This window comes from Streptomyces kunmingensis (assembly GCF_039533535.1).
Lineage (GTDB): Bacteria > Actinomycetota > Actinomycetes > Streptomycetales > Streptomycetaceae > Streptomyces > Streptomyces kunmingensis.
In genome coordinates this window covers 373,976-422,994 of record NZ_BAAATS010000017.1, presented here as the reverse complement: position 1 = coordinate 422,994, position 49,019 = coordinate 373,976, and the positions used below count along the sequence as shown (strand labels likewise).

The 49,019-nt window shown below is 71.8% G+C and carries 42 protein-coding genes (1 of these 42 cut by a window edge); 15 read left to right on the top strand and 27 right to left on the bottom strand.

Features of this window, described 5'->3' with window-relative positions; all coding sequences use genetic code 11:
• Positions 1-397, top strand: a 397-nt coding sequence (locus tag ABD366_RS21340) for a UTRA domain-containing protein (RefSeq protein ID WP_344442256.1), incomplete at its 5' end; no start/stop codon positions are given.
• 35 nt (positions 398-432) lie between these two features.
• Here the strand turns inward: ABD366_RS21340 and ABD366_RS21335 are convergent.
• The 3 genes from ABD366_RS21335 to ABD366_RS21325 all read right to left on the bottom strand — a co-directional run bounded on the left by ABD366_RS21335 (position 433) and on the right by ABD366_RS21325 (position 8,824).
• The gene (locus ABD366_RS21335) at positions 433-1,497 is read right to left on the bottom strand and encodes a PucR family transcriptional regulator (protein ID WP_324771349.1); all 1,065 of its coding nucleotides are present in this window, start codon (positions 1,495-1,497) and stop codon (positions 433-435) included.
• Between the two features lie 107 nt (positions 1,498-1,604).
• Positions 1,605-6,653 (bottom strand): DNA repair ATPase, encoded by a 5,049-nt coding sequence (locus ABD366_RS21330; protein WP_324771329.1) that lies wholly within the window; start codon positions 6,651-6,653, stop codon positions 1,605-1,607.
• A gap of 89 nt (positions 6,654-6,742) precedes the next feature.
• A complete protein-coding gene (locus ABD366_RS21325; protein ID WP_324771330.1) occupies positions 6,743-8,824 on the bottom strand; it encodes a flotillin family protein in 2,082 nt (693 codons plus the stop codon).
• Positions 8,825-9,614: 790 nt separating this feature from the next.
• Between ABD366_RS21325 and ABD366_RS21320 the strand changes: the two genes are divergently transcribed.
• From ABD366_RS21320 to ABD366_RS21305, 4 genes are all read left to right on the top strand, one after another.
• On the top strand, positions 9,615-10,196 hold the full coding sequence (locus tag ABD366_RS21320; RefSeq protein WP_324771331.1) for a TMEM165/GDT1 family protein: 582 nt from the start codon (positions 9,615-9,617) through the stop codon (positions 10,194-10,196).
• Between the two features lie 103 nt (positions 10,197-10,299).
• Positions 10,300-10,908, top strand: a complete 609-nt coding sequence (locus tag ABD366_RS21315; protein WP_324771332.1) for a TetR/AcrR family transcriptional regulator — start codon at positions 10,300-10,302, stop codon at positions 10,906-10,908.
• Positions 10,905-12,584 (top strand): FAD-binding dehydrogenase, encoded by a 1,680-nt coding sequence (locus tag ABD366_RS21310; RefSeq protein ID WP_324771333.1) that lies wholly within the window; start codon positions 10,905-10,907, stop codon positions 12,582-12,584. The genes ABD366_RS21315 and ABD366_RS21310 overlap by 4 nt, the downstream gene beginning before the upstream one ends.
• Entirely contained in the window at positions 12,581-13,381 is an 801-nt protein-coding gene (locus ABD366_RS21305) for an SDR family NAD(P)-dependent oxidoreductase (RefSeq protein WP_324771334.1), read from the top strand. Before ABD366_RS21310 ends, ABD366_RS21305 begins: the two co-directional genes overlap by 4 nt.
• A gap of 82 nt (positions 13,382-13,463) precedes the next feature.
• Here the strand turns inward: ABD366_RS21305 and ABD366_RS21300 are convergent, their stop codons facing one another.
• Positions 13,464-14,750 (bottom strand): M64 family metallopeptidase, encoded by a 1,287-nt coding sequence (locus tag ABD366_RS21300; RefSeq protein WP_324771335.1) that lies wholly within the window; start codon positions 14,748-14,750, stop codon positions 13,464-13,466.
• A 135-nt stretch (positions 14,751-14,885) separates the two neighbouring features.
• On the opposite strand from ABD366_RS21300, the gene ABD366_RS21295 reads away from it, so the two are divergent.
• The 3 genes from ABD366_RS21295 (at position 14,886) to ABD366_RS21285 (ending at position 19,219) form a co-directional block, all read left to right on the top strand.
• Positions 14,886-16,232, top strand: coding sequence for a helix-turn-helix domain-containing protein (locus tag ABD366_RS21295; RefSeq protein WP_324771336.1), 1,347 nt, complete (start codon positions 14,886-14,888; stop codon positions 16,230-16,232).
• A gap of 325 nt (positions 16,233-16,557) precedes the next feature.
• Entirely contained in the window at positions 16,558-18,390 is a 1,833-nt protein-coding gene (locus ABD366_RS21290) for a S9 family peptidase (RefSeq protein ID WP_324771337.1), read from the top strand.
• A 58-nt stretch (positions 18,391-18,448) separates the two neighbouring features.
• Positions 18,449-19,219 carry an SURF1 family protein gene (locus ABD366_RS21285; RefSeq protein WP_324771338.1) on the top strand — a complete coding sequence of 257 codons (771 nt, stop codon included), beginning with the start codon at positions 18,449-18,451 and terminating at the stop codon, positions 19,217-19,219.
• A gap of 46 nt (positions 19,220-19,265) precedes the next feature.
• Here ABD366_RS21285 and ABD366_RS21280 read toward each other — a convergent pair whose 3' ends face one another.
• The 7 genes from ABD366_RS21280 to ABD366_RS21250 form a co-directional block, all read right to left on the bottom strand.
• Positions 19,266-20,384: a hypothetical protein gene (locus ABD366_RS21280; RefSeq protein ID WP_324771339.1), complete on the bottom strand. Its 1,119-nt coding sequence runs from the start codon at positions 20,382-20,384 to the stop codon at positions 19,266-19,268.
• Entirely contained in the window at positions 20,381-21,070 is a 690-nt protein-coding gene (locus ABD366_RS21275) for a SigE family RNA polymerase sigma factor (protein ID WP_324771340.1), read from the bottom strand. The genes ABD366_RS21280 and ABD366_RS21275 overlap by 4 nt, the downstream gene beginning before the upstream one ends.
• 403 nt (positions 21,071-21,473) lie before the next feature.
• The gene (locus ABD366_RS21270; RefSeq protein ID WP_324771341.1) at positions 21,474-22,544 is read right to left on the bottom strand and encodes an aspartate-semialdehyde dehydrogenase; all 1,071 of its coding nucleotides are present in this window, start codon (positions 22,542-22,544) and stop codon (positions 21,474-21,476) included.
• Complete coding sequence (locus ABD366_RS21265; protein ID WP_324771342.1) at positions 22,544-23,830, bottom strand: aspartate kinase; 1,287 nt, start codon at positions 23,828-23,830, stop codon at positions 22,544-22,546. Before ABD366_RS21265 ends, ABD366_RS21270 begins: the two co-directional genes overlap by 1 nt.
• Positions 23,831-24,067: 237 nt before the next feature.
• Positions 24,068-24,730: a DUF5063 domain-containing protein gene (locus ABD366_RS21260; protein ID WP_324771343.1), complete on the bottom strand. Its 663-nt coding sequence runs from the start codon at positions 24,728-24,730 to the stop codon at positions 24,068-24,070.
• A complete protein-coding gene (gene recR, locus ABD366_RS21255; RefSeq protein WP_018529216.1) occupies positions 24,723-25,322 on the bottom strand; it encodes a recombination mediator RecR in 600 nt (199 codons plus the stop codon). The genes ABD366_RS21260 and recR overlap by 8 nt, the downstream gene beginning before the upstream one ends.
• A gap of 63 nt (positions 25,323-25,385) precedes the next feature.
• On the bottom strand, positions 25,386-25,730 hold the full coding sequence (locus ABD366_RS21250; RefSeq protein ID WP_324771350.1) for a YbaB/EbfC family nucleoid-associated protein: 345 nt from the start codon (positions 25,728-25,730) through the stop codon (positions 25,386-25,388).
• A gap of 312 nt (positions 25,731-26,042) precedes the next feature.
• Between ABD366_RS21250 and ABD366_RS21245 the strand changes: the two genes are divergently transcribed.
• The 3 genes from ABD366_RS21245 (at position 26,043) to ABD366_RS21235 (ending at position 29,134) form a co-directional block, all read left to right on the top strand.
• Positions 26,043-26,777: an SLATT domain-containing protein gene (locus ABD366_RS21245; protein WP_324771344.1), complete on the top strand. Its 735-nt coding sequence runs from the start codon at positions 26,043-26,045 to the stop codon at positions 26,775-26,777.
• An 838-nt stretch (positions 26,778-27,615) separates the two neighbouring features.
• Positions 27,616-28,329, top strand: coding sequence for a GntR family transcriptional regulator (locus ABD366_RS21240; protein ID WP_324770467.1), 714 nt, complete (start codon positions 27,616-27,618; stop codon positions 28,327-28,329).
• A 154-nt stretch (positions 28,330-28,483) separates the two neighbouring features.
• A complete protein-coding gene (locus ABD366_RS21235) occupies positions 28,484-29,134 on the top strand; it encodes a hypothetical protein (protein ID WP_324770466.1) in 651 nt (216 codons plus the stop codon).
• A gap of 61 nt (positions 29,135-29,195) precedes the next feature.
• Here the strand turns inward: ABD366_RS21235 and ABD366_RS21230 are convergent, their stop codons facing one another.
• Positions 29,196-30,551, bottom strand: coding sequence for an aspartate aminotransferase family protein (locus ABD366_RS21230; RefSeq protein WP_324770464.1), 1,356 nt, complete (start codon positions 30,549-30,551; stop codon positions 29,196-29,198).
• Between the two features lie 239 nt (positions 30,552-30,790).
• Here ABD366_RS21230 and ABD366_RS21225 point away from each other — a divergent pair, with 239 nt between their 5' ends.
• Positions 30,791-32,638, top strand: coding sequence for a serine/threonine-protein kinase (locus ABD366_RS21225; protein ID WP_344442251.1), 1,848 nt, complete (start codon positions 30,791-30,793; stop codon positions 32,636-32,638).
• Positions 32,639-32,880: 242 nt separating this feature from the next.
• On the opposite strand, the gene ABD366_RS21220 is transcribed toward ABD366_RS21225, so the two are convergent.
• Positions 32,881-34,164, bottom strand: coding sequence for an adenylosuccinate synthase (locus ABD366_RS21220; RefSeq protein ID WP_324769664.1), 1,284 nt, complete (start codon positions 34,162-34,164; stop codon positions 32,881-32,883).
• A 172-nt stretch (positions 34,165-34,336) separates the two neighbouring features.
• Here ABD366_RS21220 and ABD366_RS21215 point away from each other — a divergent pair, with 172 nt between their 5' ends.
• Positions 34,337-35,182 carry a diacylglycerol kinase family protein gene (locus tag ABD366_RS21215; protein ID WP_324769663.1) on the top strand — a complete coding sequence of 282 codons (846 nt, stop codon included), beginning with the start codon at positions 34,337-34,339 and terminating at the stop codon, positions 35,180-35,182.
• Positions 35,183-35,243: 61 nt separating this feature from the next.
• On the opposite strand, the gene ABD366_RS21210 is transcribed toward ABD366_RS21215, so the two are convergent.
• Positions 35,244-35,663, bottom strand: coding sequence for a MarR family winged helix-turn-helix transcriptional regulator (locus ABD366_RS21210; protein WP_324769665.1), 420 nt, complete (start codon positions 35,661-35,663; stop codon positions 35,244-35,246).
• Positions 35,664-35,856: 193 nt separating this feature from the next.
• Entirely contained in the window at positions 35,857-36,462 is a 606-nt protein-coding gene (locus ABD366_RS21205) for a Uma2 family endonuclease (protein ID WP_324769662.1), read from the bottom strand.
• Positions 36,463-36,607: 145 nt separating this feature from the next.
• On the opposite strand from ABD366_RS21205, the gene ABD366_RS21200 reads away from it, so the two are divergent.
• On the top strand, positions 36,608-36,841 hold the full coding sequence (locus tag ABD366_RS21200; RefSeq protein ID WP_324769661.1) for a hypothetical protein: 234 nt from the start codon (positions 36,608-36,610) through the stop codon (positions 36,839-36,841).
• On the opposite strand, the gene ABD366_RS21195 is transcribed toward ABD366_RS21200, so the two are convergent.
• From ABD366_RS21195 to ABD366_RS21180, 4 genes are all read right to left on the bottom strand, one after another.
• On the bottom strand, positions 36,807-38,024 hold the full coding sequence (locus ABD366_RS21195; protein ID WP_324769659.1) for a cytochrome P450: 1,218 nt from the start codon (positions 38,022-38,024) through the stop codon (positions 36,807-36,809). The two genes, ABD366_RS21200 and ABD366_RS21195, sit on opposite strands and share 35 nt — an antisense overlap.
• 254 nt (positions 38,025-38,278) lie before the next feature.
• A complete protein-coding gene (locus ABD366_RS21190; protein WP_324769658.1) occupies positions 38,279-38,944 on the bottom strand; it encodes a response regulator transcription factor in 666 nt (221 codons plus the stop codon).
• Positions 38,941-40,308, bottom strand: a complete 1,368-nt coding sequence (locus ABD366_RS21185; protein WP_324769657.1) for a sensor histidine kinase — start codon at positions 40,306-40,308, stop codon at positions 38,941-38,943. The genes ABD366_RS21190 and ABD366_RS21185 overlap by 4 nt, the downstream gene beginning before the upstream one ends.
• A 106-nt stretch (positions 40,309-40,414) precedes the next feature.
• Positions 40,415-41,290, bottom strand: coding sequence for an alpha/beta hydrolase (locus tag ABD366_RS21180; RefSeq protein ID WP_324769655.1), 876 nt, complete (start codon positions 41,288-41,290; stop codon positions 40,415-40,417).
• Between the two features lie 170 nt (positions 41,291-41,460).
• Between ABD366_RS21180 and ABD366_RS21175 the strand changes: the two genes are divergently transcribed.
• Positions 41,461-42,072 carry a TetR/AcrR family transcriptional regulator gene (locus ABD366_RS21175; protein ID WP_344442250.1) on the top strand — a complete coding sequence of 204 codons (612 nt, stop codon included), beginning with the start codon at positions 41,461-41,463 and terminating at the stop codon, positions 42,070-42,072.
• Positions 42,073-42,108: 36 nt separating this feature from the next.
• On the opposite strand, the gene kynU is transcribed toward ABD366_RS21175, so the two are convergent.
• The 8 genes from kynU to ABD366_RS21135 all read right to left on the bottom strand — a co-directional run.
• Positions 42,109-43,299 (bottom strand): kynureninase, encoded by a 1,191-nt coding sequence (gene kynU, locus ABD366_RS21170; protein ID WP_324769994.1) that lies wholly within the window; start codon positions 43,297-43,299, stop codon positions 42,109-42,111.
• Positions 43,292-44,134 (bottom strand): tryptophan 2,3-dioxygenase family protein, encoded by an 843-nt coding sequence (locus ABD366_RS21165; protein WP_324769993.1) that lies wholly within the window; start codon positions 44,132-44,134, stop codon positions 43,292-43,294. Before ABD366_RS21165 ends, kynU begins: the two co-directional genes overlap by 8 nt.
• A 147-nt stretch (positions 44,135-44,281) precedes the next feature.
• A complete protein-coding gene (locus ABD366_RS21160) occupies positions 44,282-44,695 on the bottom strand; it encodes a DUF3151 domain-containing protein (protein ID WP_324769992.1) in 414 nt (137 codons plus the stop codon).
• A gap of 78 nt (positions 44,696-44,773) precedes the next feature.
• Positions 44,774-45,949, bottom strand: coding sequence for a MalY/PatB family protein (locus tag ABD366_RS21155; RefSeq protein WP_324769991.1), 1,176 nt, complete (start codon positions 45,947-45,949; stop codon positions 44,774-44,776).
• An 80-nt stretch (positions 45,950-46,029) separates the two neighbouring features.
• The gene (gene fbaA / locus ABD366_RS21150) at positions 46,030-47,061 is read right to left on the bottom strand and encodes a class II fructose-bisphosphate aldolase (protein ID WP_324769990.1); all 1,032 of its coding nucleotides are present in this window, start codon (positions 47,059-47,061) and stop codon (positions 46,030-46,032) included.
• Between the two features lie 144 nt (positions 47,062-47,205).
• Positions 47,206-47,760: an orotate phosphoribosyltransferase gene (pyrE, locus tag ABD366_RS21145; RefSeq protein WP_324769989.1), complete on the bottom strand. Its 555-nt coding sequence runs from the start codon at positions 47,758-47,760 to the stop codon at positions 47,206-47,208.
• 10 nt (positions 47,761-47,770) lie between these two features.
• Entirely contained in the window at positions 47,771-48,571 is an 801-nt protein-coding gene (locus ABD366_RS21140; RefSeq protein ID WP_324769988.1) for an aldose epimerase family protein, read from the bottom strand.
• Positions 48,572-48,597: 26 nt separating this feature from the next.
• Positions 48,598-49,019, bottom strand: the 3' portion of a protein-coding gene (locus tag ABD366_RS21135) for an SRPBCC family protein (RefSeq protein ID WP_324769987.1). 421 nt of this gene lie beyond the right edge of the window; the window shows 422 of its 843 coding nt (coding positions 422-843); its start codon lies off the right edge, out of view; its stop codon occupies positions 48,598-48,600.

Sequence of the window (49,019 nt, the reverse complement as noted above, 5' to 3'; positions counted from 1 at the left end):
CATCGGCGCCGGGGAGCCGTGCGTCGTCACGCGTTACGAGTTTCTGGCCGACGGGCAGCCCGTTCAGCTCTCCGAGTCCTGGGAGCCGATGGCCGTGACGGACGGGACTCCCGTCGTCCTGCCGGAAATGGGTCCACTCGCCGGGGCGGGAGTCGTCGCGCGGATGCGGTCGATCGGCGTCGGGATCGAACGCGCCGTAGAGGTGCCACGGCCGGCCCGTGCGACGCAGGAACAGGCGAACCTGCTGGGGATCAGCGTCGGTGATCTGCTGCTCGCGGTCGAGCGCACCTACTACGACGCGGAAGGCCGTGCCGTCGAGACCGCCGACATCGTGGTTCCGGATGCCCGCTGGGAAGTGGCCTACGAGTTCGGCATCGACCGGCCCTCCGAGGCCTGACCGTCAATTACCGCGGCCAAGTTGGGCGATGACCCTCAGATCGGCTGATCCGGCCAGTCCAGGAAACGGGCGCCGATGACTGCCGTCTGGAGTGTGTAGCGGTCCGTCGGGTCCGACGGGTCCGCTCCCGTCAGTTTGTGGATGCGGTCCAGGCGGTACGTGAAGGCGCGGACGCTCAGGGACAGGCGGCGGGCCGCCTCGGCCGCCGTGCAGCCGGCGTCGAAGTAGGCCGAGAGGGTGGCCAGGAGGGGGCCGGCGCCGCCGCGGGCGTCGCGCAGGGGGCCGAGGACGTTGACGACGAGGTCGACCAGGGCCTGGCGGTCGCGGGTGAGGACCGGGAAGACGAGCAGGTCGGCCGCGCGCAGCACCGGCTCGTCGAGTTCGAGGCGCTCGGCGAGTTCGAGGGTGCCGAGGGCTTCCTCGTAGGACTGGACGACGCCGCTGGGGCCCGGTTGGGAGCGGCCGAGGGCGACGCGGCCGCCGTCGGTGGCCACGTGCGCGTGTTTGGCGAAGAAGGACAGCACTTCGCTCTGGTCGCCGGGGGCGATGCAGACCAGGCGGCCGTCCTTGGTGGTGAGGAGGATCTCGCGGTCGCCGAAGCGGGAGATCATGGCGCGTTCGACGGCGCGCGGTACGTCGTCGCCTTCGTCGTACGCCACCTCTCCCTGTGCCACGGCGACCGCGTGGGCGTGGGAGAGGCGCAGGCCGAAGCGTTCGGCGCGCTGGGCGAGCTGGCCCAGGTCGCTGCGGCCGTAGAGGAGGTCGTCGATGAACTCGCGGCGGGCCGCCACCTCTTGGCGCATCGCCTGGCGCTGGGCACGCTCGTACCCCTCGATGAACGCGTCCAGGGCCTGTTCGACCGCGGCCATGACGTCGGTGGGGGAAGGGGTGCCCGTCGGCCAGCAGGTACGGGCTTCCCGCACGTGGGCGGCGATGAGGGGGCGGAGGCGGGCGCCCGACTCGGCCGCCCGCTCCCCCAGGAGGCGGCGGGAGTCGAGTTCGTCGCGGGTCAGCCGGCGGCCGGTGGCCGAGGCGTCCGCCAGCAGCGGTGCGAGACCGTCCAGGTAGGGGTTGTGGTCGACGTTGCCTCGGTCGGTCATGGTCGTCGTCGCCCCCGTGCCGCCGTCGCGCCGCCCGTACGTGTCGGGCGGCCTTTCCACCGGCCTTTGTAGCGCAGCGCCGGGCGGGGCGTACCAGCGGGTCGTCGTCATGAAGGGGACGTCGCCCGGGTGATCGCCGTCTCGATCGCCGCCACCCGGTCCGCGAGGAGGCCGAGGGCCGCCACCGCGCGGACCGCCGGATCCGTGTCCGCGCCGCCCAGGGTGCGGGCGCGGACGTAGGAGCGCTTCAGCTCCGCCCAGCGGTCCGCCTGCCCGGCCGTCATCGTGCCGCGCAGCTCGGCGAGCTTGAGGAGGTTGGACTCGGCGCCCGTGGCGAGGAGCTGGGCCTCGCCGGTGTAGTGGTCGTCGAGGACGGCGGCGAGCTCGCTGGCGTTCATGGCGGGGTCGATACGCGCCACGATCTTGTTCATGTTGCGGTACGAGCCCTGGAGCTGGAACGGGGGTTCGGTGCGGGCGTCGCCGCTCTGGGCCGCGGAGGCGATGTAGGCGGCGTTGACGGCCAGGACCGTTTCGCGGGCGGTGAGGACGTGGCGCAGGACGGACGTGATCCGCTCCACCTCCGTCGCCGCGTAGGGGTGCGTGAGTCGATCGGGGCGGGCCGTCGGGTCGTTCGCGGCGAGGCGTACGAAGAGGTCGAGGTCGCCACGGTCGCGTCCGGCGAGCGGGGCGAGGTGGGTGCTGGCGGTGAGCGCGTTCTCCACGAAGCTGAGGGCGAAGGCGTCCTCCTTGCCGGTCAGGACGTCACCGAGGTTCCACACGTCGGCCCGGTTGGCGAGCATGTCGGGGACGCGGAACCGGGCGCCGGACTCGGTGTAGGGGTTGCCGGCCATGCACACGGCGAACCGCTTGCCGCGCAGGTCGTAGGTGCGCGGTTCGCCGTTCCACACCCCGGTCATACGGCGCTGCGCGTCGCACAGGGAGATGAACTGTTGCAGCAGTTCGGGCGAGGTGTGCTGGATGTCGTCCAGGTAGAGCAGGACGTTGTTGCCCGCCTCCAGCGCGAAGTTGATCTTCTCGACCTCCCGGCGCGCGGTGGCGTTCAGGGCCTCGGCCGGGTCCAGGGACGTGACGGTGTGACCCAGGGCGGGCCCGTTGACCTTGACCAGGAGCATGCCAAGGCGGTCGGCGACGTACTCGACGAGGGTCGTCTTGCCGTACCCGGGCGGCGATGTGAGCAGCAACAGACCGCCCGCTGTACCCAGTTGCTTGTGCAGGCTGTCGCCGATCAGGGGCAGGTACACCTCGTCGATCAGACGGCTGCGGACGAACGACGGCAGGACGTGCGGGCGGTGGTCGTCGACGCGCAGCCGTGTGCGCTCGGCGGTCGCGAGGTCGGTGCGCAGCCGCTGGTAGGCGCGGAAGCCGGGGACCACGTCCGTACGGAACCGGTGGGTACGGGCGAGGAGTTCGTCCAGGCGGAGGGTGAGACGGCGGCCGTCCAGGCGCGGGTGCGTGCCCAACAGGCCGTCGACGGTGGTGGTGAGCAGGGCGTCGTGGTCGTAGCGGGGCAGATCGGGGCAGAGTTCGACGGCGATCGCCTCGGTGAGGCCGGTCGTGTCCGTATCGGTGAGGCCGGTCGCGTCCGCACCGGCGAGACCGGTCGTGTCCGCATCGGAGAGGCCGGTCGCGTCTGTCCCGGTGAGGCCGGTCGCGTCCGCGTACGCCGACAGCCATGCCTGGGCGAGCGCGCGGCGGGCGGGGAGCTGTGTCACGGCGGCGAGGTCGGCCTCGTAGGCCGGACCGTCCACCGCGCCCCTGAACTTCTCCAGGAACGCGCGCACCGGGGCCGAGAGAGCGAACCCCTCGGGAGCCGTGGTCAGCTCCTCGAAGAGGTAGGGAGCGGCCGACGTGTCCCCCAGGCGCTCCGCCAGTTCCGCGCACCAGTCGTCGATCGCCGGCGCGAGACCGAACGTGTCACGGGCGCGGGCCAGTGAGCGGGCGCGCCGCGTCCACTGCTCGCGCTCGTCCTCGGTCGTCCCATGCGCCCAGAAGAGCTGGGCCGCGGCGCGCGCGGCCGGGGTGTGGCGCAGCACTCCGGCGCCGGAGTGCAGGCGCAGCAGTGCGGTGAGGATCAGGGTCGCGTCGTGGTCGTGGACGCCGCGTTCGTAGCCCTCGTCGTAGGACTCTTCCGCCGCCGTCCGGACCAGGGCGGCCAGGTCGTCCGCGGCGAGCAGGTGTTCGGGGCCGTGGTCGGCGAGGAGGCGGGCGGCGAGGTGTTCGGCGCGGTAGACGTCGGCGTTCTCGGAGGGGTGCGACTGGCCCCAGTAGGCCGAGAACGCGGAGAAAGCCGCGTCGTCGACCGGCGCCCGGTAGTCCGTCCCCGTGAGTGCGAACGCCATCCTGTCGTCGCCGTACGGGACCAGCGTCAGCTCGTGGGGCTGGGTGTCGACCGGGAAACGGTGGTGGCCGAGGCGGATCGTGGTGCCGCCGTCGGTGTACAGGTCGGTGCGGTCCCGCAGCGCGCGCAGGGCGTCCTGGCGGACGGTGTCGAGGCGGCCCTCCAGCTCCTCGGCGCGGACCCGGTCGTCCAGGTCGCGCAGTTCGCCGATGGCGCGGCGGACCTTGGCGGCCATCGGGTCCGACGCCAGGTACGTACTGATGTCGTCGAGGGTGTCGAGGGCGGACAGGCGACGGGCGACGGAGTGCAGGACGCGGTCCGCGGAGGTGGCGAGGCGTTCGGCGTGGCGGGCGCGGGCGTCGGCGAGGGTCTGCTTGCGGGCGGCGAACGCCTCGTAGATGCCGGTGCGCCTCTCGTCGAGACCGGCGAGGAACTCGTCCGACTCGGCGAACCGGCCCTCCAGGTTCTCCACTTGGAGGAGCAGGCGCGCGAGCTGGTCGTCGCAGGCCTCCGGTGTCGTGGCGACGGCCAGCGCACCGGTGACGGCCTGGCCGAGCAGCGAGAGCTGGGCCGCGAACTCGGCGCGTCCTTCGTGGCCGGAGAGTTCGCGGTGGCGGGCGTCCAGGGTGGCGCGGGCCCGGTTGACGCCCGCGACGACCTCCGCGATGCGCTCCAGGACGCCGGTGCGTACGGTCGCGTCGTCGATGTCGAGCCCGCCGAGGACATCGGTGACCGTGTGCAGCTGCTCGGCGAGTTCGGTGACGCGCTCGGTGAGCGGGGCGGCCTCCGCCGTGGTGGCGATCGCTCCGGCCTCGGCCTCGATCTGTTCGAGGGCGGTGTGGTGGGCGGCGAAGGAGTCGGGGCGGGCCAGGAAGGCGACGGCCCGGCCGCCCGCGGCGGCGATGTCCGCGGCGAGGTCCTGGGCGAGGGCGTCGATGCGCTCGGTGTCGGCGTAGCGAAGCTCTTTGAGGGTGAGGAGGTGGCCCTGGGCGCGGTGGAGTTCGGTCAGGCGCTCCACCCACTCGACCGCGGTGCGGGGCGCCTCCCCGCGGATGCGGCGCACCAGGGTGTTGCCGCGCGCCTCCGCCTCGGTGAGCGCGTCGGCGGCCTGCCGGGTGAGGCTGCGGACGGTCTCGTACTCGGTGAGGATCTGTTCGGCGGTCGCCCGCAGCTCGTCGATCTCCTCACCGAGAGGGCGGAGGTCGCCGGGGCGTGGGTCGTTGGGACTGGGGTCGTCGGGGCTGAGGTCGTCGGGGCTGGGGTCGTCGGGGCTGGGATCGGCGCCCAGATCCTCACCGAGCCAGGGGTAGGAGTCCCCGGCGCGTTCGCACGCGGCGGCCAGTGCCTCGTAGGCCGCCTTGGTCGGCGTGGCCGCCGCTTCCTCCGCCGTACGGGTCAGGGCCAGGCAGTCGGAGATGCCGCGGACGAGGTCGGCGTTGCCGATACGCGTCAACTCCGGGTCGGCGTCCGGCACTTCGACCGTGTACGTGTCGGCGGTGAACGGTGTGTGCCAGACCTGCGCCGGGTGGACGCGCGCGGGCTCGTCCCCGGCGGCGGCCGTCTCGTCGCGCAGCAGGACGAGGGTGCCGTCGTCGAAGAGGGCGTGGCCGCGGCCGGTGAGCGGAGCGGTGATCTCCTTGCGGATCAGGTTGTACGGCAGCAGGACCGTGCGGCCCTCTACGCGCGCGCGGAAGACGTAGAGCACGTCCTCGCCGTTGGGTGAGCGGACGGTGCGCTCGTAGGCGAGGTGCGTGGTGTCGAGGCCGTCGAAGGTCTTGTGCGCCCCGGTGGCCAGGCAGTAGCCGCCGGCGAAGACGACGCCCTGCTCGTCGGGGAGTGCCCGGCACGCCTGACCGAGGCCGTCGAGCCGGACCACGGTCCGGGTGAGGGTGTTGAACACCAGGTGGCGCCAGGTGTCCTCCTTGTACGGGCGGACCCGGACGATCAGCAGCGCGCCCACGCGCGCGTGAGCGATGTCGGCGTCGGCGAGGGACTGGAGCGGCTCGTCGACCGGCTCCGTGTAGATGCCTTCGCCGGTCTCGGTGTCGTTCTCGGCCTTGACGGTGAGGGTCCCGCCGACCGTCGACACGTAGACCTCGCCGCCCTCACCCTCTCCGCCGCGGATGGCGACGTGCGGGTGGCGGCCGAGTACGTGGTCCTCGCGCGTCGCCTCCTGCCAGGTGAGGTCGTGGGCGGGCGGGGTGACGTCGTCGCGGTCGCCGCGCGCGTCGAGGAAGCGGGCGCCGCCGCCGTCCGGGCTCAGCTCCCACCGCAGGACCCGGAGGTCCGTGGCCCGGCCGCCGGTCTGGAAGACGGCCAGCAACTTGCCGTCCAGCAGGCGCAGTTGCAGGAGGCGGCTCTGCCGGTAGTAGCGGAACAGCGCGGTGAACTCGGAGACGAACCCCGGGTCGTCGAGCAGGCCGGGCACCGCGCTGTCGGGCAGCCGCTCCAGGTTCCGGTCCCGGTCCGGGGTGTGCAGGGTGAAGATGTCACCGACCCCGGGCGTGCCGGTGCCGAGGACGTCGCGCAGACCGAGCAGCAGGACGCCGCCGACGGCCACGACGTCGCGGGCCAGGCGCGGCTGGTCGGTGCGGAGCCGCCCGGTGCCGGTGAGGGTCAGGCCGACGGAGCCGAAGGCGGCGGTGCGGCGCTCGTTCAGTGCCGCGGCGCGCGCCGCCAGGTGGCGGGCCTGCCCGGTGAGGCGGTCACGCAGCACCTCGTACGTGCCGGCGTCCAGACCCGTCCCGGTACCCGCCCCCGTCCCGGTACCCGCCCCCGTCCCCGTCCCGGTTTCCATGTCGCCCAACCCCTCCTGCTGCGTCTACGTCGATGAGATGTGGCCGGGGTCGCCGACCCCCGTACGGCGGCCCCGGCCGGTCGGTGCGGTCAGCCGCGGGCGGCGCCGTTCAGCGTGTGCTGATCAGGCCGACCCGGCTGACCGAGCTGGCCCAGCGGCAGGTCGGCAAGGCCCAACTGGCTTGCCTTGTCCAGGAGTTCGCCGAGCGGACCGGCCTGCTCGCCGCCCCCACCCTTCATCAGCTTCATCAGAAGCGCGGAGACGGTGAGGTTCTGGACGTCGCCCGTGGAGACCGAGCCCAGGATCGTCGTCAGGTCCTCGGTGAAGCTGGCCGAGCCGTCCAGCCACGGCTTCGCGAGCGCCTGCGCGGTCTCGGAGTGCTGGACGAAGGAGTCGACGCCCTTGCCGAGCGCGATCGAGGAGACGAGCCGGTCGAAGAAGACGGACTCGCCGCCCACGATGTTGATGTCGGCGTTCTCCAGGCCGGTCGCCAGGACCGTGGCCTGCGCCTCGGCGACCTGCCGCTGCACGTCGAGCCCGGCGAGGCGGATCTCCTTCTCGGCCTGGAGCCGCAGCCGGTACTCCTCGTGTCCGCGGGACGCCTCGTCGAGCGCGGCCATCGCGGCGGCCTTCTGCGTGATGCCCTCGGCCTCCGCCCTCAGCTTCGCCTCGATCGCGGTGGCCTCGGCGAGGGCCTGCTCGCGGGCGCCGAGGGCCTCGGCGCGCATCCGGGCCTCGGTGGCCTCCGCCTCGGCGCGGCCCGCCTTCTCGATGACCTCGGCCTCCTTGTCGCGTACCTGCACCTCGGCGAGGCCGGCCGCGGCGCTCTCGGCCTGGATGCCCTCGGCGAGCCGCATCTTGGCCTTGGACTCCAGGTCGGCGGCCTTCAACGACGCGTCGGCGAGCGTGAGTTGCTCGGCGGCGCGGTGCGTGGCGGCCTGCTCCGCCGCCTCGGCTGCCTTGATGTCCTTGACGAGCTTCTCCTGCGCCTCGGCCTCCGCCGCGATGATGACGGCCTGCCGCCCCCGCTCGGCCTCCTCGACCGCGCGCAGCTTCTTGATCGACTCCTCCTGCTCGGCGACCGTACGGTCCACGGCGACGCGCTCGCGGATGACCTCGGCGATCTCGCGGCGCTCCGCCTCGATCTCCTTCTCGGCGGAGATCTGCGTCAGCTGCGTCTCCCGCTCGCGCGCGATGACCTCCAGGAGGCGGTCCTTCTCGATGCGCTCGTTCTCGACGGCGATGACGCGCTCGCGGTTCTTCTGCGCGACGGCGACCTCACGGGCCTGGTTCTCGCGCTGCACCCCGAGCTTCTCCTCGGTCGCGAGGAACGCGCCCTGCGAACGCAGCCGCTCCTCCTCCACCACCCGCGCCGTCTCGGCCTCCTCACGGGCCCGTACGGTGTCGATCTCCCGCTTCTGCTTGATCTCGGCGTCGGCCTGGCGCCGCTCCAGTTCGAGGATGGTCTCGCGGGCGTCGACGTTCTGCCGGGTGATCTCCTTCTCCTCGGTGCGCTGGAACTCGTTGGTCTTCACGTGCTCGATCGACGTCAGCTCGGTGATCTTGCGGATGCCCTGGGCGTCCAGGACGTTGTGCGGGTCGAGCTGGCTGAGCGGCGTCTGCTCCAGGTAGTCGATCGCCGCGTCCTCGAGGTGGTAGCCGCTCAGGTCGACACCGATGACCTCGATGATCCGGTACCGCAGCTCCTCGCGCTTGGTGTAAAGGTCGGTGAAGTCCAGCTGCTTGCCGACCGTCTTGAGCGCCTCGGAGAACTTCGCGTGGAACAGCTCCTGCAACGTCTTCTGGTCGCTGGCCCGCTGCGTGCCGACGGCCTGGGCGACCTTGATGACGTCCTCGACCGTCTTGTTGACCTTCACGAAGAACGAGATCCGGATGTCCGCGCGGATGTTGTCCCGGCAGATGAGCCCGTCCTTGCCCGCCCGGGTGATCTCGATGGCCTTCACCGAGATGTCCATCACCTCGGCCTTGTGCAGCACCGGCAGCACGACCTGCCCGGTGAAGGTCACATCCACCTTGCGCATCTTGGAGACGATGAGCGCCTTGCCCTGCTCCACCTTGCGGAACAATCGCGTGAAGACGAGCAGTAGTACGGCGACGACGAGCAGGACAGCGACGACGGACACGCCGATGCCCACAGTGGTGGCATCCATGGTGAAATCCTCTGGTTCCAGGGGTGGTCGAGGCCGCCCCGAGCCAACGAAGGAAGAAACGAAGGGGAAGGAAGTACGCGCTTCAGCGGTGCGCCGGCCTGCGCAGGTGTGCGCTTCGGGGCACCGGGGTGCGACACCGCACGGGTGCCGCCGTCGTACTTGCGGGTACTTACGTGTACTTACTGAGGCCGGTTACCGCGGCGGGTACTGCACGCCGGGGGACGTTGCCACCCCGGGTTCGTCAGGGGCCGGTTTGCCCTGAGGGCACACGGCCGCGTGCAGGGTTCCGGCAAGGTGAGCGAGAACGTCCCCCATGTTCCGCCCCCCTTCACCGCGCTGCCGGCTCCACCCCGGCACCGGACCACGCTTCCATGATCCGGCACCGGGGCTTGGCCCCCGTTTCTGCCAGGGCCATCCTTGCGCACTGCACGCACTTGGCGCATTGCCGCATTCCGGCAATCTTTACGCGTTCTTGATGCCGGGTGCCGACATCCGCGCTCCGGCCCGGACGGCCGGGCTCCCTCGGTGTCCGGCCCGGCCGCGCGATGTACCCTTGACCCGCAAGCGAAGGGGAGTAGCCCCGCGAACCGGTCGTCGACACACTGGAACCCCCGGGTTCCCGGTGGCCGGGCTCGGACCGGGACGGTTCGGGTGGGCGAGACCTTCGACCAGGCAGAACGACGGACACGTAGGGCATACGTGCATACGTGTCGTGGCTGCCGGGTCGAGTGGTCCTCTCCGCGCGGCGGGTGGGTTGCACCGACCCGGCCCGTACAGAAAGCACCCGCTGATGCATCTCGACCCCCTGGCGATCATCACCGCCTTCGGGCTGATCTTCCTCGCCGAGCTTCCGGACAAGACCATGTTCGCCTCGCTGGCGATGGGCACCCGGATGAAGCCCCTCTACGTCTGGTTCGGGACCTCCGCCGCCTTCATCGTGCACGTGGCCATCGCCGTGGGCGCCGGATCGCTGCTGGGGCTGCTGCCCGACTGGATCGTCAAGCTCGTCTCGGCGCTGCTGTTCGCGTTCGGCGCCTTCATGCTGCTGCGCGGGGGTGACGACGACGAGGACGACGAGGCCGGGGCCAGGACGGTGACCGGCTTCTGGCCCGTCTTCGGCACGGCGTTCATGGCCGTGTTCATCAGCGAGTGGGGCGATCTGACGCAGATCACCACCGCCAACCTCGCCGCCACCAACGGCACCTGGTCCACCGCCATCGGCTCCGCCGCCGCGCTGATGTCCGTCTCCGCGCTCGCGCTGGTCGCCGGGCGGTTCATCGCCAAGCGGGTGCCGCTGAAGACCGTCCAGCGGATCGGTGGCGCGTGCATGCTGCTGCTCGCCGTGTGGACGCTGGTGGAGATCTTCGTCTGACCCCCGGAGAGCGGGCTCAAGAAGAGTCCCGACCCCTTGTCGATACAGGAACGTATCGAATACGTTCCTGTATCCGACCAGGGGGAGTACCAAGGGAGCGACGATGCCCGGCACCGTCAGCAAGCGGCGCGCCCGCACGCGGCAGCGGCTGCTCGACGCCGCGCTGGAGGTCTTCGCCGAGGTGGGCTTCGGCCGGTCCACCGTCGAGCAGGTCTGTGACCGGGCCGGCTTCACCCGCGGCGCCTTCTACTCGAACTTCTCCTCCCTCGACGAGCTGTTTCTCGCCTTGTGGGAGGAGCGGTCGGCGCGGATGCTCGGCGATGTGCGCCGCGCCCTGGCCGACATCGACCCGGCCGACCCCGAATCCGCCGTGCGGGCCGCGATCGCCGCGGCCCCGGTGGACGACGCCTGGTACCGGATCACCGCCGAGTTCACCGCGCACGCCCTGCGCAATCCGGGCCTTCGCCGGGTGATGGCCGCGCGGGAGCGGGCGATCCGGGACGCGATCCTGCCGGTGTTCGTGACCGCGCTGCGGCGGCTCGGGCGCCGGGTGAGCGACGAGAGCGCCCTCGGTGACGCGCTCGTCGCCGTGCACGACGGAACGGCCGTGCAGGTTCTGCTGCAACCGGACGACGCGGCCGTACGGGCCCGTCGCGAGGCCTTGTTCAGAAACGTACTCGACGCCTACAGCACACCCATGGAGAGCGCATGAGCGAGACCAGGGGCACCGGAGACAGTGCCGACGTCATCGTCGTGGGGGCCGGGCTCGCCGGGCTCGTCGCCACCTACGAACTGACCCGCGCGGGCAAGCGCGTCATCCTCGTCGACCAGGAGAACGGGGCCAACCTCGGCGGCCAGGCGTTCTGGTCGCTCGGCGGCCTGTTCCTCGTCGACAGCCCCGAGCAGCGCCGCATGGGCATCAAGGACAGCTACGAGCTGGCGCTCGCCGACTGGCTGGGCTCCGCCGGTTTCGACCGGGAGCAGGAGGACCGCTGGCCGCGCAAGTGGGCCGAGGCGTACGTGGGCTTCGCGGCCGGCGAGAAGCGCGACTACCTGTACGGGCTCGGGCTGAAGGTCACGCCGAACGTCGGGTGGGCCGAGCGCGGCTCCGGGACCGCGACCGGGCACGGGAACTCCGTGCCGCGGTTCCACATCACGTGGGGGACGGGCCCCGAGGTCGTGCGGGTGTTCCGGGAGCCGGTCCTGGAGGCTGCCTCTCGCGGACTCGTCACGTTCAAGTACCGCCACCGGGTGGATGAGCTGATCGTGGAGGGAGGCGCCGCGGTCGGGGTGCGCGGGGCGCTCCTCGAACCGTCCGACGCGGCACGCGGCGTCGCCACCTCCCGCGAGACCGCGGGCGACTTCGAGCTGCGCGCGCAGGCCGTCCTCGTCACCTCGGGCGGTATCGGCGGCAACCACGAACTGGTCCGCAAGAACTGGCCGGTCGAGCGGATGGGGCAGCCCCCCGAGTCGATGGTCACGGGCGTGCCCGCGTACGTGGACGGGCGCATGCTGGAGATCAGCGAGAGCGCGGGCGCGTCGATCGTGAACCGTGACCGCATGTGGCACTACACGGAAGGCCTGAAGAACTGGGACCCGATCTGGCCTGGCCACGGCATCCGGATCATCCCGGGCCCGTCGTCGCTGTGGCTGGACGCGACGGGCAAGCGGCTGCCCGCACCGCTCTTCCCCGGGCACGACACACTCGCCACGCTCAAGCACATCAGCGGCACCGGGTACGACCACACGTGGTTCGTGCTGACGCGGGCCATCGTGGAGAAGGAGTTCGCGCTCTCCGGGTCCGAGCAGAACCCCGACATCACCGGCAAGGACCTGAAGCTGGTGCTGCAACGGGTGAAGAAGGGCGCGCCCGGGCCGATCCAGGCGTTCCTGGACCGCGGCGAGGACTTCGTCGTCCGGCGGAACCTGAAGGACCTCGTCGCCGGGATGAACAAGCTGACGCCCGGGACGCCGGTCGCGTACGAGCAGGTCGAACGGGAGATCGTGGCCCGCGACCGGGAGGCCGAGCACGGGTACTCCAAGGACCTCCAGCTGATGGCGGTGCGCAACGCGCGCGCGTACTGGCCCGACCGGATCACCCGCGTCGCCAAGCCGCACCGCCTCCTCGACCCGGCGCAGGGTCCGCTGATCGCCGTACGGCTGCACGTGCTGACCCGCAAGACGCTGGGCGGCCTGGAGACGACGCTCGACTCGCAGGTCGTACGGCCCGACGGGGACGTCTTCGACGGGCTGTACGCGGCCGGGGAGGTCGCCGGGTTCGGCGGCGGCGGCGTGCACGGCTACAACGCGCTGGAGGGCACCTTCCTCGGCGGCTGCATCTTCTCCGGCCGGGCGGCCGGGCGCGCGCTCGCCAGGAGCCTGGCGTGAGCGCGCGCGGCACGGCCCTGGTGACAGGGGCGTCGTCCGGGATCGGCGCGGCTGTCGCCGCCGCGCTGGTGCGACGTGGCTACCAGGTGTACGGGACCAGCCGGAACCCGGAGAAGGTCAACTCCCCTGTGGCCGGGGTGACTTACCTCGCCCTCGACCTCGCCGACGAAGCGAGCATCGAGGCGTGCGCGGCGGCCGCCGGTGCGGTGGATGTCCTCGTGAACAACGCGGGCGAGTCGCAGAGCGGGCCGTTCGAGGAGCTCCCGATGGACGCGGTGCGGCGGCTGTTCCAGCTCAACGTCTTCGGGGCGGTGCGGCTCAGCCAGCTGGTGCTGCCCGGGATGCGGGAGCGGCGGCGCGGGCGGGTGGTCATGGTCGGCTCGATGCTGGCCAGCTTCCCGCTCGCGTACCGGTCGTCGTACGTCGCATCGAAGGCCGCGATCAAGGGGTTCGCGAGTGCGGCGCGGCGGGAGTACTCGCCGTACGGGGTCGGCATCACGACGGTCGAGCCGGGGTCCATCGCCACCGGGATCAGTGAGCGCCGCACGCAGTACGTGGGTGAGCGGTCGCCGTTCCGGGGGGCGTACGACACGATGCTCTCCGCTTTGAACGCGAATGAGGCGTCCGGGATCTCTGCCGAGAAGGTGGCGGCGAAGGTGGTGGACGTGGTCGAGGCGCGGCGGCTCCGGCCGTTCTACGCGGTGGGGAGCAATGCGCCCGTGGTGTTCGCGTTGCGGAGGGTGTTGCCGCGGGGGGCCAGTGAGCTGATGGTTGCCCGGCGGCATGGGTTGAGGTAGGGACACGGGGCTCTGCCCCGGACCCCGCTGCCTCTCGTACGACAGCGGGGCTTGATGTGCTTGAGGGGCTTGAGAGGCGGGGTCAGCCGGAGACCGTCCAGGTCACGCTGTTGGATGCTGCTTGCCGCGCCGCCGGGTCGCGGAGCGCCGTGGTTCGGTCCACGGCCTTCGCGGTCACCGTGTGCGTGCCCTTGCGCAGGTTCAACGAGGCCGCCTTCAGGGCGCGTTCTCCCGCCGCGCCGACGACCTCGGCCCCGTCCACGTACCAGCGCACCTGTACGTCCGCGAGGCCCTTCGGCAGCGGGGCCAGGTCGACGCGGAGCGTGCCCGCGGCGGTGACGAGGTCGGCGTTGCGGTAGAAGCCGGCGATCATCGCCTCCCGGCCGGGCAGGTTGAACGCGTCGGTGTCCAGGGCCCGCATGATCGAGTTCTGGGTGGGGCGGTAGATGCCGTACTCGTAGTAGCCGGCGCCCTCGTACGCGCCGACGGTGCCGCCCGCCGGGTCGTTCTGGCCGAGCCAGCGGTACCACTTGGTCTGCATGCTCCGCATGCCGTCGGCGGTCTGCTTGGTGGTGTTGGGCTCGGCCGGCTCGGAGTCCGGGTAGGTGCCGTAGCCGTCGTACTGGTACTCGTCCGCCAACAGGCCTATGGAGTGGCCGAGTTCGTGGGCGCCGATGAGGTACGAGCGGTCGTTGTCGGACGACATGGTGGCGATGCCCGTGTGCCCGGCCGTGGAGGTCAGTCCGCTGTAGCCGGCACCGCCGTACTTGCTGGAGTTCGAGATGACGAAGACGATGTCGGAGCCGGGGGCCTGCTGCGCGTACGTGTCGACCTTCTTCTCGTCGACGCAGAGCAACCGCTCGGTGTCGGAGCAGAAGAAGTAGCTGCTGACAGCGGTGTCCCTGACGACGTCCTTCGTCGGGTCGCCGGAGACGCCCGACTGGTTCGACGCGGCGTCCACGAGCCAGAAGTTGAACAGGCCCTGGTAGCTCTTGTACGGCTCGATCGCGAAGATCGCGTCCAGCTTGGCCTGCGCGTCCTGGTGGAAGTCGCCCTGCTGGTCCGCCGTGTACCCGTCGCCGATGACCACGAGGTCCAGGCGGCCGTCGGAGGGCCCGGTCCGCTGCAACGGGGTGACCGGGGTGGCGTCCGGGGCGACGGCAGGCGCCTGCTGCTCGCGGCTGATCCTCCCCGGCGGTGAGGTGGGGGCCTCGGTGTGCCGGCCCGCGCCGCGGGAGTCGGGGAAGTACTCGACCGTGCGGGTGCCCTCGTCGCCGGCCGCCCGGGCCGTCGTGCCCGCGGCGCCGAGCACCGCGGCGGCGAGGAGACCCGCGGCGAGCGCGGTGGGCCAGGGGGTGCGGACGCGCACGGGGACCTCGCAGTAAGTTGAAGGTTAAGCGGACTTAACTTGTCTTAACTGGTCGCTCAACCTAGGGGGTTGGCGGGACAGGGGGCAAGAGGTGAAACTCCAGGGACCTCATGCGAAAGGCGGCCGTCCCGCGTCATGCCAGAAGAACCGCCGGAATCCGTCGGGCGCCGCGTCCTGCGACTGCGTACCGAACGCGGCCTCACCCAGCGCCAGGTGGCCGAGCCCGCCTACACCCCCGCCTACATCTCCACGCTCGAAGCGGGCCGGGTCCGCCCCTCCGAGGCCGCGCTGCGGCACATCGCGGAGCGCCTCGACGTCACCTACGAGGAACTGGCCACCGGTCAACCGGCGCATCTGGCCACCGACTTGCGGCTGCGTCTCACCGAGGCACAGCGGGCCCTCGCGACGGGCGCGGCGAGCGAAGCGGCCGAGCTGTACCGGGCCCTCGGCGCGGAGGCGGCGGGGCACGGACTCCACGCCGAGCACGCGGCGGCCGAGCTGGGACTCGGCGAATGCGCCCTGGAGACCGGCGAACTCAACTCGGCCCGCGGCCACTTCGACACCGCGGACGCGCTGCTCACCGAGGCCGGGGCGCCACTGCCCCAGCGCGCTCCGGTGATCCGGGCCCGCGCCGTCGCCCACTACCTGTCCGGCTCCCTGCGCTACGCCTGCTACCTGCTGGAGTCCGCGGTCGACGACCTCAACACCAGCGGGCTGCACGACCCCGACGCGCTCGTCCTGCTCTACACCGCGTCCATCGCGCCCTACATGGACATGGGCGCGCACGCGCGTGCCGCGCAGGCCGCCGAACTGGCCCTCGCGCTGGCCCCGCGCGTGGGCGACCCGGCGGTCGTCGCCCAGATGCACCGCTCGGTGGCCCGCACCCTGCTCGCCGAGGGCAAGGTGACCGAGGCCGACGCCTCCCTCGCCAAGGCGGCCGAGCTCTACCAGCAGCTGCAGATCCGTACGGAACTGGCGCACTGCCACTGGATGCGCGGCTACGTCCACGCGCAGGCGGGCCGCCTCACCGACGCGGAGACGGAACTGCGGACGGCGCGGGACATGCTCTCCGCCAAGCGGGCCGCCCTCTACACGCAGCAGGTCGAGGTCGAGCTGGCCGATGTACTGCGCCGGCTCGGCCGCCCGCGGGAGGCGGCGGAGCTGCTGCGCTCCCTGCTGGGCGAGATCGGACCGGAGCGGGGCGCCGTGCACGCGGCGGGCGCACACCGGCTGCTCGGCCTCATCGCGCAGGAGTCGGACGCCGTCGAGGAGGCGGAGGAGCACTACGTCAACGCCCTCAGCCTGCTGGAGAGGGCGGGCGCCGCGGGCGACCTGGCGGACCTGTGCCGGCTGCTCGGCGATCTGTACCGCCGCTCGGGGCGTATCGAGGCAGCCCTTGACACCTACCGCACGGGCCTCGGCCACCGGGCGGCGCCGGGCACGACGACCCTCGGCCCGGCCCCGGCCCGGCCGCCTCTGTGAGCTGCCCCCGTCGATCGGCGTAGATATATGCGCGGGGTATTCCGGGCCGGGGCCGACGGGCGTACATTCCTCACACCGTCGCAGCTCCGGGGCGTACGGATGAACCGCGTCGGCGCAGTTCATCCACCCCCTCCCCGTCCCGGCCCGCAGACGGACGGCAGGCCAGCTCAGCGGGAGCACCTGCATGGCGGACCCGGCCACTCCCCCCCCCGGAGGATCAACCCCCAGGCCGGGTCACGCCGTACATCCGGGCCGCCGGCCGAAGTTATCCACAGGCTGGGGACCCCGCCAGCGGATGGGCGGTGTGGGCGGGCACTATGGGGCCATGACTGAGAGCAAGCCGTCCACGTCGTCCGTACCGTCCGAGTCCTCCATGCCGGACTGGGAGAAGCGGTTCCGCGCGCCGCGGGTGTCGCTGCCCGACTGGGCGGAGGACGCCCCCGACCGCTCCCTGTTCGTGTCGAACGCGACGGGGACGTACGAGCTGTACGCGTGGGACAGGGCCACGGGCGAGCAGCGCCAGGCGACGGACCGGGCGAACGGGACGACGGACGGCGTGCTCTCCCCCGACGGCGCGTGGATCTGGTGGTTCAGCGACACGGACGGCGACGAGTTCGGCACCTGGCTGCGCCAGCCCTTCGCCGGAGGGCCCGACACCGAGGCCGTGCCGGGCCTCGCCCCCTCCTATCCGGCGGGGCTCGCGCTCGGCCGGGACGGGCGCACCGCCGTGATCGGCCGCTCCACGGACGAGGACGGCACGACCATCCACGTCGTACGCCCCGACGCCGAGGCACCCGTCGAGATCTACCGGCACCGCGAGTCGGCCGGTGTCGGCGACCTCAACCATGACGGCTCGCTCATCGCGATCGAGCACACCGAGCACGGCGACGCGATGCATACGTCGCTGCGCGTGGTCCGCCTCGACGGTTCGACCGTCGCCGAGCTGGACGACACCAACGGCGGCGAGGAGGAGCTGGGCCTGGAGGTCCTCGGCTTCGCGCCCGTCGCGGACGACTCCCGTCTCCTGATCGGGCACCAGCGGCGCGGCCGCTGGGAGCCGCTGATCTGGGACATCGCCTCCGGCGAGCAGACGGACCTGGCGCTCGATCTGCCGGGCGACGTGTCGGCGGAGTGGTACCCGGACGGTTCGGCGCTGCTGGTCGTCCACGAATTCGAGGCCCGCTCCGACCTGTGGCGCTACGACTTCGCCTCGGGCGCGCTCACCAGGGTCGAGACCCCGGCCGGCTCGGTGTCGGGCGCCTCGGCCCGGCCGGACGGCAGCGTCGAGTTCCTGTGGTCGTCGGCCGAGGAGCCGCCGGCCGTCCGTTCCACCACGGGCGGTGTCGTCCTCGACCCGCCCGGCATGAAGGCCCCGACGTCCGTCCCCGTCGAGGACGCCTGGGTGGAAGGGCCCGGCGGCCGCATCCACGCCCTCGTCCAGAAGCCGGCCGGCACCACGGGCCCCCTCCCCACGGTCTTCGAGATCCACGGCGGGCCCACCTGGCACGACTCGGACGCCTTCGCGGCGGGCCCGGCGGCCTGGGTCGACCACGGGTACGCGGTGGTCCGCGTCAACTACCGGGGCTCGACCGGGTACGGCCGGGAGTGGACCGACGCCCTCAAGCACCGCGTCGGCCTGATCGAGCTGGAGGACATCGCGGCCGTCCGCGCCTGGGCCGTGGACTCCGGCCTCGCCGACCCCGAGCGCCTGGTCCTGGCCGGTGGCTCCTGGGGCGGCTACCTCACGCTCCTCGGCCTCGGCACCCAGCCCGGCGCGTGGGCGGTGGGCCTGGCGGCGGTGCCGGTCGCGGACTACGTCGCGGCGTACGAGGACGAGATGGAGGCACTCAAGGCCCTGGACCGCACGCTCTTCGGCGGCTCCCCCGAGGAGGTCCCGGACCGCTTCCAGGTGTCCTCGCCGCTGACGTACGTGGACGACGTGAAGGCCCCGGTCTTCATCTCGGCGGGGGTGAACGACCCGCGCTGCCCCATCCGCCAGATCGACAACTACGTGGACCGGCTCGCCGCCCGGGACGCGACGCACGAGGTGTACCGGTACGACGCCGGGCACGGCTCGCTCGTCGTGGAGGAGCGCATCAAGCAGGTCGGGCTCGAACTGGACTTCGCGAGCCGCCACTTGCCGCCGCGCTCGGCCTGAGGTCCGCGGGGCGGGGGTCGCGGGACCGGCCTTTATATGGGACCCGTACCGTGGGGGTGTGTACCGGTTCCTGCTGACTCCCCGCTGGTGGGGGATCAACATCTTCGTCCTGCTGGCGATCCCCGTCTGCGTGTTCATGGGCTCCTGGCAGCTCAGCCGCTTCGAGGACCGGGTGCAGGACCACCGCTCCGTGAGCGAGCGGACGGAGGCCAACGGGAAGGCGGCCGCCGAGCCGCTCGCCTCGGTGCTGCCCGTGGACCAGAACACCTCCGGCAAGCGGACCACGGCGACCGGCCGCTACGACAAGCAGCTCCTGGTCCCCGACCGCGACCTCGACGGGCGCACCGGCTTCTACGTCGTCACGCTCCTGAAGGTCGACGGCACCGGCAAGGTGCTCCCCGTGGTCCGCGGCTGGCTGCCCGGGACGGCGTCCGCCGCGAAGGCGCCCGCCCCGCCCAAGGGCGAGGTCACGGTGGTCGGGGCGCTGCAGGCCTCGGAGTCCGCGGGGTCGAACGGGGTGAGCACGGCGGGCGGCCTGCCCTCGGGCCAGGTCGGCATGATCAGCGCGGCGTCCCTGGTGAACGTGGTGCCGTACGACGTGTACGACGCGTGGGTCACGCTCGACACGGCGGACGCGAAGATGACGCCGGTCCCGGCCACCACCCCGCAGGGCAGCGGCCTCGACCTGAAGGCGTTCCAGAACCTCGGCTACACCGGTGAGTGGTTCGTCTTCGCGGGCTTCGTGCTCTTCATGTGGTTCCGCCTGGTCCGCCGGGAGGCCGAGGCCCTGCGCGACGCCGAGCTGGGCCTCACCGAAGAAACAGCCTGACCACGGGCCGGCTCTCCAGGGAGGCCCTGACCGCAGGCGGGTCTCTCTAGGAGGCCGGCAGGACGCCCGTCCGGTACACCGTCCCGGCACACGCGTCCGGGATGGTCGCGGCGGCACTCGGCGCCCCGGGCTCCGGGGTGTGCGACACGACCACGCTGCCGTCCACCGTGTCCTCGCTGCCGAGCTGCGCCGACAGACCGGAATCGGTCGTGCCCGCGTCGGGGGACGAACCCGTGTTGTCCCCGGAGGGCGTCGGCGCGGGCGTCACCGTGCCGCCGTTGCCACCGGTACCGCCGCCGGTGCCGCCCGCCGCCGGGCAGTTGCCGGACGGCACCCAGGCGAACCGCACCTCGTACGCCATCCCGGGCTCCAGGATCAGCTGGCTCTGCTCGGCCGACGGATCGGGCAGGCCGGTCGCCCGGTCGCCCGCGGTGTGGTCGACGACGCTCACCCTGGAGGGGTCGGCCGCGCCCTCGGCGAGGGTGACCACGCTGCCGGGGCTGTCGACCGTGCAGTTGGCCGCCGAACCGTTCGACACCCGGAACGAGCCGTAGACCGTGCCGCTCGCGTCGGGCTGGCCGACGGTCGCCACGGCCCTGCTCAGATCGGCGGCGTTGCAGACCGGGGAGTTCGCGGCGGCCGTGGAGGCGGGGCCGGGGCCGCCGGTGGCACCGCCGCCCGCGCCCTTCTCCTTGCCGCCCTTGTCCTTGTCCTTCTTGCCGTCCTTGCCCTTGTCCTCGGCATGGGAGGGTGATCCGCCGGAGTCCTTGCCGCCGCTGCCGTCCGACTTACCGGCGCCGGTACCGCCGTGCGTCGCCTCACTGTGGCCGGCGATGGAGGGCCGGTCGGAGGAGCCGGAGTTCGCCACGTGCAGCACCGCGGGCACCGCCATCGCGACGAACACGCCCGCGGCGACGGCGCCGACGACGGCCTGCCGCTTACGGGCCCGGCGGGCGGGCACCGCACGGCGCAGATGGTCCAGGGCCTCGTCCGAGGGGGCGATCTCGGCGACGGCCAGGCGCATCAGACGCCGCAGTTCCAGCTCGTCGTCGGCCGCCGCATCGGCCGGACGACGGGGTCCGTCGTTCACAGTTTCGTTCCCAGCGTGCTCGTCCTGCTCGTGCTTCCTGAACCGCTCGTCCGGCCCGTGGTCCGCGGGGCTCATGCCGGCGCCTCCATGGCGACGCGCAGGGCCGCAATACCGCGTGAACCGTACGCCTTCACCGACCCCAGGGATATCCCTAGCGCCTCGGCGACCTGCGCCTCGGTCATGTCCGCGAAGTACCGCATGACGAGGACCTCGCGCTGGCGCCGCTGCAGTCCGCGCAGCGCCGCCTTCAGGGCGTCCCGCTCCAGGAGGTCGTACGCGCCCTCCTCCGCGCTCGCCATGTCGGGCATCGGCTTGGTGAGGAGCTTCAGACCGAGGATGCGGCGGCGCAGCGTGGAGCGCGAGAGGTTGACGACGGTCTGGCGCAGGTACGCCAGCGTCTTCTCGGGGTCACGGACGCGTTTGCGTGCGGAGTGGACACGGATGAACGCCTCCTGGACGACGTCCTCGCAGGAGGCGGTGTCGTCGAGGAGCAGCGCCGCGAGCCCCAGCAGGGAGCGGTAGTGGGCGCGGTACGTCTCGGTGAGGTGATCGACTGTCGTGCCGGCCGCCGTCACGTCGTCAACGCCCTGCTGCGCCGGGAGATGCGCCGGCCGCGCTGCGGGCATGGGGGCAATCACCGGCATGCCGCCGGTCGCGCCCCCACGGGGACGTCTGGTCCCCAGGGGTGCGAGTGATGCGAGGGGGGGCCGCAGCGCCGCGCCCCTCGCTTGTACCGCTGTGAAGTCGAGTACCTCTGCCACGCCTGTTGGACACGCTTCCCCCCGTCAGGGTTGTACGCGTGTGGCGCCTCATTTGCGACAGACCTCGTCATCCCCACCGATGACGACCCGTCAAATGCCGACATGCGTACCCACTCTTCCCCTATGCCCCATATACCCTCTGCGCCCGGTCGCCGCCTGAAGGCGACCGCCGCCCCCTAAAGACGACCGCAGAGACGCTCCCCGCCCTGCGTGCGGTTGCAGGACGGGGAGCGAATCTTCGAACGATCAGAGGTTCGGTTCCGGTGGCGCGGTCAAGTGGTGTGGACCACTTGCCTCCACAGAACTCACACAGATCCTACGAGCCAATCCGAATATGGGAAGAGGGAGATCGTCAGACGGACACAGGAGAGTCGCAGATCACGGCGTGGATCATCCGCGCCCGCTACGCCCCGATGAACTCGGCCGCGACCAGCTCGGCGATCTGCGCGGTGTTCAAAGCGGCACCTTTACGGAGATTGTCCCCGCACACGAAGAGTTCGAGCCCGGCCGGGTCGTCCAGCGAGCGGCGCAGGCGGCCCACCCAGGTCGGATCGGTGCCCACCGCGTCGGCGGGCGTGGGGAATTCACCGGCCGCCGGATTGTCGAAGAGGACGACGCCGGGCGCGGTCGCGAGGATCTCGCGGGCCTTGTCCACGGTGACCTCGCTCTGGAAGCGGGCGTGGACGGTGGCGGAGTGCGTCGTGACGACCGGCACCCGCACGCACGTGACGGCCACCTTGAGATCGGGCAGCCCGAGGATCTTGCGGGTCTCGTCCCGCACCTTCATCTCCTCCGACGACCAGCCGTCCTCACGCAGCGAACCGGCCCACGGTACGACGTTCAGCGCGACCGGCTCCGGGAAAGGACCGGTCTGCTCGCCGACGGCCCGGCGCACGTCGCCCGGGCTGGTCCCCAGCTCCGTACCGGCGACGAGGGAGAGCTGGGCGCGCAGGGTCTCGACGCCGGCGCGGCCCGCCCCGCTCACCGCCTGGTAGCTGGAGACCACCAGCTCGCTCAGGCCGAACTCGGCGTGCAGCGCGCCCACGGCCACGATCATCGACAGGGTCGTGCAGTTGGCGCTGGAGATGATCCCGCGCGGCCGCACGCGCGCGGCGTGCGGATTGACCTCGGGGACGACGAGCGGCACGTCCGGGTCCATCCGGAAGGCGGCCGAGTTGTCGACGACCACGACGCCCTTGGACGCCGCGACCGGCGCCCACTCGGCGGCGACCTCGTCGGGCACGTCGAACATGGCGACGTCGACCCCGTCGAAGACGGACTCCTCCAGGGCCACCACCTCGACCTCGGCGCCGCGCAGGGTGAGCTTGCGCCCCGCCGAGCGCGCCGAGGCGACGAGCCGGATCTCGCCCCAGATGTCCGCGTGCTGCGACAGGATCTGCAACAGCACCGCGCCGACGCTCCCGGTCGCTCCCACGACCGCGAGCGTCGGACGCCCTGCGGGGTTCGAGGCCATCAGCGGCCGGTGCCTCCGTAGACCACGGCCTCGTCGGAGTCCGAGTCGAGTCCGAAGGCGGAGTGCACGGCGCGCACCGCCTCGTTCACGTCGTCGGCGCGCGTGACGACGGAGATACGGATCTCGGAGGTGGAGATCAGCTCGATGTTGACGCCCGCGTCGGTGAGCGCCTCGAAGAACCCGGCCGTGACACCCGGGTTCGTCTTCATACCGGCGCCGACCAGCGAGATCTTGGCGATCTGGTCGTCGTAGCGCAGCGAGTCGAAGCCGACGCTGGGCTTGATCCGCTCCAGCGCGTCGATGGCCTTGCGGCCCTCGGTCTTGGGCAGCGTGAAGGAGATGTCCGTCAGCCCGGTCGACGCCGCCGACACGTTCTGGACGATCATGTCGAGGTTGATCGCGGCGTCCGCGACGGCCCGGAAGATCTTCGCGGCCTCGCCCGGCTTGTCCGGCACACCGACGACGGTGACCTTCGCCTCGGAGGTGTCGTGCGCGACACCGGAGATGATCGCCTGCTCCACGGCCTTGTCCCCTTGCTGCTTCTTCTCGAACGGCTCGTTGCTGACCCAGGTGCCCTTCAGCCCGCTGAAGCTGGACCGCACATGGATCGGGATGTTGTACCGGCGGGCGTACTCCACACAGCGGTGGAGCAGCACCTTCGACCCGGAGCTGGCGAGCTCCAGCATGTCCTCGAAGGAGATCCAGTCGATCTTCCGCGCCTTCTTCACGACGCGCGGGTCGGCGGTGAACACACCGTCGACGTCGGTGTAGATCTCACAGACCTCGGCGTCGAGCGCGGCGGCCAGCGCGACAGCCGTGGTGTCCGAGCCACCACGCCCGAGGGTCGTGATGTTCTTGCCCTCCTGGCTGACGCCCTGGAACCCCGCGACGATCGCGATGTTGCCCTCTTCGATGGAGGTCCGGATGCGGCCGGGCGTGACATCGATGATCCGGGCCTTGTTGTGGACCGAGTCGGTGATGACGCCGGCCTGGCTGCCCGTGAACGACTGCGCCTCGTGGCCCAGGTTTTTGATCGCCATGGCCAGCAGCGCCATGGAGATCCGCTCTCCGGCGGTCAGCAGCATGTCGAATTCGCGCCCGGCAGGGATCGGGGATACCTGCTCGGCGAGATCGATCAACTCATCCGTCGTGTCACCCATCGCGGACACCACGACAACCACCTGGTTGCCGTTCTTCTTGGCGTCCACCACGCGCTTGGCGACCCGCTTGATGCCCTCGGCATCGGCTACGGAGGAGCCTCCGTACTTCTGCACGACAAGGCCCACGTGCGCTCCTCGCTCAGTCCGTCTGTCACCACATGTACGTATGCGTACTGCGGTCGGCTCAGTTTAACGAGCGGCCGAAATCCGCCCCGGTGATATCGCATCGTGAGATGTCCCGCTCACGACGTGATCACCCAGGATTCGGTTACGGGGTCCGGCCGCCCGATCAAGCACATGCCCAACGCCGACCGGGGCAAGCGGAAAGTGGGACAGGTCACTCGCCGGGCTCATGGGACGGACTCACTTGACGGGGCGCAGACCCAGCGGGCCCGCGATCTCCTCGACCATGACCTGCCCGGCCTCCTCCGCGAGGGCGTCCTCGGTGCCGAGTTCCTCGTCGGTGTCCAGGCCGTCCAGGTCGTCGAGCGGCTGGTTCAGCCGCACGTGCGCCACCAGGGACTGGAGCGCGCGCAGGGTCGCCGACGCGGTGGAGCCCCAGTTCGAGAAGTACGAGAACTGCCACCACCACAGCGCCTCCGTGACACGGCCCGCGCGGTAGTGGGCCATGCCGTGGCGCAGATCGGCGACGACGTCCGTCAGGTCGTCGGAGATCCGGGCCGCGACCCGGGCCTTGCGGGGCTCGTACGGGTCGAAGACCTCGGAGTAGACGTCGACCGGCTCGAGCATCACGGCCAGCCGCTGGCGCATCTCGTCCACGTCCGGCTCGGGGCCCAGGTCCGGCTCGTAGCGCTCGTCCGGGACGATGTCCTCGTGCGCGCCGAGCCGGCCGCCGGCCAGCATCAGCTGCGACACCTCGAGCAGCAGGAACGGAATGGCGGAGTCGGGCTCGTCACCCTTCGCGATCTCCGTGACCGCGACGATGAAGGACTCGATCTGGTCGGAGATCTGGACCGCGAAGTCGTCCGGATCCGGAGCGGTGGCATGCAGCGTGGCGTCAGACATCTAGAAGTCGTCTCCCCTCGAAGGCCCGGCCGAGGGTGACCTCGTCCGCGTACTCCAGGTCGCCCCCGACGGGGAGGCCGCTGGCCAGGCGGGTGACCTTCAGGCCCATGGGCTTGATCATGCGGGCGAGGTACGTCGCTGTCGCCTCGCCCTCCAGGTTCGGATCGGTGGCGAGGATCAGCTCGGTGACCGTCCCGTCGGCGAGGCGCGCGAGCAGTTCCCTGATCCTCAGGTCGTCCGGGCCCACGCCCTCGATCGGGCTGATCGCGCCGCCGAGCACGTGGTACTTGCCGCGGAACTCGCGGGTGCGCTCGATGGCGACGACGTCCTTGGGCTCCTCGACGACACAGATGACGCTGAGGTCGCGGCGCGGGTCCCGGCAGATGTTGCAGAGCTCCTCCTGCGCCACGTTGCCGCACGTCGCGCAGAAGCGGACCTTCGCCTTGACCTCCATCAGGGCCTGGGCGAGACGTCGTACGTCCGTGGGCTCCGCCTGCAGGATGTGGAAGGCGATCCGCTGCGCGCTCTTGGGACCGACGCCGGGCAGCCTGCCCAGCTCGTCGATGAGGTCCTGGACCACGCCTTCGTACACGGGTCGGATGCCTTCCGGTCGGTGGTGCTCGTGTCCTGATACGTACGGTAGTCGGCGCGGGCCCTAGAAGGGGAGGCCCGGGATCCCGCTGCCGCCGCCGAGGCCCTGGGCGAGCGGACCGAGCTTCTGCTGCTGGAGCGTCTGCGCGTTCTCGTTCGCCGCCTGGACCGCCGCGACCACCAGGTCGGCGAGGGTCTCGGTGTCCTCCGGGTCGACCGCCTTCGGGTCGATGACGAGGCCGCGCAGCTCGCCGGAGCCGGTCACCGTCGCCTTCACAAGTCCGCCGCCCGCCTGGCCCTCGACCTCCGTCTGCGCCAGCTCCTCCTGAGCCACCGCGAGGTCCTGCTGCATCTTCTGGGCCTGCTGGAGCAGCTGCTGCATGTTGGGCTGGCCACCACCGGGGATCACGATCAGCTCCTGTTCCGGATTCGTCTTCGACACCGTCTATTTGTCACCGTCCGAGAGCGCACCCGCGGGGCGCGCCCATGAAATGAGCCTACGTGGTCCGGGGGGCGCTCGCCCCGGCACCTCGCACTGCACTCTTTCGAGTGAGATGCGCCGCTTTCCTATACCTGATGAAGGCCCACGTCTGAGCGGAAAACCCGCGAAAACGGGGCCCTGGCCACCCATTGGGCGGTAGGAAGATGCTGCACATTCAGCCCTGACCGCAACCGTTCATCACCATCCGTAACCATCCGTGACCAGTCGAGGGAGTGCCGGGTGAGTCAGCCGGAGATGCAGCCCGAAGGACCGCCCCAGGAGGGGCAGGGCGAGGGCCGCAGCACCTCGGACGACCTCACGGGGCGTGCGTTCCCGCTCGGCGACTGGGCCGAGCCCGCCGAGCGGCTCGACGAGCTGTACCGGTGGGTCGAGGACGGGGCCCTGCGGACCGCCGGCTGGTACCTCGCCGACCGGCGGTGGAAGCGGCGGGCGGCGCGGGTGCTGCGCGGCGGGACGGTGTGCGGGGCGCTCTTCGGGGGCGTCATGCCGCTGCTCGATCTGACGGGGGTGCTGGACGGGGCCGCGCTCTGGGGGTACCTCGCGCTGCTGCTCGCGGTGGCCTGCGTCGGCTGCGACCGCCACCTCGGCCTGACGTCCGGCTGGATGCGGGACGTGGCCGCGGCGCAGGCGGTGCAGCGGCGGTTGCAGGTCCTGCAGTTCGACTGGGCGTCGGAGTGCGTACGCGAAGTGCTCGGCCCGACCGAGGGCACCGCCGGTGAGGCCGCCGAGCGCTGTCTCTCCGTGCTGCGGCGCTTCTCCGAGGACGTGACGGAACTGGTCCGCTCCGAGACCGCGGACTGGATGGTCGAGTTCCGCTCCGGCCCCGCGCCCCTGACCATGCAAGCCACGATCCCGTCCCCGTCCCGCCCCCCGGACCCCCCGCAGGGCCGCTTCCCCCTCCCCCCCAACACCCGCCCGAACATGCCCCGCCAACGCCCTCCGGAACCGCGCTAGCCCTCCCGGGGGGGCTGGATCTGTGCGGGGCGCGGTCCTTCTGGGCGGCATCTATGCGGGGCGGGGTTGCCCACCCACCTGGATCGAAGCGGGCCGGGGTTGCCCACCGACCCGGTCAGAGGTGGGGCGGCGTTACCCACCCGCCCGGGTCGAAGCGGGCCGGGTCGCCTACCCACCCGGGGCGAAGCGGGGCGGGGTTGCCCCGCCCACCCGGGTCGAAGCGGGCCGGGGCTGCCCCGCCCACCCGGTCAGACGCGGGCGGGGTCGCCCACCCGCCGGGCCAGACCCGGGCCGGGGTCGCCCGCCCGGGCCGCTCCGGCCGGGGCGCCCGGGCGGGGCCCGACGGCGACGCCGGGGTCGAGGGGACGGAGTCCCCTCGAACAGGCGGGGGCGGGTGGGTGGGTACACGGCGGGACGCACGGCGACGGCGGGACGCTACGCGGCGAGAGCCGGGGCACCCGAACCCGGGCCCACGCAACACAGACCCCGCCAGAGCACTGCCCCCCGCACCACACCCGGGCCCACCCAACACCGACCCGACTCCCCACCCGGGCCCACCCAACACCGACCCGACTCCCCACCCGGACCCCCACAACACCGGCCCGCCACAACACGGCCCCCACCCAACACCCGCCCCGCCAGAGCACAGCCCCACACCCACAACCCGGATCCCCACAACACCGGCCCGCCACAACACGACCCCCACCCAACACCCGCCCCGCCAGAGCGCGACCCCACACCCACAAACCCAGGCCCCCCAGCCCCCGGCCCCCACCTAGCGCGCGGGCCCGCCGAAGACTGCCGAACCGCCGGAGGCATAGGGTTCGGGGAGACAACGATGCCAGCCACCCCGGGGGACCCGCCCGTGCCCGCTTTTGACGGTCCCGCCGTCACCCGCAACACCCTGCGCCAGCAGATCGCGGACGCGTTGCGCGACGAGATCCTGGCGGGCCGGCTCAGCCCCGGCCAGGAGTTCACGGTCAAGGAGATCGCCGAGGGGTACGGGGTCTCCGCGACCCCGGTCCGCGAGGCCCTGGTCGACCTGACCGCGAAGGGCCTCCTCGACTCCGCCCAGCACCGCGGCTTCCGCGTGCACGAGTACTCCCTGGCGGACTACCGCGCGATGATCGAGGCCCGCAGCCTCGTCGCCGACGGCATCTTCCGCGGACTGTCCGAGCAGGACGACCCGCGACTGCCGGGCGCCCTCGCCGGAGTGCGCCGCCGCGGCGAGGAGGCGGCCCGCGCCGCGGGGGCCGGTGACCTGAACGTCCTGATCGGCTACGACCTGCGGTTCTGGCGCGAGCTGTCCGTACTGTTCGGCAACGCGTATCTCTCCGACTTCTTCTACCGGCTGCGCGTCCAGTCCTGGATGTGCGCGGTCCCGTACCTGCGCCGCGCCGGCGACCTGCGGGGCAGCCTGTGGTCGGGCCACTGCGACCTCGTGGACGCCCTGGCCCGCCAGGACGCCCCGGCCGCGCACGCGATCATCGCGACGTACAACAGGGACTCGCTGCACCTGATCGAACGCCTCGCGGGCGAGACCGGCGCCTGAGCCCGGCGTCTGAACCCGGCACCCGCACCCCGCCCCGGCACCGGCACCGGCAGGACAGGCAAGACAGGCAAGGCAGGGCTGCACGGCGCCCCCGCGCATTACCCTGGCGTACGCCGAGAACACGCCGCGCAACCCGGAGTCCTAAGGAGCCCCCTTGGCCTGTGACCTGTGGCTCGTCCCCCTCGTCGACGTGCTGTGCCACAGCCCCGACAACCCCTTCGCCGAAGAACTCGCGCTCTACGACAAGGCGTTGCACGAGGCAGGCCTGCCCTCGGTACCGGTCTACGCGTACATGCCGGGGCTCTCCGGCGACGTGGCCCCGGTCGCGGGGTTCGACTACGACGCGCTGCATTTCCTGCGCCGGGCGTATCTGCTGCAGATGTGCGGCCTCGCCGTCACGCCGGTGGACGAACTGGGCGGTGACTACGAGCAGTTGCTGGAGATGTTCGAGTCGACGGCGCAGGCTTCCCATCTGGTGTGGCACTACGACCACGCGGGCGCGTACGTCCCCGTGGACTTCCCCACGCCGCTGTCGAACGACGAACTCCTGGAGGGCGGCGGCCCGTTGGGCTCGTCCCACGTGCTGCTGCGCGAACTGGAGTACGTGGCGCCGGCGATCGGGATAGACCCGGCGAACCCGCCCCTGCCGCCGACCCCGCCCGCCGCGCCGACCGCCCTGGAGGAACCGGCCGCGCCCGTCCCCGCAGGCGAGGGCCCCTTCGCCCGGGAGCGCCATGTCTGGCTGGGCCTGCACCAGGCGGCGACCCGCAGCCTGGCCCAGGGCTCGATGATCATCTTCAGCTGAACCGGCGCGGGACGCAGGGGGCGCCACCCGGGCACCCCCTGCCCCCGCCGCAGGGCCTGTCCTACGCCACGTGCTCGTCCGCCACGCTCAGCGCCGCGTCCAGCGCGGCGAGTCCCTCCTTGGCCTCGGCCTCCGTGATGTTGAGCGGCGGCACCACGTGCGTGCGGTTCATGTTCACGAAGGGCCACAGCCCCTGCTTCTTCGCGGCGGCGGCGAAGGCGGCCATCGGCGCGTTCGCCTCCCCGGCCGCGTTGTACGGCACCAGCGGCTCCCGCGTCGCCCGGTCCCGTACGAGGTCGAGCGCCCAGAACATGCCGGTGCCGCGCACCTCGCCCACCGACGGATGCCGTTCGGCCAGCTCCCGCAGCCCCGGCTCGATGACCTCCGCGCCGAGCTTCGCCGCGTGCTCGACGATGCCCTCCTCCGCCATCACGTTGAGGGTGGCGACGGCTGCGGCGCAGGCCAGCGGGTGCCCGGAGTAGGTGAGGCCGCCCGGGTAGGGGCGCTTGGCGAACGTCTCGGCGATCGCGCCGGAGATCGCCACGCCGCCTAGCGGCACGTACCCCGAGTTGACCCCCTTCGCGAAGGTCATCAGGTCCGGCGTCACCCCGTACAGATCGGCGGCGAACCACGTACCCGTACGGCCGAAGCCCGCCATGACCTCGTCGAGGACGAAGACGATGCCGTACTTGTCGCACAGCGCGCGGACCCCGGAGAGGTAGCCCTCGGGCGGCAGCATGATGCCCGCCGTGCCCGGCACCGTCTCCAGGATGATCGCCGCGATCGTCGACGGGCCCTCGAAGGCGATCGTCGACTCCAGGTGCTCGAGGGCGCGCTCGCACTCCTGCGCCTCCGTCTCCGCGTAGAAGCGGGAGCGGTAGAGGAAGGGCGCCCAGAAGCGGACGACGCCGGCCGTGCCGGTGTCGCTGGCCCAGCGGCGCGGGTCACCGGTGACGTTCACGGCCTGCTGGGTGCCGCCGTGGTACGAGCGGTACGCGGAGAGGACCTTCGGGCGGCCCGTGTGCAGGCGGGCCATCCGCAGGGCGTGCTCGACGGCGTCGGCGCCGCCGTTGGTGAAGAAGATCTTGTCGAGGTCGCCGGGGGTGCGCTCGGCGATGAGGCGTGCGGCCTCGGAGCGCGCCTCGACGGCGAAGGCGGGCGCGAACGTCGTCATCGTCGCGGCCTGCTCCTGGATCGCCGCGACGACCTTCGGGTGCTGGTAGCCGATGTTGGTGAAGACGAGCCCGGAGGAGAAGTCGAGGTAGCGGTTGCCGTCGTAGTCCCAGAAGTACGAGCCTTCGGCACCGGCGACGGCGAGCGGATCGATGAGCTCCTGTGCGGACCAGGAGTGGAACACATGTGCACGGTCCGCGGCCTTGACGGCGGCGCCGACCTGGGGATTCGGCTGAGGGGTCATGGGGCGAGGGTAAATGCGCGTTGCACCCGTACACCATCGGCGTCCTGTCTGTGGGACGCCACCGGACGCGACACCCTGTCGCCCCGGCCCGGGGCCGTGGCGCCGCCGGTGATCGTCACAGAGCGGCGACCTTACAGATGCGTACCGTTACTGAACCGTAGAAGCCACTCCTGTCCTTTCTGTCGTAAGTCCCCACTATTCTCAGTCTGTTGGGCATTTACGGGGGAGGGTGGCGCGACATGGAAAGGCTCGAGGGAAGCATCGGCGCGTACCGGCTGCTGGGCCGGCTGGGCGCGGGCGGTATGGGAGAGGTGTATCTGGCGCGCTCCGAGCGCGGCCGTACCGTCGCGGTGAAGGTGGTGCGCCAGGAACTGGCGGAGCAGGAGGAGTTCAGAACGCGGTTCCGGCAGGAGGTCCGGGCGGCTCGGCGGGTCGGCGGCGCGTGGACGGCGCCCGTACTCGACGCGGACACGGAGGCGGAGATCCCCTGGCTGGCGACCGGCTATGTCGCGGGTCCGGCCCTCCAGCAGGTCGTCTCGCACGACTACGGCGCGCTCCCGGAGCGTTCCGTGCGCATCCTCGCGGCCGGTCTCGCGCACGCGCTGAAGGACATCCATGCGGCGGGGCTGATCCACCGCGACCTCAAGCCGTCGAACGTACTGGTCACCATCGACGGCCCGCGCGTCATCGACTTCGGTATCGCGCGCGCCCTGGAGACCGTCACCGACGGCGGGCTCACCCGTACCGGCGTGCTCGTCGGCTCGCCCGGCTTCATGGCGCCCGAGCAGGTGCGCGGCGACCGGATCACGCCGGCGTGCGACGTGTTCTGCCTGGGTTCGGTGCTCGCGTACGCGGCGACGGGCGCGCTGCCCTTCGGCACGTCCAACAGCGGGGTGCACGCCCTGATGTTCCGTATCGCCCAGGAGGAGCCGGACCTGACGGGCCTCCCGGAGGGGTTGCAGGACCTCGTCCGGGACTGTCTGCGCAAGCAGCCCGCGGAGCGCCCGTCGCTGGAGGAGATCCTGGAGCGCACCGGCGCCGAGGACACGCTGGGCGACGGCGGCCGCACCCGCGACCCGTGGCTGCCGGGCGCGCTCGTGGCCCAACTGGGCCGCCACGCCGTGCAGTTGCTGGACGCCGAGGACCCGGCCCCCGCGCCCGCGCCCGCTCCGGCACCTGACCCGGCCTCGTCCCCCGCACCTGAGGCGGGGAAGCCCGATCCCGTGCCGCCGCCCGGAAAGCCGGGCGCCGCGCCGCTGAATCATCTGCCCACGATGGTGGTCGGCCAGGACCCCCAGGCCGCGGCCCCGGCACCGGCTCCCGCCGCGCCCCCGCCCGCGCCCGCCGCGCTCAACCCGCCCGCGTACGGCTACCCGCACCAGCCGCACCCGTCCGCCTACGGCTACCCGCAGGGGGCCTGGGGCGGGACTCCGCCCTACGGCCCGGGTGCCGCGCCTCTCGTCGCCCCGCAGCAGGAGCCGCCGCGCCGGGGCCGTTCCACGGCGGCGCTGGTCGCGGTCGCGCTGATAGTGGCGCTCGGCGCGGGCGGTTCGGTCTACGCCCTGATGAAGGACGACGGCGATCCGAGCACGACGGCCCAGGACGACCAGCAGTCGCCGTCGCCCACGGCCCCCGTCCAGCCGGGTCCCGACTCACCGGCGCCGACGCCCACGCCCACGCCCGCGCCGTCCACCGAGCCGGAGCGGACCCCGCAGTCCGCGGCGGGCGAGATCCCCACGAAGTTCCTGGGCACCTGGACGAGCGGGATCGACAACGAGCGGGGGCATCACCCCCGCCGCATCGTCCTCCAGCAGGGCGAGACGGGTGACACGGTGCTGTCCATGACGGCCGACGGCACGCAGAAGGACGGGAAGCCCTACCACTGCGTGTTCCAGGGCACGCTGACCTCGGCGACGGACTCCACGCTGCGGATCGGCAACACGGACCCGGTGGTCGCCGAGCCGCCGCCCGCCTGCACGCCCGGCAAGCCGAGCACGATCACGTTCCTGTCCTCGGGCCAGCTGCGCCGCGTCATGATCGACTCGGCCGGCAAGCGACAGGTCCTGACGTACGACAAGTCCGACTGAGAGCCCGTCTTCGCGGACCGGCCTGTTTCGTGGACCGGCCAGTCGCCGTGAACCAACCAGTTTCGTGGACCGGCCAGTCTTCGTGGACCGGCCTGTTTCGTGGACCGGCCAGTCCTCGTAGACCGGCCAGTCCTCGTAGACCGGCCAGTCCTCGTAGACCGCAACGACCCGCGCCCCGGCCCGCCGAAGCGGACCGGGGCGCGGAGGGTGCGCGGCGAGCGGATCGCCCGCGGACTCGTCGCCTACAGGAACGAGTTGACCTGGATCGTCTCGTCGCGGCCGGGGCCCACGCCGATCGCCGAGATCGGGGCGCCGGACATCTCCTCGAGCGCCTTGACGTACGCCTGCGCGTTCTTCGGGAGGTCCTCGAAGGTCTTGGCCTTCGTGATGTCCTCCGACCAGCCGGGGAGCATCTCGTAGACCGGCTTCGCGTGGTGGAAGTCGGACTGCGAGTACGGGAGCTCCTCGACGCGCTTGCCGTCGATCTCGTACGCGACACAGACCGGGATCTGCTCCCAGCCGGTGAGGACGTCGAGCTTGGTGAGGAAGAAGTCGGTGAGACCGTTCACGCGGGTCGCGTAGCGGGCGATCACCGCGTCGAACCAGCCGCAGCGGCGGTCACGGCCGGTGGTCACACCACGCTCGCCGCCGATGCGGCGCAGCGCCTCGCCGTCCTCGTCGAACAGCTCGGTCGGGAACGGACCGGCGCCGACGCGGGTCGTGTACGCCTTGAGGATGCCGATGACGCGGCTGATCTTCGTCGGGCCGACGCCGGCACCCGTGCAGGCGCCGCCCGCGGTCGGGTTGGACGACGTGACGAAGGGGTACGTGCCGTGGTCGATGTCCAGGAGCGTGCCCTGGCCGCCCTCGAAGAGCACGACCTTGTCTTCGTCGAGCGCCTTGTTGAGGATCAGGGTCGTGTCGGCGACGTAGCCCTTGATCTGCTCCGCGTAACCGAGGAGCTCCTCGACGACCTGCTGGGTCTCGATGGCGCGGCGGTTGAAGACCTTGGTGAGGAGCTGGTTCTTGCCCTCGAGGGCCGCTTCGACCTTCTGGGTGAGGATCGACTCGTCGTAGAGGTCCTGGACGCGGATGCCGACGCGGTTGATCTTGTCCGCGTACGTCGGGCCGATGCCGCGACCGGTGGTGCCGATCTTGCGCTTGCCGAGGAAGCGTTCCGTCACCTTGTCGACGGTCACGTTGTACGGCGTGATGATGTGCGCGTTACCGCTGAGCAGGAGCTTGGACGTGTCGACGCCGCGCTCGTTCAGACCGCTCAGCTCGGAGAGCAGGACCGACGGGTCGACGACGACACCGTTTCCGATGACCGGCGTGCACTCCGGCGAGAGGATTCCGGAAGGGAGGAGATGCAGCGCGTACTTCTGGTCGCCTACGACAACCGTGTGGCCGGCGTTGTTGCCGCCCTGATAGCGCACTACATAGTCCACGGAGCCACCGAGCAGATCGGTGGCCTTTCCCTTGCCTTCGTCACCCCACTGAGCACCGAGCAGCACAAGTGCGGGCACAGGCGTACACCCCTTCCGGTCGGGGCATGTCCAAGGTCAGGGGCCGCAGCCACTGATGAATGCGTAAGCCTTGGGGTACCCCGGAATAGACCAAGCCCCTGGCGCAATAGCGCAAGGGGCTCTTGCACAAAGATGCTACCCGAGGAAGCGAGGCAAGGCCGAGGTGGCGGCTTTGGACCATCCCACTGACCGGACGGACGAGGGGCTGTCGCGGCAGATTCTGGTGCTCGTGGACCCCCTCGCCCGGCGCTCGGACGGGGAGTCCGTGCGGATCGCCAAGGACGTGTTGTGCGCGGGTGCCACCGTCAAGGTGTGCCTGCCCGAAGGACCGGAGGAATTCGCGAAAGCGCTGGCCAGACGGGGTGCGCGCCGCCCCGTGGTGGTCGGTGACGACCGTGCGCTGCTGCGTGCGGTGTCCTTGCTGCACCGGGAGCGGGAGCTGTCCGGGGCGGTGCTCTCGATGGTCCCCGTGGGCGGTGCGGTCTCCCTCGCACATTCGCTCGGAATTCCTACGGAGACGGTGGCGGCGGCGCGGGCCGCGCTGGACGGGGCGGAGCGCCGGCTCGATCTGCTGGTGGACGACAGCGACGGGGTGGTCCTCGGTGATCTGCGGATCCCGCCGGTCGCGGAGGGGCCCTCGGGGGCGGCCGTCGCGGCGCCTCCGTGGCTGCGCACGTGCCGTTCGCTGGTACGCACCCTCGCCGCGCGCCCCGCACGCCCCCCGGCCCCGGAGTCGGGGGCGCCGGCGCGGCTGCGGGTCGAGGTGGACGGGGTGACGCTGATCGACCTCGACCAGCCGGTGGAGGGCGTCTCGGTGGGCCCGGCCACGGGCACGGGCCTCGCGCGGGTCGAGATCCGCCGGGCGGCGGGCTCGCCCCCGCTGCACGCGGTGGCCCGCACGATCAGCGTCTCCGGCGCCGATTTCCGCTACCGGACGGACGCGCTGGCGATCGGCGGCCCGGTCCGCAGACGGACCTGGACGGTGCGGGTGGGGGCGTGGCGCCTGGCACTCCCGTGAGACGCCGGCCCCGGTACGGCCACCCACCCCGGCCACGGCCCGGCGCTGCCGCGAAGGCGCGTCAGGGCCGAGGCCAGGGCCGTCCCTCCAGGCGTTCGATCGCCCGGTTCAGGCGTTGCAGGCTGGAGGCGAACTCGGCGATCTCCTGCGCGCTCCACTCCTCCATGAGCCCGCCGATCACCTCGATGTTGAGCCCGCGGTCCCCGTCCAGGCTCTTGGCGCCCTCTTCCGTGACGCGGAACTTGCGGGCGATGCCGCCGTCCGGGTCGGGGATCCGCTCGACGAGGCCCGCGCGGAGCATCGCCGCGGTCTGCCGGTTCAGGGTCGAGGCGTCGAGCCCGAACGCGTCGCTGAGCTGCCCGATCGACATCGGGCCGTCCATCTGGATCCGGCTGAGCAGGATGTAGGCGCTGCGGTCGAGGTGCCAGCGGTCGGATCTGGCGCGCGAGCCGAACAGGTAGCCGTGCCGGCTGAGCAGCATGGTCTCGAACTCGACCTCTCGGGTGGTCCTGCCCTTGGCCGCCTCGCCCACGTCGCCCGCCCGCCTCTCTCGTACCGCCTGCCCAGCAGATATATCACGGGCTATATGCGCCATACATGCAATGTGCATCGCGCACAGGCCGCCCGGTGCGGGCACCGCGCCCGGCCCGGGTGGATGGCCGGCTGGACCACGGTCAGCGGACGTACCGCTTGAGCTGCTCCGTGTCCAGCTCGATCCCCACGGGGTCGGGCAGCGGAACCCGCTCGCCGAAGAGCGCCGTGTGGGTGTCGCGGTAGTGGGAGTGCTCCGGGTCCGGATTGCTGTGCACGACGACCGTGCCGGCGTCGCGGTCCACGAGCAGATACACGGGGATACCCGCCTCGGCGTAGGCGCCGGGCTTCTCCACCCGGTCCCGGGCGTGCGTGTCGGAGTCGTACGACGTGATCTCGACCGTCATCAGGACTCCCTCTGCGTCGGCCCAGTTCCCTTGGCCGACGAAATGGTCCACCGGAGCCAGTACACCGTCCGGCTCCGCCCTGCCCTTGCGGTACGCCTCGACCTTGAGACCCAGAGTGGGGGTGAGGTCAAGTTCCGGCCGTTCCTGCATGCACTGCCTGATCAGCCACATGATGAGAGCGCTGTGATTTCCGTCCGTCACGCCCTTGATCCCGATCCGTCCGTTGATGAACTCCAACCTGACGGCCTCGGTCTCCTTGGCGGAGACCGCGGCGATCTTCTCGAATTCGTCCACGGACATCGGCGACGTCTCGGACGTCGTGCGCTCTGCCATGACCGTCATGGTGCCCCCCTTTCCAGGCGGGCACCAGCTTTGCCGAGGCGAACGCGTGGGCGGGCCCGGTCAACCCGCGATCTCCCCTCCGAGTGGCCGACATTCTGAAACCGGCGACGGAATTCGCACGTCCGTCCTATGTATGGGACAGCGCATGGAAGCCGCAGCCGGATGCCTCACCGCGCTCGCCGGGCTCGGGGCCGGGCTCGTGGTGTGGTGGGAGCGCGCGCAGGGCCGGGTCAGCCGCTTCGAGCAGGCCCCGGACTGGCGGGTGTTCGTCATCGACCTGCCCCTCTGCACGGTCGGCGGCATCGGCGTCGGGGCGCTGGCCGGAGCCTTGGTGCACCGGCTGCTCAGAGCTCGACGGACAGCCCCTCCAGGCCCCTGATCACGAAGTTCGGCTTGCGGGACGGTTCCGCCGCCGGGCGCAGGGCCGGTGCCTGGGTGAGCAACGCCCTCATGGAGGCGGCCAGTTCGATACGGGCCAGGGGTGCGCCGATGCAGTAGTGGATGCCCGCGCTGAAGGAGATGTGGGGGTTGTCGGCGCGGGTCAGGTCGAGGCGGGCCGGGTCGGTGAAGACCGCCGGGTCGTGGTTGGCCGAGCCGAAGAGGAGGGCCACCTCGGAGCCGCGCGGCAGGGTGACGCCGGCGACCTCGATGTCGTCGAGCACCCAGCGTTCGAAGAGCTGGAGCGGGGTGTCGTAGCGCATCAGTTCCTCGACGGCGCCGGGGATCAGGGTGTGGTCCGCGCGCAGGGCCGCCAGCTGTTCCGGGTGTTGGAAGAGGGCCCACCAGCCGTTCACGGTGGAGTTGACGGTGGCCTCGTGCCCGGCGTTCAGGAGCAGCACGCAGGTCGAGATCAGCTCTTGTCCGGTGAGGCGGTCGTCGTTCTCGTCGTGGGCCGCGATCAGGGCCGAGACCAGGTCGGTGTCGGTCGGGTTCTTCCGCCGCTCGGCCATCAGCCCGCGCAGGTACTCGGTGAACTCGACCGACGCCCGGACCGCGGCGCGGGCCGTCTCCGCCGGCGGGTTCAGCTCGTACATGCCGCAGATCGCTGCCGACCAGGGGCGCAGGAGGGGGCGGTCCGCCTCCGGGATGCCGAGCATCTCCGCGATGACCGCGACCGGGAGGGGTTCGGCGACGTCCGTGAGCAGGTCGCCGCCGCCGTCCGCGACCAGACCCGCCACCAGTTCCCCGGCCAGCTTCTCCACGTACGGCTTCAGCCGCTCGACCGTGCGGGGCGTGAACGCCTTGGAGACGAGGCGGCGGATGCGGGTGTGGTCCGGCGGTTCGAGGTCGAGCATGCCGTGGTCGTTGAGGATGTGGAACGGCTCGTGTTCGGGCGGCGGCGCGGTGCGGCCGAACTCCTCGTGCGTGTACCGGTGTTGATAGGTGCGGCCGAGCCGTCGCTCGCGCAGGAGCGCCGAGACGTCGGCGTGGTGCGGGATCAGGTACTGGCGCGTGGGCTCGAACCAGTGGACCCGCCCGGCCTCGCGCAGCGCCGCGTACGCGGGGTACGGGTCGGTTACGAAGGCCGGGGACCAGGGGTCGAAGGCGGCGGTGGCGTTCATGGCGTGACGTTAGTACCGGCCGCCGGGGCGGGGGTAGGGGTGCGGGCGCGGGGTGCGGGCTCGTCGTGGCTGGTCGCGCGCCGTGGCGGAGCCGCTGATGGACACTGCCCCGCGCCCCTGGAGATGCGCACTTCGTGCGGCATCTCATCGGGGAAGGCTGCGCGCAGCGCATGCCTTGGGGGCGCGGGGAACTGCGCGACCGGCCACGACGGCGCGGCACCCGAAGACCGCTCTCCGCCGGCCAGGCGCCCCGCTCAGCCCGGTGTGACCAGACGCGCCTCGTACGCGAAGACCGCGGCCTGCGTGCGGTCACGCAGACCCAGTTTGACCAGGACCCGGCTGACATGGGTCTTGATCGTCGACTCGGCGACCACGAGCCGCCCGGCGATCTCCGCGTTCGACAGGCCCTGCGCGATGAGGACGAGCACCTCCGTCTCGCGGTCGGTCAGCTCGCCGTACGCGTCCGGGTTCTGCACGGCCGGCAGCTTCGGGATCTCCGACAGCTTGGAGAACTCGGTGATCAGGCGGCGGGTGACGGACGGCGCGAGCAGTGCTTCTCCGCTCGCCACCACCCTTACGCCGTCCGCGAGTTGGCGGGCCGAGGCGTCCTTGAGGAGGAAGCCGGAGGCGCCCGCGCGCAGCGCCTGGTACACGTACTCGTCGAGGTCGAAGGTGGTCAGGACGAGGACCTTCGCGCCCTCGTCTGCGGCCACGATCTCGCGGGTCGCCTCGATGCCGTTCAGCTCCGGCATGCGGATGTCCATGAGGACCACGTCGGGGCGGAGCTCGCGGACCTTGGCGACCGCCTCGATCCCGTTGACCGCCTCGCCGACGACCTCGATGTCCGGCATCGCGCCGAGGAGGACCGAGAACCCCTCGCGCACCATCATCTGGTCGTCGGCGATCAGTACCCTGATCATGCGTCCGCCCCGGTGGTCTCGTCGGCCCCGGCGGCATTGTCGCGCTGCTCCGGGACCTGCGCCGCGACCGGCACGAAGACCATGATCTCGTAGCCGCCGTCCGCGGTCCGGCCCGCCGTCATCTCGCCGCTGAGCATCGAGACGCGCTCGCGCATGCCGGTGATGCCGTGCCCGGCCCCCGGCGAGGGCTTGGCGAGGGCGTTCGGTTTGTCGTTGACGATGCGCAGGCCGAGGCCGCCGAGGACGTACGACACCTCGACCGCGGCGGCCGCGCCCGGCGCGTGCCGCAGCGCGTTGCTGAGCGCCTCCTGCACGATCCGGTACGCCGACAGCTCGACGCCCTGCGGCAGCTCACGGACCGCGCCCGTGACGGCCTTGGTGACGGTCAGGCCCGCGTCCCGCACGTTCTCCAGGAGCTTGTCGAGGTCGGCGAGGGTGGGCTGCGGCGCCTCGGGGGCCTCGTAGTCCTCCGCCCGTACGACTCCGAGTACGCGGCGCAGTTCGGTGAGGGCCGCCACCGCGTTCTCCCGGATCGTGACGAACGCCTGCTCCAGCTCGGGCGGCGGGTTCTCCACCCGGTAGGGCGCGGCCTCCGCCTGGATCGCCACGACCGACATGTGGTGGGCGACCACGTCGTGCAGTTCGCGGGCGATGTTGGTGCGCTCCTCCAGCAGCGTGCGCTTGTCGCGTTCGACGGCGGTGACCGTGCGCTCCCGGACGACCTGACGCTGCGTGGTGCGGTTGACCTGGACCAGGGTGACGATCGCGACGGCGACGCCGGAGAACACCAGCATCGGGGCGGAGACGCCGGAGTTCAGGCCGCCCATGAACTCCCCGGCGAACACCGAGTACACCGCGCTGAGGGTCCACATCCAGGCGGCCGTGCGGGGCCGGGTGCGCGCCGCGACCACCACCATCACGACCGTGTGGCCCACGATGCTGCCGCTCGACCACGGAAAGAGGTCGTCGCTGGTCAACACGGTCAGGACGGGCGTGACCGCGAGCGAGAACCAGAAGGCGAGGGCCGGCCGCAGCAGGGTGAGCGCCACCGGGCCCGCCGCCATGAGCCCGGCGATGGTGGCCACGAACCCCTGCCCGATCGCTCCGTAGCTCGTCATGCCCACGAGGAACGTGAACAGGGCCAGGGCCAGCACCACCGCGTGCGGGAAGTACCCGAGGTGCTTGCGCAGGGGGGCCGGGAACAGCCGGGTCCACGGCCCGTCCGCGGTCGCCTCGGGCAGCGGACGGTAGGCGCGCACATCCCGGAACAGGTCCTCGCGCAGCCCTCGCAGCGCCGAGCGCGCGAGGCTGAACTCGGGGCTGCGGTCTCTGGGAGCCGCGCTGGTGGTGGTCGTCTCGGTCATGCTTCGACGGTACGGCCCGGCGCGGGGCCCGGTCGTCCCCAGCCAGACGGGTCCTGTCCGTCCGCCGTGAGTACTACGCGGCGCCGCCGGGCCGGGCCCGGACGACTCACCAGGCCAGTTGCGCGATCTCCTCCGCCACGACCGCGCACGCGTCGGCCGCCGGGTCGATCAGCGGGAAGTGCCCTACTTCCTCCAGGAATGTGACACCGACCATCTCGCCGGCCCTGGCCGCCGCGTCCGCGTACGCCTCGGCCACCGCGTGCGGCACCGTCGTGTCCGCGCGGCCCTGGACGAGGGTGGTCGCGATGCCGGTCGGCAGCAACTCCGCCGGATCGGCGTAGGGGCGCCGCGCGTCGAACAGTTCGCCCTCGCCGCCGAGGAGCTGCGCGCTCGCGCCGCCGCACACGCCCAGCTTCTGCGCGAGGGCGAGATCGGCGACGGGGGCCAGCGCCACGACGCCGCGCAGCGCGGGCGCCGCCGGGGTGTACCAGGGCGCGTCCGCGGGCAGGACGTGCCGGGCCGCGGCCCACAGCGCGAGGTGGCCGCCCGCCGAGTGGCCGGTGATCACCGTGCGGCGCGCGTCCGCGGCCGGCAGGTGCTCCGCGACGAGCGCGGGCAGCGCGTCGAGCGCGGCCGCCACATCGTCGAAGGTCTCCGGCCAGCGCCCGGCCACGGGCCCGTCGGCGCCCTGGTGCGGCACCGGGCTGCCGCGCCGGTACTCGACATTGGCGACGGCGAGACCGCGCCGGGCGAGGAAGTCGGCGAACGGGCTCAGGTGCGCTCTGTCGTACGGTGCCCGCCAGGCGCCGCCGTGCAGGGCCACGACCAGCGGAGCCGCGGTCGCTCCGTTGCGGGGCGCGTAGAAGTCGATGACCTGATCCGGGTGATCGCCGTACGCGGCGGTGGCGTCCGGCGGCACCGCGGGGTGCGAGAAGGCCGAGGCCTCCTCCGCCTCGTCGCGCGCGGCGGCTTCGTCCGGCATGCTCCAACCTCTCGACGTCGCAATGAAGTTGCGCGTACCCCTTGGTGGACCGGCGATGCGGCGAACCAGCGGGGAGTCAGCGGGTAAACGGACGCTACCAGGCCGGTGACGTGCGTCGACACGCACAGTGACCGTTTAAACGGTTCCGCTGTGCCGTTACCCTGGCGGTCATGAGCAGCGCACCCGAACCCGGCACGCTCCGCCCCGGCGGCCGCACCGCCCGTGTCCGCGCCGCGGTGCTCGACGCCGCGGGCGATGTCCTGGCCGAAGAGGGCTTCGACCGGCTCGACCTGGCCGACATCGCCCGGCGCGCGGACGTCGGCAAGACCACGGTGTACCGGCGCTGGGGCTCCCCCACCGGTCTGGTCGCCGACCTGCTCGCGCAGATGGCGCAGGAGTCCCTGCCGCGCTCCGCGACCGGCACGCTGCGCGGCGACCTGACCGCGAACGCGCTCCTGGTGCGGCGCACGCTCGCGGACCCGCGCCAGGGCCCGCTCTTCCGGGCGGTCATCGCGGCGGCGACCTGTGACGCGCGCACCGCCGACGCGCTGCGGGAGTTCTACGAGGTACGGGTCGCCGAATGGGCGCCGGCCGTCGAAGAGGCCGTCACCCGGGGTGAGTTGCCCGCCGGGACCGACGCCGCGGAGGTGGTCCGCGCGGTGTCGGCCCCGCTCTACTACCGCCTGCTGACGACCGGGGCCGCGCCCACCGAGGCGGACGCGGCCCGGGCGGTGGCCGCCGCGGTGGCGGCGGCCGAGGCCGGCGTCTACGTAGCCCCTTAGAACCCCTTAGAACCCCTCAGCACCCCGGCCGGAACCTCATCCGAGCGTCTCCGCGAGCACCTTCGCCGCCCGCTCCACCTCCGCGAACCCCAGGTACAGCGGCGTGAACCCGAACCGCAGCACGTCCGGCGCCCGGAAGTCACCGACGACGCCCGCCCCGATCAGCCGGTCCATGACCGCACCGGCGTCCTCGCACCTGAGCGCCACCTGGCTGCCCCGCTCGGCGTGCGCGGCCGGGGTCACCGGCTCGACCCGCCCCGCCGGGACGTACGCCTCGACGCACTCCAGGAAGAAGTCGGTGAGGGCGAGGGACTTGGCGCGGACCGCGGCGACGGAGACGTCCGGCCGCGACCACACCTCCAGGGCCGCCTCCAGGGCCAGCATCGACAGGATGTCCGGCGTACCGACGCGCCCCCGCGGCGCTCCGTCCGCGGCCTCGTACTCCGGGCGCATCCCGAACGGCTCGGCGTGCGAGTTCCAGCCCGGCAGCGGCGAGTCGAAAGCCGCCTGGTGCTTGCCGCGCACGTACAGGTACGCGGGTGAACCGGGCCCGCCGTTCAGGAACTTGTACGTGCAGCCGACCGCGAGGTCGACCCCGTGCTCGTCGAGCCCGACCGGCAGCGCGCCCGCGCTGTGGCACAGGTCCCAGACGCTCACGGCGCCCGCCGCGCGGACCGCCGCCGTCAGCCCCGGCAGATCGTGCAGGCGCCCCGTGCGGTAGTCGACGTGGTTCAACAGCACGGCCGCCGTACGGGAGTCGAGTGCCTCCGGCACGTCGCCCGGCGCCACGGCGCGCACCGTGCACCCGGTCATCCGGGCCGCCGACGCGGCGATGTAGCCGTCCGTCGGGAACGTGGCGGCGTCGACGAGTATCTCGTCCCGCCCGTCCCCGGCCAGGCGCACGGCTCCCACCAGCGCCTTGAACACATTGACGCTCGTGGAGTCGCCGACCACGATCCGGCCGGGCGCCGCGCCCACCAGCGGGGCGATCAGGTCGCCGATCCGCTCGGGCGCCGTCCACCACCCGGACTCGCTCCAGGAGCGGATGCGCAGCTGCCCCCACTCGCGCCGCACCACGTCGTCGAGGCGGCCGGGGACGTTCACGGGCAGGGCGCCCAGCGAGTTCCCGTCGAGGTAGACGACGTCGTCGAGCACGAAGTCGTCCCGCACCGCGGCGAGTCGGTCGGCGCCGTCGAGTTCGCGCGCCCGCTCGTACAGGTCAGACATGGGACCTCGCCGTCCACAGCTCGGGGAACACGTTCTTCTGCGCGCGCTTCTCCAGCCACGCCACACCGGCGGAGCCGCCGGTGCCGGTCTTGGACCCCATCGCACGGCGCGTGGCCACCAGATGGTCGTTGCGCCAGCGCCACACCAGCTCGGCGACGTCGGTCATCGCCTCGCCGAGGCGCGCGAGTTCGGCGCTCTCGTCGCCCGCGTACAGCGCCGTCCAGACGGCCTCGACCTCGGGCGACGGCTCGTAGCGCTGGGACACGTCACGGTTGAGGACGGCCCGCGGGATGCGGTGGCCGCGCCGCGCGAGGAGCCGCAGCACCTCGTCGTAGAGGCTGGGCTCGTGCAGCGCCTTCTCCAGCTCGGCGTGGACGCGGGGCGCGCCGCGGTGCGGCACCAGCATCGACGCGGACTTGTCGCCGAGCAGGAACTCCATGCGCCGGTACATCGCCGACTGGAAGCCGGAGCCCTCGCCCAGCGAGGACCGGTAGGAGTTGAACTGGGCCGGGGTGAGCCCCGACAGCGGCCGCCAGGAGGCGTTCAGCGCCTCCAGCTCGCGCACCGACCGCTTCAGCGCGGCCACGGCGACCGGTACGTCGTCCGCGGCGACGGCGCGGGCCGCGGTCTCCCATTCGTGCACGATGACGGTGAACCAGAGCTCCATCACCTGGGTCGTCACCAGAAAGACCATCTCGCCGGGGTCGTCCGAGCGGAGGTGCTGGAGGTGGGTGAGGACGTCCGCCTGGACGTAGTCCTCGTAGGGCGTGGTGCCCGCGAAGTCGAGATGCGGGGCCGCGGTGGTGTCCGCTCCGTGTTCCGCGTCGTGGGACATCGCTGTCTCCTGATGTGTACTCCGGGTAGCGGTCCGCCCTGCCGTTACCGGCACGGGGCCCCGGTCCCCACCTCGCATCCTTCACAATGGTCCCCCGGAACGGCAAGGCCCGCCCGGTCCACAGGCGGGCCTCACGCAGGGTGACGCTCAGCCCAGGGTCTGTGCCGCCGCCGGGGAGGAGTCCTTGAGGAACTGCGAGCAGCGCTCGTACTCCTCCTGCTCACCGATGGACCCGGCCGCGCGGGCCAGGGCGTGCAGGGCGCGCAGGAAGCCGCGGTTCGGCTCGTGCTCCCACGGCACGGGCCCGTGACCCTTCCAGCCGCTGCGCCGCAGGGAGTCGAGCCCGCGGTGGTAGCCGGTGCGCGCGTAGGCGTACGACTCGACGACACTGCCCCGATCGAACGCCTCGTCGGCGAGCTGCGCCCAGGCGAGCGAGGAGGTCGGGTACTTCGCGGCGACGTCCGCCGGAGGCGTCCCGCCCGCGAGCAGCTCGCGGGGCTCCGGGTCGTCGGGCAGATGGGTCGGGGGCGGTCCCCCGAGGAGGTTCTCGTGAAGGCTCATGGTTTCCAGTCTGCGCCATCCGGGCGGTTGCCCCGAACGCAGGTGACCGCTCCCGCCGGCGGCCGCGGACGCAGGTGGTCAGTCACGCCCGGTGACGGTGCGCACGGCCCGGACGAGCGCGTCGATCCCCGCCTCCGCCTTGCCGCGCGGACAGCCGAGGTTCAGCCGGACGAAGCCGGGCGCCCCGTACGTGCCGCCCGGCATGACGGCGACCTTCTCCTGCTCGACGAGGACGCGCTGGAGCTCGTCGTCCGTCGTGACGCCGAGCGGCCGAAGATCGATCCAGGCCAGGTAACCGGCCTGCGGTGTACGCCACTTGAGTTCGGGGAACGCCGTGTCGAGCCGTTCCTCGAGCAGGCGCAGATTCCCGTACGTGTACGCGCGCAGGGCGTCCAGCCACGCGCCGCCCTCGCGGTACGCGGCGATATGGGCCGTGAGCGTGAGCACGGCCGGGGACGCGAGCCCCTCACCCGTGTTCATCCGCCGGACGAACTCGGCGTGATCGTCCGGGTCGCCGACGAAGCCGTAACTGCCGCTCAGTGCGGGGAAGTTGAAGGATTTCGTCGCCGACGTGACGAGCGCCCAGCGCAGCCCGTCGGCGTACCGGGTCCACGGCAGGTGCGTGTACCCGTCGTGGGTGAGGTCGGCGTGGATCTCGTCGCTGATCACCGCCACGTCGTGGGTCCCCGCGAGCTCCGCGAGGCGCCGCAGCTCGGTGTCCGTCCAGACGTGCCCAGTCGGGTTGTGCGGCGAGCAGAGGATCAGGACGCGGCTGTCGGGGCGCGCCAGCTCCCGCTCCAGAGCGATCCAGTCGTCGACGCCGACGGTCCGCATGTCCCGTCCGAGCCCGGTGATGGCCTTGCGGAACCCGTCGTAGGTCGGGGTGTGCAGGACGACGCCGTCGCCCGCCCCGGTCCACATGCGCAGCAGCTGCGATATCTGGTTGAGGACGGACGGGGCGTAGACGAGCCGGTCCGTGTCGACCTCGGTGGCGTACCGGGCGCGGAACCAGTCGCGTATCGCACCGCGGAAGTCGTCGGTCTGCCAGTCCGTGTAGCCGAAGACCCCGTGCGCGACACGGGAGTTGATCGCGCTCAGCACTTCGGGCGCGCACGCGAAGTCCATGTCGGAGATGGTGAACGGCAGCAGGTCCGGCACCGGGAAACGGTCCGTGATGCCGTCCCACTGCACGCACCAGGTGCCGTGCCGGTCGACGGGCGTGTCGAAGTCGTACGGTCCGGCGTCATGCGTCACTGCGGGCACCTCCGGGCATGGCACGGGCCCGGCACCCCGGAAAAGGCGGCGCCGGGCCCGCACACGGGCTGGAACAGGTGTTACTTGATGCGGGTGCCCGTCGAACGCAGGCTCTCGCAGGCCTCGACGATGCGGGCCGTCATGCTCGACTCGGCCTTCTTGCCCCACACGCGCGGGTCGTACGTCTTCTTGTTGCCGACCTCGCCGTCGACCTTCAGGACACCGTCGTAGTTCTCGAACATGTGGCCCGCGATGGGCCGCGTGAACGCGTACTGGGTGTCGGTGTCGAGGTTCATCTTCACCACGCCGTTCTCGAGCGCGGTGCGGATCTCCTCCAGGGTGGAGCCCGAGCCGCCGTGGAAGACGAAGTCGAACGGCTTGGAGCCGGCCGGCTTGCCGTACTTCTCGGCGATGCCCGCGTTCAGCTCGGCGAGCAGGTCGGGGCGGAGCACGACGTTGCCCGGCTTGTACACGCCGTGCACGTTGCCGAACGAGGCGGCCAGGAGGTAGCGGCCCTTCTCGCCCAGGCCGAGCGCCTCGACGGTGCGCACCGCGTCGTCGACGGTGGTGTAGAGGTTGTCGTTGATCTCGTGCGAGACGCCGTCCTCCTCACCACCCGTCGGGGTGATCTCGATCTCCAGGATGATGTTCGCGGCCTTGGCCTTGGCGAGCAGCTCCTGGGCGATCTTCAGGTTGTCGTCGAGGGTCTCGGCCGAGCCGTCCCACATGTGCGACTGGAAGAGCGGGTTCTGGCCCTTGGCCACACGGGCCGCGGAGATCTCGAGCAGCGGGCGCACGTAACCGTCGAGCTTGCCCTTGGGGCAGTGGTCGGTGTGCAGCGCGATCTTGTTCGAGTAGCGCGCGGCGGCGACGTGCGCGAACTCCGCAAGGGCCTGGGCGCCGACGACCATGTCCTTCACACCCTGGCCCGAGAGGTACTCGGCGCCACCGGTCGAGATCTGGATGATGCCGTCGCTCTCCGCCTCGGCGAAGCCCTGGAGGGCCGCGTTGAGGGTCTGCGTCGACGAGACGTTGATGGCCGGGTAGGCGAACTTCCCCGCCTTGGCCCGGTCGAGCATCTCGTTGTACTGATCCGGGGTTGCGATGGCCATCTGCCGACTCCTCGTGAAGCGCGCGATTGCGGGTTTGGGTAGTTCAGGTGTCCCGACCGGTGGTCCGACCCTCACCAAGCACCATGGGGTGACATCATCGTCGCCCCCATCTTTCCAGACTTGCGTGCGAGCCGGGTGCCCGGATCAGTCCAGGCCGAGCTCGTCCTTGCCGAAGGCGAAGAGGTACGGGACTCCCGCGCCCTCGGTGATCTTCTCCGCGGCGCCGGTCGCGCGGTCCACGATGGTGGCGACGCCGACGACCTCGGCGCCCGCCGCGCGGACGGCCTCGACGGCGGTCAGCGGCGAGCCGCCGGTGGTGGAGGTGTCCTCGACGACGAGCACGCGGCGGCCCTTGATGTCGGGGCCCTCCACCTGGCGCTGCATGCCGTGCGCCTTGGCGGCCTTGCGGACGACGAACGCGTCGAGCCGCTTCCCGCGGGCGGCGGAGGCGTGCAGCATCGCGCCGGCGACGGGGTCGGCCCCCATGGTCAGGCCGCCCACCGCGTCGTACTCCAGGTCCGCGGTCAGGTCGAGCAGCACCTGCCCGACCAGGGGGGCGGCCTCGCCGTCGAGGGTGACGCGGCGCAGGTCGACGTAGTAGTCGGCCTCGAGCCCGGAGGAGAGCGTCACCTTGCCGTGCACCACGGCCTTGTCCTTGATCTGCTGGAGCAGCGCCGCGCGCACGTCGTTCGTCGTCATGGCCTAGAGCTTAAAGGCGCCGCCACGACCAGGTGGTGCTGGCCTCCAGCGGCTCGACCGGGGTGACCAGGCGCGGTGCGGTGTTCAGCCCGTCCGGCGGCCCGGTCTGCGGCTCCACGCACACGGCCGCCTCCTGCTCGTCGTAGACGACGACCCACTGCTCACGGCTCTTGACGTTCATTTCCAGCGCGCCGGGCCAGGTCAGCGTCACATCGACACCGTCCGGCATGCCGAAGCAGTCGTCCCACGGTCCGGGCTTGATGTCCACGCGGCGGCCGGTGGGCAGGTGGTCGTCGCCGCGCTCCTCCTGCCAGGCGGGCTCGAAGGCGATCTGTACGTCGCCGCTGTTGTCGATGCCTTCGAGGTGCCGGTTGAACCAGGGGTGCCAGCCGGCCTGCGCCGGGAACGAGTCGCCGTACGTCTCGATGCCGAGCGTCAGCGTCAACGAGTCCTCGGTGAGGGCGACGATCTGCGTGACCCGCCCGGAGTAGGGCCAGGGCTCGGCGAGGTCGTACGTGAACACGGCCTCGGTGTCACCGGCGCGGGCGGTCCTCCACTCGGCGTCGCGGGCGAAGCCGTGGATGGCGTGCGGCGGGGAGTTCAGCGGCATCTGGTGGACCTGCCCGCCGTCGCGGAACCGGCCGTCCCTGATGCGCCCGCACCACGGCACCATCGGGAAGCAGCCGTAGCGCTCCCCCTGGCGCAGCAGTTCCGTACCGGCGATCCTGAGGCTGCTCACCCGGCAGCCGTTGCCCGGCGCCACGGTCACTTCCGCGTCGCCCGCGGTCAGCGTCGTTTCCTGAGTCGTCACGACGACTGAGCCTATGCGGCGGTCACCTACTGCCGCCTGCGCAGGGCCCGGCCGACGACGATCGCGGAGGCCAGCGCGAGCGCGGCGGCGGGGGCGGCCCAGCGCAGCGTGGCGCTCGCCGTGACGCCCTCCGGCGCGGGCACCGGGGCGTACCGGCCGCGCGGCGGGGCGTGGTCGACCTCCTCGGCGCTGCGGCCGATCATCGTGCGGCGGGCGTGGGCGGCGGCGGGCTCGGGCGGCAGCTCGCCGCTGGGGCGCTCGTCGCCGGGCTCGGGGTACGTCTGCTCGTCGAACTCGGCGGACTCGTCGGAGAGAGGGTCGAGGGAGGGCGGGGGTACGTCGGTGTCGTAGACGGAGGCCGCTTCGGCCCCCTCCTCATCGACTTCGTCGATCCCGTCGACCTCGTCGACCTCATCGATCCCGTCGTCCGGCTCCTCCTCCGCGCCGG

Excerpts from the sequence above, each read along its gene's own strand:
- ABD366_RS21325 (WP_324771330.1), bottom strand. The coding sequence starts at position 8,824 with ATGGATGCCACCACTGTGGGCATCGGCGTGTCCGTCGTCGCTGTCCTG.
- ABD366_RS21165 (WP_324769993.1), bottom strand. The coding sequence starts at position 44,134 with ATGTCCCACGACGCGGAACACGGAGCGGACACCACCGCGGCCCCGCAT.
- ABD366_RS21190 (WP_324769658.1), bottom strand. The coding sequence starts at position 38,944 with ATGATCAGGGTACTGATCGCCGACGACCAGATGATGGTGCGCGAGGGG.
- ABD366_RS21205 (WP_324769662.1), bottom strand. The coding sequence starts at position 36,462 with ATGACGGTCATGGCAGAGCGCACGACGTCCGAGACGTCGCCGATGTCC.
- ABD366_RS21290 (WP_324771337.1), top strand. The coding sequence starts at position 16,558 with ATGACTGAGAGCAAGCCGTCCACGTCGTCCGTACCGTCCGAGTCCTCC.
- ABD366_RS21335 (WP_324771349.1), bottom strand. The coding sequence starts at position 1,497 with ATGACCGACCGAGGCAACGTCGACCACAACCCCTACCTGGACGGTCTC.
- ABD366_RS21210 (WP_324769665.1), bottom strand. The coding sequence starts at position 35,663 with ATGCTGCTCAGCCGGCACGGCTACCTGTTCGGCTCGCGCGCCAGATCC.
- ABD366_RS21320 (WP_324771331.1), top strand. The coding sequence starts at position 9,615 with ATGCATCTCGACCCCCTGGCGATCATCACCGCCTTCGGGCTGATCTTC.
- ABD366_RS21225 (WP_344442251.1), top strand. The coding sequence starts at position 30,791 with ATGGAAAGGCTCGAGGGAAGCATCGGCGCGTACCGGCTGCTGGGCCGG.
- kynU (WP_324769994.1), bottom strand. The coding sequence starts at position 43,299 with ATGTCTGACCTGTACGAGCGGGCGCGCGAACTCGACGGCGCCGACCGA.
- ABD366_RS21330 (WP_324771329.1), bottom strand. The coding sequence starts at position 6,653 with ATGGAAACCGGGACGGGGACGGGGGCGGGTACCGGGACGGGGGCGGGT.
- fbaA (WP_324769990.1), bottom strand. The coding sequence starts at position 47,061 with ATGGCCATCGCAACCCCGGATCAGTACAACGAGATGCTCGACCGGGCC.
- ABD366_RS21180 (WP_324769655.1), bottom strand. The coding sequence starts at position 41,290 with ATGCCGGACGAAGCCGCCGCGCGCGACGAGGCGGAGGAGGCCTCGGCC.
- ABD366_RS21160 (WP_324769992.1), bottom strand. The coding sequence starts at position 44,695 with ATGAGCCTTCACGAGAACCTCCTCGGGGGACCGCCCCCGACCCATCTG.
- ABD366_RS21270 (WP_324771341.1), bottom strand. The coding sequence starts at position 22,544 with ATGGCCTCGAACCCCGCAGGGCGTCCGACGCTCGCGGTCGTGGGAGCG.
- ABD366_RS21310 (WP_324771333.1), top strand. The coding sequence starts at position 10,905 with ATGAGCGAGACCAGGGGCACCGGAGACAGTGCCGACGTCATCGTCGTG.
- ABD366_RS21185 (WP_324769657.1), bottom strand. The coding sequence starts at position 40,308 with ATGACCGAGACGACCACCACCAGCGCGGCTCCCAGAGACCGCAGCCCC.
- pyrE (WP_324769989.1), bottom strand. The coding sequence starts at position 47,760 with ATGACGACGAACGACGTGCGCGCGGCGCTGCTCCAGCAGATCAAGGAC.
- ABD366_RS21230 (WP_324770464.1), bottom strand. The coding sequence starts at position 30,551 with ATGACCCCTCAGCCGAATCCCCAGGTCGGCGCCGCCGTCAAGGCCGCG.
- ABD366_RS21200 (WP_324769661.1), top strand. The coding sequence starts at position 36,608 with ATGGAAGCCGCAGCCGGATGCCTCACCGCGCTCGCCGGGCTCGGGGCC.
- ABD366_RS21240 (WP_324770467.1), top strand. The coding sequence starts at position 27,616 with ATGCCAGCCACCCCGGGGGACCCGCCCGTGCCCGCTTTTGACGGTCCC.
- ABD366_RS21295 (WP_324771336.1), top strand. The coding sequence starts at position 14,886 with ATGCCAGAAGAACCGCCGGAATCCGTCGGGCGCCGCGTCCTGCGACTG.
- ABD366_RS21175 (WP_344442250.1), top strand. The coding sequence starts at position 41,461 with ATGAGCAGCGCACCCGAACCCGGCACGCTCCGCCCCGGCGGCCGCACC.
- ABD366_RS21195 (WP_324769659.1), bottom strand. The coding sequence starts at position 38,024 with ATGAACGCCACCGCCGCCTTCGACCCCTGGTCCCCGGCCTTCGTAACC.
- ABD366_RS21260 (WP_324771343.1), bottom strand. The coding sequence starts at position 24,730 with ATGTCTGACGCCACGCTGCATGCCACCGCTCCGGATCCGGACGACTTC.
- ABD366_RS21315 (WP_324771332.1), top strand. The coding sequence starts at position 10,300 with ATGCCCGGCACCGTCAGCAAGCGGCGCGCCCGCACGCGGCAGCGGCTG.
- ABD366_RS21280 (WP_324771339.1), bottom strand. The coding sequence starts at position 20,384 with ATGAGCCCCGCGGACCACGGGCCGGACGAGCGGTTCAGGAAGCACGAG.